Origin of the sequence: Curtobacterium phoenicis (genome assembly GCF_047238015.1) — a bacterium.
In the GTDB taxonomy this organism is placed as follows: Bacteria; Actinomycetota; Actinomycetes; order Actinomycetales; family Microbacteriaceae; genus Curtobacterium.
In genome coordinates this window covers 1,250,325-1,307,995 of the sequence record NZ_JBDFLZ010000002.1, presented here as the reverse complement: position 1 = coordinate 1,307,995, position 57,671 = coordinate 1,250,325, and the positions used below count along the sequence as shown (strand labels likewise).

Below are 57,671 nucleotides of genomic sequence, written 5' to 3'. Positions count from 1 at the left end.
TCGTCGCGCCGCTGGTGGTCTTCTTCCGCGACCTCGAACGCGCGGTCAAGCTGATCCTGCGCTTCCTGTTCTACGCGTCGCCGATCATCTACGGCACATCGGCGCTGCCCGAACGCTTCCGTGACCTGATGGCGCTGAACCCGCTCTCCGGGATCATCGGCATCTACCGCTCCGCGTTCTTCCCGAGCCAGCTGCACTGGCTCGAGGTGGCCACCTCGGCCGTCGTGACCGTCGTCGTGCTCGTCATCGGCACCGTCGTCTTCAAGCGGAGCGAGCACCGCGTCCTCAAGGAGCTGTGATGACCGCCACCGACCAGCCGCGTCGCAGCACCACCACGGCGCCCGTGATCTCCGTCCGTGGCGCCGGGATCCGGTTCAAGCGCAACCGGCGGGCGAGCCGCAGCTTCAAGGACCTGTTCGCCGGCCGCAGCCGTCGCAAGCGCGGCGACGAGTTCTGGGCGCTCCGCGATGTCTCGTTCGACGTCCGGCCCGGCGAGGCGATCGGCGTCGTGGGTCGGAACGGCCAGGGCAAGTCGACCCTCCTCAAGCTCGTTGCGCAGGTCATGCTCCCCGACGAGGGCCGCGTGCACGTCGGAGCCGGCGTCGCGCCGCTCATCGAGATCACCGGCGGCTTCGTCGGTGACCTCACCGTGCGGGACAACGTGTACCTCACGGCCGGTCTGCACGGCATGTCGCGGGCGGAGATCCGCGACGCCTTCGACGAGATCATCGAGTTCGCGGAGATCGGCGACTTCGTCGACACCCCGTACAAGCACCTGTCGAGCGGCATGAAGGTGCGGATCGCCTTCTCGGTCATCTCCCGTCTGGACGAGCCGGTGCTGCTCGTGGACGAGGTCCTGGCCGTCGGCGACAAGGGGTTCCGCGAGAAGTGCTACAAGCGGATCGACGAGCTCCTGGCAGGCGGACGGACCCTGTTCTTCGTCTCCCACAGCGACAAGGACCTGCGCCGGTTCTGCGACCGCGGACTCTACCTCGACAAGGGACGGCTGCAGTTCGACGGCCCGATCGACGAGGCTCTTGCGCGGTACAGCGCCGACTACTCGGCCTGAGCGGGACGGATCACCCCTCCACAACGGCACGTGCCCGGGCATCCTCCACAGCGATGGTGGGCCACCGTCGTCCCGACCGCGCCGACGTCGGCACCCCCACCTATCGTTCATCGCATGCACCCCACCGCCACCGCGTACCGTGTCCCGTTCCACCTCGACCGCACCGACGCTCCGCGCCGCTACACCCTCGTGAACACCGGGTCGGAGCCCGTCGACGGGTTGACGCTCACCCACCTGGGAACGGGCTACGCACCCCCGATGGCCGTCCGTCGGCTCGAACCGGGGCGGGCGCTGTCCATCGCGGTGTTCGGCGCTGCCCCGGACGACACCGGCGCGGTGGTGCTCCGGTGGCGACGCCCCGACCGCAGCGAGTACCTGTGGCAGGTCCCGCTCGTCGCCCACGCCGCAGGACGCTGACGCGCCGTGGGTGTGACCGACCTCGGCGGTCAGCCCTCGCCGTGCTCGGCCGCCACGACGCGCCACCGCTCGAGCAGCTGTTCCACGGCCGCGTGGAACCGCGCTGTGGCGGCTCCGGGCGTCGTGTCCCCGAAGTAGCGCTCGACCCAGTGTCGGAGCCGCGCCAGTTCCTCGGCGTCGTTCGCGGCGGCGTCGATCCGGGCGACCACGTCGACCGTCTCCGACGCCTGCAGCCAGTTCGCGTCTCCCAGGTACCCGCGTTCGTCGACGTCGGCGTCCGGCGACACCGGGCGCGTCACGATGAGCGGCTTGCCGACGGCGAGCCGGTCGTAGATCATCGCGGAGATGTCCGTGATGGCGACGTCGGCGCCCGCGAGCTGCCAGCCGAGCGTCGGCCCGTCGTCGTACACGTGGTGCGCCGACGGGTCGGCGGCGTTCGCCGACGAGATCGCTGCGATGATCCGCTCGTGCGCGGCCCGGTACTCGGCATCGAGCACGCCCGAGCGTGGGTGCGGCCGGTAGACGAGCCGGTGCGCCGGGGACGCGAGCACGCGCTCGGCGATCGTCGTGCCGTGGCTGGCGATCGACCCGTAGGCTGCGGCGGCACGGTCCCCTTCCCAGGTCGGGGCGTACAGCACGACGGTGCGGTCGTCCGCGGGCCAGGGCACCTCGCCTGCGAAGTGGTCCGCCTGGGGGCGGCCGATCGCGGTCGTCCGTGCGTCGAGGTCGTAGTCCCACAGCGCAGCGGCCAGGCGGTCACGAGCGGCGTCGCCGGCGATCAGGGCGTGGTCGTACGCCTTGAACTGGTTCGTCGTCATGTACATCTTGTCGCTCTCGCCGTGGTTGACGAAGACGTGCCACATGCGCCCGTACCGCATCATCTGGAAGTTGCGGGCGTTCTGGTTGACGTAGAGGACGATCTTCGGGGCCTGCTCGTCCACGAACCGTTCGAGGTCCACGACCTGCCGCGCGTACACGACCGGCACCGGCGACTCCTCGAGCAGGGCGAGCATGGCCCCGGGGCTCCGCGAGATGATCGCCACCGGGTGCTGCGCGTGCAGCTCGGCGAGCGGCGCGTACCACTGACGGACCTGGTAGAGGTTGACCGGGCCGTCGGCGAAGTACACCGCGATCTCGACGGAGCTCGGTGCGAGCGGCGACTCCGCCCGCAGTCGTCGGGCCAGGGCGTTCCGGTTCTGCCGCGACTTCAGGAGTCGCTGCACGAGCCGGACGGCCGTGCGTGCGTCGCTCAGGATCGACATGGGTCTCCTCAGATGATCGGGGGACGGCCGGCGAGCGTCATGCGTCCGATGGTCAACCACCCCATGGTCGCGGCTGGTCCGCAGTCGGTGGTCCACCCCTCACGGATGCCACCGAACCACGTCGCGAGACGTCGCGGGTGCCGCCACCAGCGCGCCACCTGGATCGCCGCCCACGAGCCGACGTACAGCGGTCGCAGCACCGGCGGCAGGTTCCGCCGCGCGAGCCACACCCGGTTCCGGGCGTTGAGCCGGTAGTACTCGCGGTGACGCGCAGGATCGATCGCCGGGTGGTGGGCGACGAGGTCCCCCGCGTACCATGTCCGTCTGCCCGCGTCCCACACCCGCCAGGCGAGCTCGATGCCCTCGTGCGCGTAGAAGTACGGCGCTCCCCAGCCGCCGACCGCGCGGTAGACGTCCGTGGGCAGCACGACGGCACCCTCCCACACGGAGAACACCGGCGACGACTCCGACGGCGATCCCTTGCGGATGCGCGGGATCCACCTCGTGGGGTTCGCGGCTCCGGTGGGGTCGACGACGCGGGGCTGGACGAGCCCGAGCGAGGGATCGTGCTCGAACAGCGCGATCGCGTCCCGCAGGAACGTCGGTGACGGCACCGAGGCGTCGTCGTCGAGGAAGAACACGTAGTCGCCGTGGACGACGTCGGCGCCCGCGTTCCGTCCGGCCGGGATGCCGACGTTCTCGGGCAGTGCGAGCGCACGGACTCCCTCGGGCAGTCCGGTCGGCTCCCACCCGTTGCCGACGCAGACGACGTCGAGCTCGACGTCCTGCTGCGCGAGCACGCTCTCGAGTCCGCGTCGGAGGTCGTCAGGGCGGGTGCCCTGCGAGAGGCTCACCACGGCCACACGAGGTCGTTCCCGGTGCGGGACCGCGTGGCGTCGCACGGTCCCCGGCGTCACGCCCGGACCCGCTTCGAGGCGATGATCGCGAGGAAGTGCCCGGCGGTCGCGAGGACCGCGAGCGGCAGGAGCGCCCCGACCAGGATGCGCGACGCGAGGGTGTCCCCGATGACGAGTCCGAGCAGCGCGAAGGCGAAGGCGAGGATCGAGAGCTCGACCGAGTGGTACAGGCGGTGGAACGGCAGGAACCGGGCGGCCTTGCGGAGTGTGGCGAGCCGACGGCCGGACGGGGCGGTCGAGGCGTCACGGCGGTCGACGAGCTTCTCGAGCCCGGCGTTGGCGCGCGCCACGTGCACCATGTCGTTGAGGGCCTTGTTCAGGACGATCACCAGCCCGAGCGCGCAGCCGATCGTCGTCCACATCCAGTCGGCGTCATGGATCGGCCACGTGGCCGCGCGGATGCCGAGTGCGATCGGGATGAGCCCCTCGGTCGTGTAGTGCCCGACCTTGTCGAGGAACACTCCGGCGGGCGAGTGGGTGCCGCGCCACCGGGCGACCTCGCCGTCGCTGCAGTCCACGAGCATCTGCAGCTGACCGAGCACGAGTGCCAGCGCTGCACCCCAGATGCCCGGGATCAGCAGGGCAGCTGCGACACTCCACCCGACCAGGATCATCAGCCCCGTGACCTGGTTGGCGCTGACCCGGGTCTTCAGCAGCACCCAGGTCAGGTACGGCGAGACGTCCCGGAGGTACAGGGAGGCGGTCCAGTGCTCGGCGTTCGCCCGCATCCGGACCGCGTCCGGCTGCGCGACCGCGCGGAGCTCGGCGATCGAGGTCGGCCGCGCGGCGCGTCCCGTGGTGGCGTCGTCGGTCATGTCGGTCACCGTCCCGTGTGCGTCGTGAGCTCGGACGTCCTGGTCAGGAAGCCGATGATGAACCCGATCCCCCAGCCGACGTGGATGCACGGTAGGACGACGAGGAGCCAGAGGAGCGTCGCCGCTCCGGAACGCCGTGCGACGGCGACGGCGCCCACGACGACGAAGAGCAGGTAGACGGCGGGCACCACGAAACCGAGCAGCGCCCAGGCTGCACCGGTACCGGTGACCGCGCCGACGATCCCGGCGATGCCGGCGACGATGCCGACCGCCATCGCCGCGACCATCGCCGGCGGCACGAAGTAGCGCAGACCGTTGTTGGCCGGGAACCGCCGGGCGAGTTCCCCCCGCCACAGGCCCGTCGCGACGAACTGCCGCACGAGCCGCTTCAGGCTCGGCCGCGGTCGGTACGTGACGACGAGCTCGGGCGTGAACCAGACGGTGCCGCCGGTCTGCCGCAGCCGCCGGTTCAGCTCCCAGTCCTGGCCCCGCTTGATGCCCTCGTCGAACAGTCCGACCTCGAACAGGCGGTCGCGCCGGAACACGCCGAGGTAGGCGGTCTCGGCTGGTCCGGCCTGCCCGCCGACGTGGTGCGGCGTGCCGCCGAGCCCGACCCGGCTGCCGTACGCGAGTGCCACGGCCCGCTCGAAGGGGGTGCGACCCTCGGCGTGCATGATGCCGCCGACGTTGTCCGCACCGGACTCCTGCAGCACGCGGACCGCGACGCGCGTGTAGTCCCGCGGCAGCACCGAGTGCGCGTCGACACGGACCACGACGGGGTGCTCGGACGCGCGGATCGCCACGTTCAGCCCGGCGGGGGTCGACCCGACGGGGTTCTCGATCGCTCGGATCCGCGGATCGGCCGCGCTCATCTCCGCGACGAGCTCGTTCGTCCCGTCGATCGAGGGTCCGAGCGCGAGGATGACCTCGAACGGACCGGTGTAGTCCTGGTCGAGCAGGCTCTGCACGGCAGCTCGGACCTCGGTGACCTCGTTGAGCACGGGCATCACGTACGAGACGCCCGGCAGGGGCTGTCCGTCTGGCTGCATGCGTCCCTCGGGGTGGTGGCTTGGTTCGCGGGGCGCACCGCGAGCGGTGCCGCCCCGCAGAGCGACCATGAGCCTATCAAGCCGGCCCCGCCGGGACGGACTGGAGGCCCGGTACCAGCTGGCACCGGGCCTCCAGTCCGACGGACGGTCGCGTCAGCTCTTGCTGTCGTACGTCCCGAGGGTCACGTCGGTCGTGTAGGACTTCCCGCCACGGAGGTAGGTGATCTCGGTCTTCGTGCCGCCGGCGAAGAAGCGCACCTGCGCGGTGAGGTCGGTCGCGTCGGACACCGTGGCCGAGCCGATCTTCGTGACGACGTCGCCTGCCTTCAGGCCCGCCTTCGCCGCCGCCCCACCGGACGTCACCGACTTGATGAGCGCGCCCATCTGCGTCGCGTTCGAGGCATCGGTCGAGTCGGCGACACCGGCGCCGAGCAGACCGTGCGTCGCGGAGCCGTTGTCCTTGATCTCGTTCGCCACGCGCTTGACGAGGTTGGACGGGATCGAGAAGCCGACGCCGATGCTGCCCGACTGCGAGTCGGACGACGAGCTGCCGGCGGACGCGATCGCGACGTTGATGCCGATCAGCTTGCCCTTCGAGTCGAGCAGCGCACCACCCGAGTTGCCGGGGTTGATCGACGCGTCGGTCTGGATGACCGGCAGCGACACCGTCGAGTTCGCCGAGGAGCTCGACCCGTTGTCGCCGTTGCCCCAGAAGTCGAACGGCCCGTTCTGGCTGCCGTTCCCGCCCTCGTTCGAGTCGCCGCCGGTGTTCGGGGCGCTCGACGTGACCTGGATGCTCCGGTTCAGCGTGGACACGATGCCGTCCGTGACGGTGTTCGACAGACCGAGCGGCGCACCGATCGCGACGGCGGTGTCGCCGACGTTGAGGTCGGAGGAGTCGGCGAACGAGATCGGCTTGAGGTCGGTGGCGTCGATCTTGATCACCGCGAGGTCGACCGTGGGGTCCGTACCGATGAGCTTCGCGTCGTAGATCTTGCCGTCCGAGGTCGTGACGGTGATCTTGCCGTTGCCGCTGTCGCCGTCGAGCGTCACCACGTGGGTGTTCGTGACGATGTAGCCGTCCTTGCTGAACACGACGCCCGAGCCGGTGCCGGCCTCGCTGCTCGCCGAGACGTTGATCGTCACCACGGATGGGGTGGCCTGCGCGGCGACGGCGGTGACGACGGTCGCGTTGTTGTAGTCGTTCACCGTCAGGTTGCCACCGCCCTGCGCGGAGCTGCTCGTGGGGGTGCCGGTGCCGCTCGTCGCCGAGCCCGCGAGCCAGCCCGCACCACCGCCGACGAGGCCGGCGATGACGGCGGCGGCGACGAGCGGCACGACGAGGCGGTTGCGCCCCTCGGTCTTCGTTCCCTCCGGTGCCGCGGTGGCCGAGTCGGAGAAGTAGTGGCCGTTGCGCTGGTTCGAGCCGTCGACGTCCCCGAAGGACGAGGCGGACGCCGGAGCGCCGGTCGCGGAGCCGGGGGCCTGGGCCGACGCGTACGCGCCGACGGAGGCGGGAGGCGCAGCGGAACCGGTCTGCTGGGCGTACTCGCCGTAGCGGGGGCGGTCCTGTCCGGCGGACGGCGTCTGGCCGGTCTGCTGCGACGGGTCGGCCTGCTGACCGTACGCCGAGCCGTGGGCGCCGTAGGGGTTCTGCTGGCCGTACTGGCCCTGTCCGGAACCGTACTGGCTCTGGCTCTGGCTCTGGCTCTGGCTCTGGCTCTGGCTCTGGCCGGAACCGTACTGGCTGCTCTGGCCGTACTGACCCGACTGGCCGTACTGACCCGACTGGCCGTACTGGCTGCTCTGGCCGTACTGACCTGACTGGCCGTACTGACCCGACTGGCCGTACTGGCTGCCCTGGCCGGAGTGGCCGTACTGGCCGTACTGGCTGCCCTGGCCGTACTGGCTCGACTGCCCGTACTGGCTGCCCTGCCCGTACCGACCCGCGTCCTGCCCGTAGCCGCCCTGCTGACCCGAACCGGACCCGCTGCCCGTCCGGTCGTCGCCCACGGTCGGGTACGGCGCCGTGTACTGCGACGTCTGCTGGTCGTCCGCACGCGGGAACACGTCGGTCTCGTTCGCGGCCGCCGGCTCGATCACGTCGGTGTGGTCCGCCTGGTCGCGCTCGGCACCGGTCGTCTCGGCAGAGGTGGTCTCCTCAGCGCGGCGGTCGTCGTCGGCCTGCCCGTGGGGCGTGTTGTCGCTCATGCTGGACGTGCTCCTTTCAAGCTCGTGCAGTCTGTCGCACCCACCTGAGCGCCGGTCCTGGCCGGGCTGCACGCGACCCATGACGATCTTATGCGTGCGCTGAGGATGCCCCCGCGGGTGTCGGCGGCCCCGCCGGTAGGTTGGGGACGACCGGCACGACGACCCACGGCGGAGGACCACCATGCGACTCGACGGCCCCTGGCTGCGTGCGGCGGAGGGAGCGATGCTCCTCGGCCCCGAGGGTGTGCCCGCACCGACCGTGTTCGCCGAGATGAGCGCCCTCGCCGCGGCGACCGGCGCGATCAACCTCGGGCAGGGGTTCCCGGACGAGGACGGCCCGCAGGAGGTCCTCGACGCCGCCGTGCAGGCGATCCGCGACGGCGCGAACCAGTACCCGCCGGGCCGGGGCACCCCGGACCTGCGCGCGGCGATCGCCGAGCACCAGGCACGCTGGTACGGGCTCGAGGTCGACCCCGACCGTGAGGTCCTCGTCACCGCCGGCGCCACCGAGGCCCTCGCGGCGACGCTCCTCGCCCTGGTCGAGCCCGGCGACGAGGTGATCACCTTCGAGCCGTTCTACGACGCGTACGGTGCCCTGGTCCGGCTCGCCGGTGGCACGCACGTCACCGTCCCGTTGAGCGCTCCGGACTTCCTGCCCGACGAGACCACGCTCCGCGCGGCGTTCTCGGACCGCACCCGGGTCGTCCTCGTGAACACCCCGCACAACCCGACCGGGCGGGTCCTCCCCGCCGAGGTCCTGCGCACGGTCGTCGAACTCGCCGAGCGGCACGACGCCCTGATCGTCACCGATGAGGTCTACGAGCACCTCACGTTCACGACCCCGCACGTCCCGATCGCGACGCTCCCCGGCGCCCGCGACCGCACGGTGACCGTCTCGAGCGCTGGGAAGACCTTCAGCACGACCGGCTGGAAGATCGGCTGGCTGACCGCTCCCCCAGCGCTCGTCGACGCGATCACCTCGGTGAAGCAGTTCCTCACCTTCGTGAACGGGTCACCGTTCCAGCCGGCGGTCGCCGCCGGGCTCCGGCTGCCGACCGAGGTCTTCACGGGCATCGCCTCCACGCTGGCGGCGAAGCACGAGCTCCTCGCCGACGGGCTCCGGAGCGCGGGCTTCGACGTCATGGGCCCCGACGGCGGGTACTTCGTCATCGCCGACGCCGCGCCGCTGGGCTTCGACGATGCCCGCGCGTTCTGTCTCGCCCTGCCCGAGCGGGCGGGGGTGGTCGGGGTCCCGGTGTCGGCGTTCGTCCGGCCGGAACACGCCTCGGGCTACCGCTCCCTCGTCCGGTTCGCGTTCTGCAAACGGCGCTCCGTGCTCGAGGACGCGGCATCCCGCCTCGCGGCGCTCACACCGACGGTCTGAGCAACGGCGCGGCGGTCGCCGGCGTCGGCGGGATGCGGTCTGGTCCCCCTGGAGGACGGCCTGGAGGCACGGCTCACCACCGACGGGCCGCTCACGTCGACGGGCCCGCTCACGTCGACAAGGCGCCCACGTCGACGGGCCCGCTCACGTCGACGAGTTCCGCGGCACGACCTCGTAGCGCCGGAGGGACAGGGACGGGTTCACCGACCGCACCGCGGCCGTCGTGTCGGTGTCGATCGTCGCGACGAGGAGCCCCGGCGTCGCACCGGCCGCCGCCACCACGACCCCGGAGGGGTCGAGCACGACCGACCCGCCGACGCCGATCGGCGGCGTCTGCCCGACCCCGACGACCCAGACGGTGTTCTCGATCGCACGCGCCGTGAGCAACGTCCGCCAGTGGTGTTCCTTGCCCGGTCCACGAACCCACTCGGCCGGCAGGACCACCACGTCCGCGGCGCCGAGCTCCGGGGCGGCGAGGCGTCGGGTGACCTCCGGGAATCGCAGGTCGTAGCAGGTCTCGAGTCCCACCCGGACGCCGGCGAGCTCGACGACGGCCAGCTGCTCGGGGTCACCGGCGTCGATCCGGTCCGACTCCCGCGACCCGAACGCGTCGTACAGGTGCACCTTCCGGTAGACCACGTCGAGCGTTCCGTCGGGTCGGACGGCCACGAGGGTGTTCCGGAACCGCCCCGACGCGTCGGAGGTCTCGGCGATGCCGACGACGAGCGCCAGACCGGTGTCCTGCGCGATCTGCTGCAGTCCCGTCACGAACGGCCCGTCGAGCGGCTGCGCGGCAGCGACGAACCGATCGTCGATGTCGGCCGTGAAGTACGAGCTGTACTCCGGTGTCACGAGGAGCTGTGCACCCCGCTCGGCCGCCTGTTCCGCGAACGTCCGGATCGACTCGAGGTTGGCGGCCGGGTCGTCCACGGGCGCGAACTGCGCAGCGGCGATCGTGAGGGAGCCCATGCCGGGAGCGTACTGCGCCGGACGTCGACCACGACGAGCGATTCCCCGACGTACCGCGCGCGGCAACGACGAAGGCCCCGGTCCATCGGACCGGGGCCTTCGTGTGACGCTTGGTTGCGGGGGCAGGATTTGAACCTACGACCTCTGGGTTATGAGCCCAGCGAGCTACCGAACTGCTCCACCCCGCGGCACATCGAACAGCCTAGCGGGGCCCGTGGCGGGGTGCAAATCGAGCACCCCGCCACGGCGTGTCAGTTGCCACTCTCGGCCCTCGTGGCGGCCTCGATCGCGTCCTGCAGTCGCTGGTCCGCCTCGGCCGCGGCCACGAGGTCGTTCTTCGCGTACGCGGCCTGCCGCTCGGACAGCGCCTGCTTCGCCTCGTCGAGCGCCTTCTGCAGCGCGGCGTTGTCCGTGCTGCCCGAGCTCGAACCCGACCCGGAGGACCCGGAGTCGGACGAACCCGAACCCGAGTCCGACGAGCCGGAGTCGGACGAGCCACCGGACGAACCCGAACCCGAGTCCGACGAGCCGTCCGAGACGCCCTGGTCACCCGCGTTCGCTCCGGAGTTGCCGCCGAAGAGCGTGTCGAGAGCCTGGTCGAGGGTGTCCTCGAACGCGATCTTGTCGCCGAACGCCACGAGGACCTTCTGCAGCAGCGGGTACGAACCGCTCGACGTCGACTGGACGTACACGGGCTGGACGTAGAGGAAGCCGCCGCCGACCGGGAGCGTGAGGAGGTTGCCCTGCTTCACGGTCGAGTTGCCCCGCTTCAGGATGTTCAGCTCCTGCGACACGTTCGTGTCCGAGTTGAACAGGTTCTGGACCTGCAGCGGACCGGGGATGTTGTCGGTCTTCGGCATCGTCAGCAGTGTGAGCTTGCCGTAGCCGGACGCCTTCTTGCCCTTGCCCGCTCCGCCGGCGTCCGAGTCGACCGCGAGGTACCCGGTGAGGACGTTCCGGCTGTCCGCACCACGACCCGACTGCTGCGGGATGTAGGTCGTGTACAGCGAGTACTTCGTCTCGGACCCCGGCACCTTCATCGTCAGGTAGTACGGGTCCTGCAGGTCGTCGGCGTTGGTCGTCGTCGTGGTCTGCACGCCGAGACCGTTCGTCGTGTTCGTGATCGCCGACGAGTCCGAGGACGACGAGTCGCTGTTCGCCTCCTTCGTGGGCTCCTGCGGCGTCTGCCAGGCGTCGTCACCCGAGTAGAACGAGTTCGCGTCGGTGACGTGGTAGGTCGCGAGGATCGACCGCTGCACCTTGAAGAGGTCGGTCGGGTACCGCACGTGGTCGAGGAGCTCGGCGCTCATGTCGGACACCGGCTTCAGCGACGTCGGGAAGATCTTCTGCCACGTCTTGAGCAGCGGGTCCGACGTGTCCCACGCGTAGAGCGTCACCTTGCCCGTGTACGCGTCGACCGTCGCCTTCACCGAGTTCCGGATGTAGTTCACCTGGTCGGTGCTGTAGGCCGACGACTCGGCGCCGCTGATGCTCGCCTGCAGGCTCGCGCTCTGCGAGTACGGGTACGCGTTCGTGGTGGTGTAGCCGTCGACGATCCACACGATGCGGTGGTCGACGATCGCCGGGTAGGCGTCCTGGTCGGTCTGCAGGTACGGCGCGACCTTCTGGACACGCTGCACCGGGTTGCGGTCGTAGAGGATCTGCGAGTCGGCGTTCACCCGCTGGGAGAGCAGGATCTGCTCGGACTGGAACTTGGCCGCGTAGACGAGGCGGTTGAAGAAGTTGCCGATGCTCGGTCCGCCGTTCGCGGCGTACGTCGTCGTGGCGTTGCCGCCGCTGTTCGCGTCGTCGCTCTCCTCGGAGCCGGACGGGTAGTCGAGCTCGATGTTCTTCGAGCCCTTCGGCGCACCGACGATCGAGTACTGCGGGGAGTTCTCACCGAAGTAGACACGCTGCTGGAAGTCGCCGAGCGCGCCGCTCGAGGGGATCCCCGACTCGAGGAACACGGGCTTGCCGTCGCTCGCGCGCTGGTTGCCGTACGCCGCGGCGACGCCGTAGCCGTGCGTGTACACGAACGTGCGGTTGTACTGCGTGTTCGTCTTGGAGCTGAGCCCGTCGAGGTTGATGTCGCGGACGGCGATCACGGTGTCCTCGGTCTGGCCGTCGATGTCGTAGCGGTCGACGTCGAGCGTGTCGGGGAACTTGTAGTACTGCCGGTACTGCTGGAGCTGGCTGAACGTGTCGGACACGATCTTCGGGTCGATCAGACGGATGTTCGCCGTCGTCTGGGCGTCCGAGGCCAGGGCGCCGGAGGACGCGCTCGTCTTCGCGTCGTAGTTCCGCTCCTGCGTGGTGGCGACCCCGTAGGCGTCACGCGTCGCGTCGATGTTGCGTTGGATGTAGGCCGACTCGTACGAGCCCTCCGACGGCTTGACCTGGAGGCGCTGCACGATCCACGGGTAGATGCCGCCGACCACGATCGCGGCGACGAGGAGCAGCCCGGTGCCGACGATCGAGATGCGCCAGCGGCCGATGACCGCGGTCACGATGAAGAGGATGGCGACGATCGCCGCGATGCCGGCCATGATCTCGCGACCGGGGATGACCGCGTTGACGTCGGTGTACTGCGCACCGGTGATGAGCGAGTTGTTCTTCGCGAGGGTCGCGTACTGGTCGAGCCAGAGGCTGACCGCCTGGAGCGCGATGTACACGGCTGCCGTGACCGCGAGCTGCACGCGGGCCGCGCGCGAGATCCGGACCTCACGCCCGCCGAAGCGCATGGCGCCGTAGAGGTACAGGGCTGCGAGCGCCGCGAGCCCTGCGATGAGCACGACCGCCGAGGAGTACGCCACGACCGAGCGCCAGAACGGCAGCTCGAACACGTAGAAGCCGATGTCGAGTCCGAACTGCGGGTCCTTCTTGCCGAAGGGCGTCCGGTTGAAGTACTCGAGAACCATGCTCCAGCGGCCCGACGTGGAGAGCCCGGCGAAGACGCCGAGCACGACCGGGATGCCGATCATGACCGCGCGTCGGAGCGGCTCGATGACCTGCTGGTAGCGGTCGAGCTGCGAGTTGAGCTTCGCGTAGACCGGTCGGAACCGGAACGCGAGCGCGATGCTGACGTACACCGGGACGGCCATGCCGAGGAACCCGGCGACGAACATCAGGGTGCCGGCGATCCACCGCGTGGTGAGGACCTGCTGGAACCCGAGCTGCGCGAACCACGCGTAGTCGGTGTAGAGGCTGGCGAAGATGAAGAAGCCGATCACCAGTGCGGCCAGCACGATGATCGTGACCACGATCGGGACCCGCGGCGAGCGCCGCCCAGAGGAGGATGGACCCGAGGTGGACGAGGTGGTCGTCACTTGATGTGCTCCAGACGTGTCGGACCGGCGGGCCCGGCGCGGCGGGCCGTCAGTGCATCGATCCTACGGGTCGCGACCGACAGCGAAACTGTACGGGGACTCAGGAAGGTGATCCGGGCCTCCCGGCAGGCCGCCTGGAGGCGCGGATCGCGACGTGCGTGCGCGTCGCGTCGACCGTGTGGCCGGCTCAGGACGTGCAGCGCGCGAGCCGCGCGGTGCTCTTCCCGGCGGCGATGGTCTGCAGGTCGGTGACCGCCTGGTCGAGCGTGCTGACCTTGTAGACGTCGAGGCCGTCCGGGACGTGGCCGACGACCTCGTCGCAGTTGTCCGCGGGAGCGAGGAAGATCGTCGCCCCCGCGTCCTTCGCACCGTACATCTTCTGGCGGATGCCGCCGATCGGCCCGACCTGCCCCTGCGCCGTGATCGTCCCGGTACCCGCGACGTGCTCGCCGCCGTTGAGCGTGCCGGGGGTGATCTCGTCGATGATCCCGAGCGCGAACATCATGCCCGCGGAGGGGCCGCCGACGTCCTGCAGGGTGATCTTCACGTCGAACGGGAAGTCGTAGTGCTCGACCACGCCGACGCCGAGGAGCGCGGTGCCGTCCTCCTCGCGCGGGGTGACCCGGACCTGTCGTTCCTCCCCGTCGCGCTCGATCGTGATCGTCGCCGGGCTGCTCGTGCCGTGCTTCGCGACCGCTGCCCGGAGCGTCGACGCGTCCACGCTCTCGGTGAGCTGGGTGCCGTCGAAGGCGCGGATGACGTCGCCCTTCTCGATCGTGCCGTCCGCCGCGGACCCCTTCTGGACCGTGCCGACCTCGAGCTCGGTCGGCACGGGGATGTGCTGCTGCACGAGCGCCGCGGCGACCGCGGACTGCTGCGACTGCTGCATGTCGGCGGTGTCCTGCTGACTGACCTGCTCGTTCGTGGTGCCGGGCGGGTAGATCGCCGAGGCGGGGACCACGGCCTGCGACTTCGTGAACAGCGCGCGGATCACGCTCGTCCAGCTCGGCCGGTGGGTGGCGTCGCCCTGGACGCCGACGGTCAGCATGTCGAGGGCGCCGGACGTCGGGTAGGTCTTCCGGCCCGAGATCTGGATGAGCTCGACCTGCTTCGCGTCCTTGCCCTGCCCCTGCTCCTGGGTGCCGATGGTGTTGTACACCGGACCGGGGACCTCGATGAGGTACGGACTCGGCAGGAAGCTCGCGAGGAGACCGAGCACGACGGCCCCGATCACGAAGGCCCAGCCGAGTGTCCGGGCACGCGATCGACGACGGGGCTCGGGGGCGAAGAGCGTCACGCAGGGTCCTTCCACGGGGGTGTTCGCCCTCGGCGCAGCGGTTCGGGCGTTCCCACGGGAGCGTCCCAGGTCGGTGCCCGTGAGCAGCGGTTAGCGTAGTCGGCATGCCTGATGAACCGCAGCCGGGGCCGGACGACGACTTCCAGGAGATGCTGCGCAAGCTGCTGTCCGGGGAGGGCCAGATCGACCCGTCGCAGCTCGCGGGTGCGGCCGGGCTCCCGAACGACCCGGCGTTCGTCGCGAACCTCATGAGCCAGCTCCAGCGGGCCGCGCAGTCGGGCGGGGACGGCATCGACTTCTCCGTCACGGCGGAGCGCGCGACGGCGATCGCGCGGGACGGCGGCCACGCGGTCGACCCGGTGACCTCGCAGGCGTCGGACCAGGCGTTCCAGGTCGCCGCACTGTGGCTCGACGAGGTCACGACCGTCGCCGAGCTCACCGCCACCCCGAGCCTCTACACCCGCGAGCAGTGGGCGAAGGCGACGGCTCCGGTGTGGACGCAGATCGCCGAACCGGTCGCGTCGAGCATCGCGAACGCCCTCACCGAGGCGATCGACCAGCGTGCGCCCGAGGAGCTCAAGGCCATGCTCGGCGACGTCTCGAAGGCGATGCGCGGCGTCGGCGGCGCCCTCTTCGCGATCCAGCTCGGGCAGGTCGTCGGACAGCTCTCGAAGGAGGTCGTGTCCGGTGGCGACGTCGGCGTGCCGCTGCTCGACGAGCAGGTCGCTGCGCTCCTCCCCCAGAACGTCGCGGAGTTCGCCGAGGGGCTCGACGTGCCCGAGGACGAGGTCCGCATCTGGCTGGCCGTCCGCGAGCTCGCGCACGCGCGCCTCTTCCGCTCCGCGCGGTGGCTCCGGTTGCACATCATCTCCTCGATCACCGACTACGCCAAGGGCATCCACATCCCGTTCGACCGCGTCGAGGAGCTCGCGGCCGACATCGACCCGACCGACCAGGAGCAGCTCCGCGACGCCCTCGCCTCCGGTGCGCTCATCCCCCCGCGGACGCCCGAGCAGGACGCCGCGCTCGCGCGCCTCGAGACGATGCTCGCGCTCGTCGAGGGCTGGGTCGACACCGTCACCGCCGCCGCCACCGCCCGGCTCCCCCGCGCGGACGCGATCGCCGAGATGGTCCGGCGGCGTCGGGCGGCCGGCGGTCCGGCGGAGTCGGCGTTCGCCACGCTCGTGGGGCTCGAGCTCCGTCCACGCCGACTGCGCGAGGCCGCTGCGATGTGGCAACGGGTCACCGACGAGCTCGGCGCCGAGGGCCGCGACGCCCTGTGGTCGCACTTCGACGCGGTGCCGACGTCCGAGGACATCGACGCCCCGGACGCGCTCGTGCTCCGGCTGAAGAACCCGGGCTTCTCCGCGGAGGACGACGAGTTCGACAAGGCGCTGCAGGACCTCCTCGACGACAGCACCGGGACCCGTCCGCACGAGGACGAGCAGGGCCGGGTCGCGGACACCGACGGGGACGACGACGCGGACGACCCGAAGGCCTGAGCCGCCCCGGTTCTCCACAGATCGCCGCCGCCCGCCCCGGAAACGGCCCGCGTACGCGACGGTGGGTGCATGGGCATCCGCATCGACCCGACGCTCGAGTTCGTCTGGCGCGACCCGGCGACGGTCCAGCTCGGGACCGACCCACCGCGCGCGGTCGTCCCCGTGCCCACGACCGCCGAGGAGCGCTTCCTCTGCGCGCTGCGCCGTGAGACGGGCCGCGATGCCCTGACCGCGCTCGCCGACACCGTCGGCTGCCGGCCGGAGGTCGCGGCGTCCGTCCTCGCCGCCGCGTCCCCCGCCGTCATCGAGGTCCTGCCGCCGCCATCACCCCGCGTGCAGGTGCACGGCACGGGGCCGCTCGCCGACGCGATCGCCGGACAGTTGTCCGGCGAGGGCGCGGCGGTCGTCCGGACCGGACCACCGACGACCGGTGCGGACGACCGGTCGGCCGCCCGCGCGGAGCCCGGCGACGTCTCGCTCGCGTTCGCCGTCGTCGTCGCCGAACACGTCGTCGACCCTGCGCTCCGAGCGTCGTGGACGCGCCGTGACGTCCCGCACCTGGCGGTCGTGGTCGGCGACGGCACCGTCCGGATCGGGCCGGTGGTGTCGGGCGACGACGGCCCGTGTCTGCAGTGCCTCGAGTACGCCCGGGCCGACGAGGACCCGGCCTGGCCCGCTATCGCCGCGCAGGTGTGGGGCCGTCCCGCTGCTCCGCTCGGCCCCTGGCGCACCGCGGCGGTCGCGGTCGCCGCCGTGGGGGTGGCGCTCGGACGGCTGCCCGGCGCGGCCGTCGCCCGGGGCCGACCGGACGACAGCGACCGACCCGATCGCGACCAACTCGTCCTCGACCGGTCCGACGCGGCGGTCACACGTCGCCGGGTGCTGCCCCATCCGCGCTGTGCGTGTCGAGGGCTGCCAGGAACCGGCTCGGTGCCCGCGTCCCCCCGCGCACCGACCCCTGCCGCGACCACGTCACCGTCACCGAACGACGCGCTCGGGTGAGCCCCACGTAGAACAGGCGTCGTTCCTCGTCGACCTCGGCGTCGGTGGTCGCGTGTGAGATCGGCAAGAGCCCCTTCTGCGGCCCCGACGATGACGACGTGCGGCCACTCCAGACCCTTCGAGGAGTGCAGGGTCGCGAGGGTCACGGCGTCGAGGTCCGGTTCGTGGTGCGTGGCAGCGCGGTCGACGAGGTCCTGGGTGAACTGCTGCATCGTCGTGCCGGCGGGGGCGTCCTCGGCGAGGCCCATGATCGCCTGCAGCGCCTCCCACTGCTCGCGCACCGCTCCCGTGCCCTCCGGCGGGGTGGGGGTCCACCCGCTGACCTGCAGCACGAGGCCCACCCGACGCGTCAGCTCGTCGTCCGTCTGCCGGACGGCCTCGCCCCGCATGTGGTGCACGGCGAGCTTCACCTCGGGACGGTCGAAGAAGCGGGTGCCGCCCTGCACGCGGTACGGGATGCCCGCGCGGCCGAGTGCGGACTCGAGCGCGGCCGACTGCGCGCCGACTCGGAAGAGCACCGCGACGTCACCGAAGGACGCGCCACCGGCGACGACGTCACCGATCGTGCGTGCGACGGTCTGCGCCTCGTCGCCGTCGTGGACGCACGCCACGACCGACGGCTCGGGCCCTGGTGCCGTGCTCTGGGCGACGAGGTCGAGCGCGCCCGGCTGCCCGCGCATGAGCGTGTTCGCGGCGTGCACCACCTCACGCGTCGACCGGTAGTTCCGCTCGAGCCGCAGGACGGAGCCCCGCGGGAACTCCGACCCGAACCCGAGCAGGAACCCACTCGACGCCCCGGCGAACGAGTAGATCGTCTGGCTGGCGTCACCGACGACGCACACGTCGTCCCGCCCGCCGAGCCAGGCGCGGAGCAGCGCGTGCTGCACCGGTGAGACGTCCTGGTACTCGTCGACGACGAAGAACCGGTACTGCTGCCGCACGTAGGAGGCGACCCGTGGCTCCGACTCGACCATGCCGAGCGTCGCCAGCAGCACGTCCTCGAAGTCGAGCTGCCGGCGGTCGTCCTTGAGCTGCTCGTACGCGCGCATGAGGTCCACCACTCGTCGTGGCGTGGTGTCCCGCGGCATGGTCCGCTCGGCGGCGGCCGCCTCGTACTCCTCGAGCGAGAGCATCTGGACCTTGCGCCACTCGACCTCGGCCGCGAGGTCCCGCAGGACCGGGGTGTCGACGTGCAGTCCGACCGTGTCCGCGGCGTGCGCGATCGCCCGCCCCTTCTTGTCCACGAGTCGCGGCGCGTGCCCGCCCACGGTGTCCGGCCAGAAGTAGCTGAGCTGGGCCATCGCCGCCGAGTGGAACGTCCTCGCCTGCACCGTCCCGGCGCCGAGCGCGCGGAGCCGCGACCGGAGCTCGCCGGCGGCCCGGGTGGTGAACGTCAGGGCGAGGACGTGGTTCGGCGAGTAGGTACCGGTCGCCACGCCGTACGCGATCCGGTGCGTGATCGCCCGGGTCTTGCCGGTCCCGGCGCCGGCGAGCACCGCGACGGGTCCGAGCAGCGTCCGGGCGACCGTGCGCTGCTCGGGGTCGAGTGCGGCGAGGAGCTCGTCAGCCGACGGGGCCGCAGCACCGCCGACCAGGGCGCTCGGCACCCGTCCGGCACCGACGCCCGGGGCGCTCGGCGCCCGTCCGGCACCGACCTCGCTCACGGCAGGTCCAGCGGGCCGCCGTACCACTCCTCGATGATGGCGCGGGCGATGGAGGTCCGGCCGGGCAGCAGGAGGGTGTCGCCCGCACGCTCGCGGATCTCGTCCCGCGAGAACCAGCGGACGTCGAGGATCTCCACGCCGTCCGGCCGCGCGGTCGTCGGGTCGCCGTCCACCGCGCGGGCGCGGAACCCGAGCATGAGCGACGCGGGGAACGGCCACGGCTGCGACCCGAGGTACTCGGGCTCCTCGACGCGGACGCCGGACTCCTCCCAGACCTCGCGCCGCACGGCGTCCTCGAGCGACTCCCCCGGCTCGACGAAGCCCGCGAGGAGCGAGTAGCGGTTCGCGTCCCACGCCGCGTTCGAGCCGAGCAGGATGCGGTCGTCGGCGTCGGTCACACCGACGATGATCGCGGCGTCGGTGCGCGGGAAGAGTTCGTGTCCCTCCGGGTCGCGCCGGACCCAGCCGCCCGCGGTGACCTCGGACGGCGACCCGGTCCGGGGCGAGAAGCCGTGCACGGCGTGCCAGTTCGCCATCGCGACCGCTTCGACCGCGAGGCCCTGGTCCCGCGCGGACAGCTCCGTGCCGAACATGCGGAGGCTCTCCCAGGCGTCCTCGTCCGGCTCGATCGTCGTGGCGGTGTCCGGGTCGACGAAGGCCGCGACGAACCGGGTTCCGGCGGGCGCATCGGCCGCGTCGGCGATCGCGCGTCCGAGGTACAGCGTCACGGTGCCCTCGGGGACGTCCGCCGCGGACACGAAGCGGAGCGTGCCGTCGGCGTTCCGGAGCATCTCGGCACCGCGCAGCGGCAGGTACCGGGTGGACGCGTCCTCGCGCAGGACGCGGTCGAGGTCGGGCGTGGTGCGGAACTCGGCATCGCGGTCGAGTTCGTTCCGGGACAGCGGCAGTCTGGCGGCGAACTCGACGGTCACGGCGGAGGGCTCCTCAGATCAGCGGCTTCGGCCGGGAGCGCCCGGGTCAGCGTGGCGCGCCCGGATGGCGACGACACGGACCTACCCTGATGGGCATGGCGGGATCCCAGTTCACTCTAGCCGCGTTGGCGACGACGGCCGTGCCCGGGCTCGTCGTCACGGGGACGCGCATGCTCGGCTCGGCCGCGTCCGGGGACTACGAGTCCGCCGTCCTCCGCGACGCGGACGGCGGCACGCTCGCGATCCGCCGACCGCGCAACCAGCGCGCCGAGGCGCGGCAGTCGGCCGACCTCGTCGCGATCCGTGCGCTGAGCGCCGGCATCCGCACGCGCCTCCCGTTCGCGGTGGCCGAGTACCGCGGCCAGGCGCCGATCGGTTCGACCCGCGCCATCGTGACCACGTACGTCCCGGGGGCCCACCCGACGCTGCGGTCGCTCGCGGAGCAGCCGGGGCTCGCCATCTCCGTCGGCCGTGCCGTCGCTGCGGTGCACCAGCTCCCCACGAGCTTCGTCACCGACGCCGGTCTGCCGTCGCTCACCCCCTTCGAGGTGCTGCGCTCGGCGGTCTCGGTGATGGACCGCGCGGTCGCCACGAAGCTCGTGCCCGCCGCGCTCAAGGAGCGCTGGGAGGGCGCTGCCCGCGACCAGCAGCTCTGGCAGTTCACGCCGACCGTCGTGCACGGCTCCCTCGGCACCGAGTCGGTGCTCGTCGAGGGCGACGCCGTGACCGGTGTCCTCGGCTGGGGCGAGCTCCGCCTCGGCGACCCGGCGAAAGACCTCGCGTGGGTGCTGGCCGGGCGGTCGGACGCGTTCGACACCGTCCTCGGTGCGTACGAGGCGAACGGCGGCGGCCGGGACCGGCAGCTCGCGCAGCGCGCTCGGGTGCACCACGAGCTCGAGACCGCGCAGTGGCTGCTGCACGGCGTCCAGGTGAAGAGCACCGAGGTCGTCGACGACGCGGTCGCGATGATGCACCGGCTGGTCGAGGCCGTGCACGCGCCGAGCGCGGCGCCGCTGCAGTCGGTCTCGCCGGAGACGATGGAGATCGGCGAGGTCGAGCAGCTGCTGTCGTCGACCGAGCGTCGACACGGCTGACTCCACCACCTGACGGTCTGGAGGCCCGTGGCGGGCCGGAACCGTGCCTCCCGTCCGGTGGTCCGCACCCTGTGCGCGGAACGCATTGCGGGTGCGCGGACACGGCGGTGCACGGTGCGCTGGCCTCGTCGTGAACGTCAGCCGATCGCGTCGCGCCAGGCCCGCTCGAGACCGGCCCGGTCGAGCAGCCCGGTCGGCCGCACCTCGAGGTCGTCGGCCACGAAGTAGAACACCGCGTCGACCTCCGCGAGCGGCCGACCCGTGAACTCCGCGTAGGCGACGCGGTACAGCGCGAGCTGCAGCTGCCGCTTCGCCAGGTCGTCGCGCCCGCTCGGTGCCTTGCCCGTCTTCCAGTCGACGACCTCGGCACGCCCGTCGATTTCGTACACCGCGTCGAGCTTGCAGACCACGCTGTGCCCGAGGAACGGGATGTGGATCTCACGCTCGACCTCGATCGGCGTCAGCGCGGCCCACCGCGATCGTGCGAAGGTCTCCTGGAACGCCGCGAGCCGTCGGGCGTCGTCGTCCGTGACGGCGGCCGTCGCCGAGGCGTCGGGCAGGTCGTCCGTGTCGAGGTCCGCCTCGCCGATCCACAGGTCGAGCGTCTCCAGCGAGCCGCCCGACCGCGCGCGCTGCTCGACCCACTGGTGGAAGAGCGTCCCGAGGCGGGTCGCCCGGTACGGTCGCTCGGGCATCGGGCGCCGGAGCCGCTCGGCGACCCGGTCCGGCTCGGACAGGTAGTCCTTGAACCCGGAGGCGGGCACGCGGTGCGGCACCACCACGGCGTGCCGGGCGCTGCGGACGGCCGCCCGTTCGGCGAGCAGCAGGTCGATGTCGGCGGCGAAGCGCCCGGCGGCACCGGGGTTCGCGTTCCGGACACGGTCGGCAGCCGCGTGCACGCGCGCCGCCCGCTGACCGAACGGCACGTGCGGCCAGGACTGCGTCGCACCCGACTCGCCCAGAGGGTCGCGTTCGTGGTGCGACCGCTCGGGCACGGCGTCGGCTGCGATGACCCCGGCGTCGCGGAGGTCCGCGAGGTACCGGCTCGGCGCGGTCGGCTGCACACCGCCCGACCAGAACGAGCCGGACACGAGGAGGTCGTGCTTCGCCCGGGTGAGCGCCACGTAGGTGAGGCGCCGCTCCTCGTCCTCGTTGCGGACCTGCATCTCGGCCTTGAACGCCTCGATCGCGTCGCGGACGTCCTTCTGGGTCTCCTGCCCCCGCCAGGCCAGCCGCGGGAGCTCGTCGGCGTCGCCGCGGAACTCGTACGGCAGCCGACCGAAACCGATCCAGCCGGAGGAGCCTTCCTGTGGCCGCGCGGGCAGGCCGCCCTCGACCATCCGCGGCACGGCGACGGCGTCCCACTCCAGTCCCTTCGACCCGTGGATCGTGAGGATCTGGACCGTCCCCGCCTCGGGTTCCTCGGACCGCGGCCCCATGTCGTCCCGTCGGGCGGCCGCGTCGATCCATCCGAGGAACGCCCCGAGGTCGGCACGGTCGTCGGTCGCGACGAACCCGGCGAGCTCGTCGAGGAAGGCGTCGAGGAACGCCTGGCTGCCCTGCTCGTGCGCGGCGACCTCGATGTCGAGCCGCATCTCCTGCACGACGAGCGTCACGAAGTCGACGAGGTCGCCGCGGGCGCGCTGCCTGAGGGCCTGCAGCTGCTGGCCGAGCGCGCGCATCCGAGCGCGTCCGGCCGGCGAAATCCGTCCCAGCGCACCGTGCTCGTCGGGCGCGGTCGCCACGAAGTCGAGCGCGTCGACGACCGACCCGTGCTCCCCCGCTGCGACCGAGGCGCGGAACGCAACGGTCAGGTCGTCGTCGAGCCGCTGCTGGGTGTGGTCGCGGCCGAACAGCCACGTCGCGAGGTCGTGCAGCGCCGCGATGTCCGCGGCGCCGACACGCCACCGGGCGCCGGCGAGCAGTCGGATGAGGTCGTTGCCGGCCGCGGGGTCGTGGAGCACCCGGAGGCACGCGACGAGGTCCACGATCTCCGGGCGCTGCAGGAGCCCACCGGTGCCGAGCACGTGGAACGGCACCCCGAGCTCCCCGAGCGCCCCGGTGAACGCCGCCAGGTCCTTCCGCGCCCGGAGCAGCAGCGCCATCGACGCGCGTGGGTCGCGCTGACGGTGGGCACGGAACCACTGTGCGACGGCCGCGGCTTCCTCCGGCAGCGTCTCGGTGAACACGGCCTCGACCGAGCCGTCGTCGGCACCGGGGCGCGGGGAGAGCCGCTCGACCGCGACGTCGGAGGCCTCGGACAGCGGCGACACGACGGCGTTCGCGGCGGCGAGCACCTCCACCGGGTTGCGCCAGCTCGTCGACAGCGGGAACGTCATCGGCGTCGGTTGGTCGTCGCCCCCGAAGTCGCGCGGGAACCGCCCCAGGTTCGCCGCGCTCGCACCCCGGAAGCCGTAGATCGACTGGTGCGGGTCGCCGACCGCCATCACCGGGTGGCCCCGGAACAGCCGCGCGAGGAACCGGGTCTGCACGACCGACGTGTCCTGGTACTCGTCGAGGAGCACCACGCCGAACCGACTCCGGAGGTCGTCCACGACGCGGGGCGACGACTCGGCCGCGGCGAGCGCCAGGGCGATCTGGTCGGAGAACTCGACGAACCCACGGTCGACCTTCTGCCGTCGGAACCGGTCGACGAGGTCGGCGAGGGGCTCGAGTCCGCCCACCGCGGCCACGGCCTTCGCGACGTCCGCGTAGGGCTTCCCGCGGTTGCCGGGGAGCTCCAGGACCCCGGCGAACTCGATCGCGAACCGCCGCAGCTGCTCGGGTTCGACCAGGTGCTCCGACGAGGCCCCGGCGAGGGCGACGACGGCGGCGGTGACGGTGTCGACGTCACGGTCGAGGCCGGCGAGCCGGTCGTCGCGGGCGTCGACCACGACCCGGCGGGCGAGCTGCCAGGCGGAGGGCTCGGTGAGGACCTGCGACTCGCCGTCACGGCCGACCAGGAGCGCGTTCTCACGGAACACGGAGTTCGCGAACGCGTTGTACGTCGACACGGTCGGCGCCTCGAACGCGTCGCCGGGGGTGATGAGCCCGACGTCCTCGAGGGCCCGGATGCGGTCGTTGATGCGGACCGAGAGCTCGCCGGCGGCCTTGCGGGTGAAGGTCAGGCCGAGGACCTCGTCGGGACGGACGAGACCGTTGGCGAGGAGCCAGACCACGCGGGACGCCATGGTCTCGGTCTTGCCGCTGCCGGCGCCCGCGACGACGAGTGCCGGAGCGAGCGGCGACTCGATCACGGCGCGCTGCTGCGCCGTGGGACGGGGACGGCCGAGCGCGTCGGCGATCTCGTCCGCGCTGCGGACCGCATGACCGGACGCGTCCCGTGCGGCCTCGACCTGCTCGGGCAGGGTCTGGCCGGCGTCGACCTGCTCGGGGAGGGTCTGTTCGGCGTCGACCCGTTCGGCGTCGACCTGTTCCGTGCTCACCAGGTGACCTCCCCCACCACGTGGATCCGGCATTCGGCGCCGGTCCGGGACTGCTCGCAGTGGTCGTCGACGTTCGCGAGGAACGTCCGCCCGGCCATCCCCCGCGCGACGCCGTGCAGGCGTTCCCGGTAGGCCTCTCGTGCCTCGGGGTCGAAGGCGTGCTGCGTCCGCTCCGAGTACGCGTGGGTGCTCCGGGCGTTCTGCACGAAGACCAGACGGGCGTCCGCCATCGGAGCCCCGGCCGGGACGCCCTCGACAGCGCCGTCCTCGACCGCGAGTTGGTACGCGCCGAGCTGCGGGTGGGCCGGCATGTCGTTCTTCTCGCTCGGCATCGACCGACCGGTCTTGAGGTCCACCACGCTGATGCGTCCGTCGGGATCGACCTCGATGCGGTCGATGCTGCCCCGCATCCGAGCCGGGCCGGTCACGAGCGAGAACGCGGTCTCGGCGCCGAGGAGCCGCCGCCCGGCCGCGGCGAAGGTCCGGAGGTAGTCGCTCAGCCCCTCGATCATCCGGCGGGTGCGGGCGCGCTCGCGGTCGGCGATCCACGGCGACTCGAAGGTGAGTTCGCCCCAGCGGGACTCGACGTGGGCCCAGAGGGACTTGACGTCGACGCTCGTGGCGTGCTCCATGGCGTCGTGGACGATCGTGCCGATGCCCATCGCCGGGCTCGGCGCGCCACCCCCGAAGGTCTGCACGAACCAGTGCACCGGGCACTCCTCGAACGTGCCGATGCGTGACGGCGAGACGCTCACGGTCGGTGCGACCACCGGTCCGCCCTCGTACTCCGGCGCCGGCTCCGCGTCGAGGTCGACCAGCGGGGCGTCCGTCGTCGGCTCGGCCGTGCCGTACCAGTCGTCCGGGTCGGCACCGGGGACCCCGGCCTCGGCGAGGCGGGCGAGGGCGGACGCGGCCTCCGGGTCGCCCGAGGACACGACGCGTCGTCGGAGCGCCCCGGCGAGACCGCGGAGGGACAGCGGGTGCACGGTCGCGGCGCGGTCGGGCGGCTGCGGCACGAGGTGGACGAAGGGCGATGGCGACTCGTCGTCGTTCGCGACCGTGCCGATCACGACCTGGGTCGTCGCACGGGACACCGCGCGGGCGAAGAGGCGGAGCTCGTCGGCGATCACGGCGGCACGGTCGTCCACGGCCGAGCGCTCCGTGCCCTCCGCCGCGCGGACCAGGCCGTCCGGGTCGAGCAGGCTCCCCCGCACCCGGGTGTTCGGCCACACGCCGTCCTGCAGCCCGAGGACCACGACGACGTCGCACTCGAGGCCGACGGTCGCCGACGGGGTGAGCACGCGCACGCGTCCGGCGGTCCGGTCGGGTCCGATGGAGTCCTCCGGCAGGTCCGCGTCGAGCAGGTCGTCGACGAACACGCGCGCGGGGGCGTCCGGCGTGCGCTCGACGAACCGCTTCGCCGCGGTGAAGAGACCGACCACGGCGTCGAGGTGCCGGTCGGCCTCCCCCGCGCCGACACCGCCCGCCTCGGACTGCGACCGCCAGACCTCCGCGAGCCCGCTGCGCTCCCAGAGTCCCCAGAGGATCTCCTCGATGCTGGCGTCCGCCTCGGCGTCGGCGCGTGCCTGCACGAGGCTCTTCGCCAGTCGGGTGGCCCGCCGCGCGAACCCGGCGTCGATCGTGGCGAGGCGTTCCGGAGCTCCGAGCGCCTCGACGAGGAGTTCGTCGGCGGTGCGCGTGCCGTCGCCGGCGAGTTCCTCACGGCGGAGGGCGAGGCGGAGCCGCCGCATCGCGAGGGTGTCGAGTCCGCCGAGCGGCCCGGTCGCGAACGCGGTGGCGAGCTCGGCGTCGAGCGGGAGCACCCCGAGGGCCACAGCCGCCGCGTCGAGCAGCGACCGTGCTGCCGAGTCGTCCCGGACCCGGACGGGTGCGGCCCCCGCGGTGGCCGGCACCTCGGCCACCGAGAGCGCCCGGACGAGCTCGGGGATCGCCGCCCCGCTACGGGTCACGACCACCATCCGGTGCCAGGGCACGCCGTCGAGGAGCCGGTGCTCGCGGAGCCGCCGGGCGATCGCGACGACGAGGGCCGCACGGCTCGCGCCCTGCAGGTGCACGACCGCGTCGGACCGGGCGTCGGTGACCGGCGCGACCGCGGAGCGCTGCCGACCGGCCGCCGCCGTGCCGATCCGCGCGGTGATCCCGGTGACGAGCGCCCGGATCGGTGCCGCGTGACGGTGCACCGTCCCGAGGACGACCTGCTCGACGTCGGGGACACCGAGCCGGGCCCCGAGCCGACCGAGCACGTCCGGCACGGCCCCCCGGAACGCCGACGCGGCGATGTCCGGGTCACCGAACGCCACGATCTGCACACCCGAGCGCGCCAACGCTCCGAGCAGGGCGATCTCGCCCTCGACGAGCTCCTGCGTGTCGTCGACCACGACGGTCCGCAGCGCGGCGACCGCCGGCGGGACCTGACCGCGCAGCACGGCGGCGGTCGCGTACGCGACGAGCTCGGCGGCGTCGAGGCTCGTCGCGCGGAACGCCGAGAGCGCCGCGCGGTAGCCGTCGACGAAGTCCCCGATCGCACGCCACTCCGGGTGGCCGGTGTCGTCGCCGAGTTCGCGCATCTCGTCGGGCTCGATCCCCGCGGCGACCGCCCGCATCATCACGTCGCGCAGCGCCGTGCGGAACCCGGCACGCTCGCGGACCACGGCGGTGATCGGCTCCGGCCAGTCCGGCCCGGTGCCGTCCGCCTCGTGCCCGGCGAGGAGGTCGGCGATGATGCGGTCCTGCTCGCCACCGGTGAGGAGCGTCGGCACCTCCTGCCCCGCTGCGACGGCGGCGTGCGTCACGATCTGGAACGCGAGGGAGTTGACCGTCCGGGCGAGTGCCCCCGGCACCACACGGTCCACCGCGGCGGCCAGCCGGTCACGCAGGGCCGTCGCGGCGGTGCGGGCCGAGGTCAGTGCGAGGACCGTGATGTACCCGTCGGCCGAGATCGCGTCGTCCGCGCCGAGCCGCCGGGCGACGAACCGCGCGAGGGTCGTGGTCTTGCCCGTGCCCGGGGCGCCGATGACGGCGGCGTGCCGACCCGGGGGCAGCGCGAGCACGGCCTCCTGTGCCGTGTCCGGAGCCAGCGCACGCGCGACACCCGTGTCGTCGGGGGTGGGCGTGAGGGTCGTCCGGGGCACGCTCGTACGGTACCCAGGACGGCCGACACCGCCAGCACCCGACACGGGCGTGGAGACCGTTCCGCACGGGCGGTGTGCGCCCGCGGCGAACGGCCGGAGCAGCCGGGGGCCGCCCCGCTACGCTGTGCTCGTGGACATCAAGATCGGCATCATGAACAGCCCGCGCGAGATCGCGTTCGAGAGCGCGCAGACCGCTGACCAGATCGAGCAGGCGGTGTCGGAGGCCCTCACGGCGAAGGCGACGCACCTGTCCCTGCAGGACGAGAAGGGCCGTCGCTTCATCGTGCCGGTCGCGTCGCTCGCCTACGTCGAGGTCGGCGCGGAGGAGTCTCGCCGCATCGGCTTCGTCGCCTGACGTGGAGCTGCTCTTCGCCGTGCTCGGCGGCCTGCTCGTCGGGGCCGTGGCGCACGTCGTGCTGCCGTGGCGCGCGAGCCGGGGCGTCCTCGTGGGGCCGGTCGTCGGCGGCGTCGCCGCGGCCGTCCTCTGGGAAGCCCTGACCTGGGCCGGCTGGCCGTACGACGGCGGGTGGATCTGGGTCGCCGCCCTCGTCGGCGCGGCCGTCGCGGCGGTCGTCGTCGGGTGGGTGCTCGGCAGCCGTCGCCGGTCGGCGGACGACGCGTACTACGAGCGGGTCCGGGCGAACGGCGCCTGACCCGCCGCGGACCGACGCGCGCCGCGACGTCCGGGCGTCATCGCGACCGCGCGCCGCACACCCGCCGCGACGGCCGGGCGCCGCGACGTCCGTGTGCCCGCGTCCGCGCGTCAGGCGGTCAGTCCGAGTGCGTCCATCCGACGGCTGTGCGCCGCGATGAGCTCCGTCCAGACCGGCTCGAGGCGGGACTGGTCCTCGCGGGCGTGCGACGCGAGCGCCGACCGGGCCACGAGCAGGGTGTCCCCGACGAGTCGCCGGCCCCACATCGCCAGCCGGGACCCGACCCGGGGGTCGGCCTCGATGTGCGCGGTCAGCTCCTCGACGACCGCCGCCTCCTCACGCGCGTCGAACACCGTGCGGAGGCGCTGCCGGACGTCGATCGGGAGCGAGCGCAGCAGGTCGTCGAACAGGTCGTTGAGGATCCCCGCGGTGACGTAGCCCGTGAGCATCGACTCGTACCAGTCGGCACCGCTCGTCCGCTCGAGGAACCGGTCGATCGCCTCACGGTGGGGTGCCATGAGCACGGCCGGGTCCTGCCCGTTGCGCTCGATCTCGGCGACGATGGACCGGTGTCGCTCGAGCGCCGTCGTGGCGAGCACCCCGGTGACCAGTCGTCCGGAGAGCGTCGGCGCGGCCGCACCGGCCCGGCCCATCGTCTCGTACATCGACAGCTGCAGGTACGCGGCCTGCCCGAGGTAGACGTCGAGCTCGGGGCTGACGTCGTCCAGCCGGAGCCGCTCCCCGGACGCCTTCTTCGGGTTGCGCGAGGCGAGCCAGGCGGCGGCCAGCCGCGCGGCACGTTTCCGGTTCCACCAAGACACCACGCCAGCAGCATAGGGGTCCGGACCCGGGACCCCGGTCCGCGTCGGTAGACTGGTCGGGACTTCCACCAGGACTAGGGTGATTCTTTGACTTTCGCAGACCTCAACATCGAGCAGGACATCGTCGACGCGCTCGCGACGAAGGGCATCATCGAGCCCTTCCCGATCCAGCAGCAGACGATCCCGCTCGCCCTGACCGGCCAGGACATCATCGGTCAGGCCAAGACGGGCACCGGCAAGACCTTCGGCTTCGGCCTCCCGCTCGTCCAGCGACTCGGTGCCGCTCCGGAGCCGGGCGTGAAGGCCCTCGTCGTCGTCCCCACCCGCGAGCTCGCGGTGCAGGTGACCGAGGACCTCGAACTGGCGACCTCGAACCGCCCGACGACCATCGTGTCGATCTACGGCGGCAAGGCGTACGAGGGCCAGATCGAGCAGCTCAAGGCCGGCGCGCAGATCGTCGTCGGGACGCCGGGTCGCCTCATCGACCTGCAGCGCCAGCGGCTGCTCGACCTCTCCCACGTGCAGGAGGTCGTGCTCGACGAGGCCGACCGCATGCTCGACCTCGGGTTCCTCTCGGACATCGAGCGCATCTTCCAGGCAGTCCCCGCCGTGCGGCACACCATGCTGTTCTCGGCGACGATGCCCGCCCCGATCGTCGCACTGGCCCGTCGCTTCATGTCGCGCCCGGTGCACATCCGCGCGACCGACCCGGACGAGGGCCTGACGCAGGCGAACATCAAGCACGTCATCTACCGCGCGCACTCGCTCGACAAGGACGAGGTCATCGCCCGCATCCTGCAGGCCGAGGGTCGCGGCAAGACCGTGATCTTCACCCGCACGAAGCGTGCCGCCGCGAAGCTCGTCGAGGAACTGAAGGACCGCGGCTTCAACGCCGCCGCCGTCCACGGCGACCTCAACCAGGAGCAGCGCGAGCGCGCGATGGCCGCGTTCAAGGCCGGCAAGCGCGACGTCCTCATCGCGACCGACGTCGCGGCCCGTGGCATCGACGTCGACGACGTGACGCACGTCATCAACCACACGATCCCGGACGACCCCGACACCTACCTGCACCGTGCCGGACGCACGGGCCGCGCCGGCAAGACCGGCATCGCGGTCACGTTCGTCGACTGGGACGACCTGCACAAGTGGACGCTGATCGACAAGGCGCTCCAGTTCGGCATCCCGGAGCCCGTCGAGACGTACTCGTCGTCCCCGCACCTCTTCACCGACCTCGACATCCCCGCGGGCACCAAGGGCCGTCTGCCGGGGGCCTCGGCGCACGCCGCGTCGGCCGGCGAGGCCCGGGGCGGCGACCGCCCGCGCGGCGGTCAGCAGGGCGAGGGTCGCGCGAGCGCCTCGCGGTCGCGGTCCCGCAGTCGCACCCGCTCGGGAGGCTCGGCACCGGCCACGACCGAGCAGTCCGACACGCAGGCGCCCACCACGCCCCCCGCGGACGGCGCGACCGCCGAGGCCGGTTCCGGCGACGGTGCGGCGAAGCGCCGCCGCCGGCGTCGCCGCCGCAGCGGTGGTGGCGCGTCCGAGGCGACCGCCTCGGCACCGCAGGCCGCCGGAGAGGGCGAGTAGCGCCTCCAGGACGAAGGGCCCGTCGCTGACGCGACGGGCCCTTCGTCGTGTGCACGGGACGGAGCCGCGCGGACCGAAGTCGGCCAGACGGACGGACCAGACGGACCTGACGGACGGAGCGGGGTCAGGCGAGACGGGACCCGGTGCCGACGACCGGCTCGGTGCCCGTGGCCTCGGCGACGATCGCGTCGAAGGCGGCACGCGACGTGCGGTGTTCGCCGAGCCGGTTCGGCTTGCCCGTGCCGTGGTAGTCACTCGAGCCGGTCACGAAGAGGTCGAAGCGCACCGCCCAGTCGAGCAGGGTGCGCTTGCCGTGGGAGACGTTCTCGCGGTGATCGACCTCGAGCCCGCCGAGACCGGCGTCGACGAGCGCGCGCAGCATCTCCTCGTCGATGACGATGCCACGCGAGGACGCTGCCGGGTGCGCGATGACCGGCACGCCACCGGCGCCGCGGATGAGCTCGACGCCGCGCAGGGGCGACGGCGCCTCGTGCGGTTCGTAGTACCCGGAGGCGGGGTGGAGGATGCCGCGGAACGCCGCACTCCGGTCCGGTTCGAGGCCGCGGGCGACCAGGGCGTCCGCGATGTGCGGGCGGCCGATGGTCGCGCCCTCGCTGGCCTGCGCGAGCACGTCCTCCCAGGTGAGCGGGTGGTCGGCGCCGATGCGCTCGACCATGCGACGCGCGCGGGCCAGACGACCGTCGCGGATGCGCGTGGTCTCCGCGACGAGGTCGGGGTCGGTCGGGTCGACGAGGTACCCGAGCACGTGCACGCTGCGGTACCCGATGCGGGTGCTCAGCTCGAGTCCGGGGAGGAGCGTGACCGGGAGTCCCCTGGCGGTCGCGATCGCCTCGTCCCAACCCGCGGTGGTGTCGTGGTCCGTCAGTGCGACGCCGTCCAGGCCCGCGGCCGCCGCGGCCCGGACGAGCTCGGCGGGGCGCTCGGTGCCGTCGGACACGCTCGAGTGCGTGTGCAGGTCGATGAACGGATCGGGCACGTCGCCAATGGTATCCACAGGTGAGCACGGGCAGCGGCCGTGGTGCTCCGGACGGTGCGAGGATGGGGGCATGGCCGACACCACTCCCCGCGCGACGAGCAACCGTTCCACGACCCCCGGCTCCTCGACCTTCAAGGACTACATCGGGTCGCAGTGGGCCGAGCGCGAGCGCCCGCTCCCCGAGCCCCGCGAGCAGGCACCGTACGCCGCCGCGCGTCGGGCACGGATCTCCGAGCTGCACCCCGGCCGGACGATCGTCGTGCCGGCCGGTCAGGCGAAGGTCCGCTCGAACGACTGCGACTACCCGTTCCGACCGCACTCCGCGTTCGCGCACCTCACCGGCTGGGGTTCCGACACGGTCGTCGGTTCCGTGCTCGTGATGACGCCGAACGGCTCCGGCCACGACGCCACCCTGTACTTCCGGGCCACGGCGGGCCGTGACTCCGAGGAGTTCTACGCCAACCCGGAGATCGGCGAGTTCTGGGTCGGCCCGCGTCCGTCACTCGCCGAGGTCGCCGCCGACCTCGGGCTCGCCACCGCCGACCTCGGCGACCTCGACGCGGTCGTCGACGGCCTCGACCAGACCGTGCTCGTGGTGCGTGACGCCGACACAGAGCTGACCCGCTCGTTCGACGAGCGCTTCGGCAGCGCGGTCGGCGGCGCCCCCGAACAGGACGGTGCCCCGGCGACGGACGACGTCCTCGCCCGCGACCTCTCGGAACTCCGCCTGGTCAAGGACGCGTACGAGGTGCACGAGCTGCGCCAGGCCGTCGCGGCGACGAAGGCCGGGTTCGACGACGTCATCGCCGACTTCGACGCCGTCCTCGCGCACCCCCGCGGCGAGCGCATCGTCGAGGGCACCTTCAATCGCCGCGCCCGTGCCGACGGCAACACCGTCGGCTACGACACCATCGCGGCGTCCGGACACCACGCGTGCATCCTGCACTGGACCCGCAACGACGGGGCCGTGCAGCCGGGCGACCTCATCCTCATCGACGCCGGGGTCGAGGTCGACTCGTTCTACACCGCCGACATCACGCGGACCCTGCCGGTGAGCGGCACCTTCACCGACGTGCAGCGCATGGTCTACGAAGCCGTGCTCGAGGCGGCGGACGCGGCGTTCGCGATCGTCGAGCCGGGCATCACCTTCCGCCAGGTGCACGCGACCGCGATGGAGGTCATCGCGCGCAAGACCGCCGAGTGGGGCTTCCTGCCCGGCACGGCTGAGGAATCGCTGCAGTCCGAGAACCAGTTCCACCGCCGGTACATGGTGCACGGGACGAGCCACCACCTCGGCCTCGACGTGCACGACTGCGCGAAGGCCCGCCGCGAGATGTACATCGACGGGATCGTGCAGCCCGGCATGGTGTTCACGATCGAGCCCGGGCTGTACTTCCAGCAGGACGACCTGACCGTCCCGGAGGAGTTCCGCGGCATCGGCGTCCGCATCGAGGACGACATCCTCGTGACCGAGGACGGCGCCGAGAACCTGTCGGTCGGGATCCCCCGGACCCCCTCGGAAGTGGAGGGGTGGATCGCCCGCTCCGGCCGCTAGCCTGAGCGGGTGACCACGCCCGAGCACACGCCGACGACGGACGACCTCGACATCGAGGTCGAGCACTTCGACTCCCCGGACGCCCAGCGGCTCCGTGCCGCGCAGCGTCTGGAGATCGACCGTGCCTACGGCCAGGACACCGAACCGGGCGAGAAGCCCACGGCCGAGTCCATCGCGGTGTTCTTCGTCGCACGGGATGGCTCGGGCACGCCGCTCGGCTGCGGTGGACTGCGGATCGTGCAGGACGGCATCACCGAGATCAAGCGGATGTACGTGCGGCCGGAGTCGCGCGGTGCCGGGGTGTCGACCGCGCTGCTGCGTCGGCTGGAGGAGGCCGCGCTCGACCTCGGCTCACCGGCGCTGGTGCTCGAGACGGGCACGGAGCAGAAGCGGTCGATCGGCTTCTACGAGCGCGAGGGCTTCACGCGCATCGCCAACTTCGGTCCGTACGCGGGCGTGCCGACCTCGGTCTGCTACTCCAAGGTCCTGTAGCGCCGGTCCGGCCGGCCCGGGTTGGCGGCGCCCGAGGTTCCACGATTTCGGCATCTCGAGAAGCGTCGCCGTGGGTTCGTGGAACCTCGGCGGACTGACGACGGCAAGTCGTGGAACCTCGGCGGACCGACGACGGCAAGTCGTGGAACCTCGGCGGCTCTGCTCACACCGGCGGGAGGCCACGGAGGCCGCGAACGGTCGGACACGCCCATGGACGGTCGGGAGGGCCGACCACTAGGGTGTCCGGCTGCCGAGCGCCGTCAGGACCGGCTGTCGTCGGTGCCCTTGCCCTGCTCCGGCGCGGACGACGGCGCGGAGGTCGGCGTGACGCGTTCGCCGAACTGGGGCTGCGCGTCGGGGCGAGCTGCTTCGGCGGGGCGGTCGGTGCCGGCTGCCGGCGGCTGGTACCGGGGCCCGTCGTTCGTCCCGTAGCGCGGCGGACCGGCCGGAGCGCCCGAGGGAGCGGCGGGCGCTCCTGCGGCGGGCCCCGCCGGAGCGCCGGAGGGCGTCTCGCCGTACCGCGGCCCGTCGTTCGTGCCGTACCGCGGCCCGTCGTTCGTGCCGAACCGCGGCGCTCCCGTCTGCGCGCCGTGGGCGGACGCGCCGGGCTGCTGCGTGCCTCCAGGCTGCTGGTGGGGTGTCGCGTGCCCGCCGTACGGGGCCTGCTGCTGGCGCGGCTCGGGCCGCCACGGCTCCTGCTGGCGCGGCTCGGGCCGCCACGGCTCCTGCCGGTTCGTCGGCGCTCCCGGCGACGGCGAGTTCCAGTGGGTGGACTGCGTCGCCCCGAACTGCCCGAGGATCTTCTGCGCCTGTCCGGTGAGCTGCGGGTCCACCACGATCTGGTAGTTCGTCGCGAGCACCTGGTGGACGCTCGTGAAGTCGCGCTGCCGCTTCGTGATCGCGAACGAGACGATGCCGTAGAGCATGCCGAACGCAGCACCGATGATCGCCGCGGCGATGATGAGGCCGCCGGCGGTCGGCGAGAACAGGGTGAGGACGATGCCGAAGAAGATGCCGAGCCAGAGCCCGGACAGGGCTCCCGCGATGGCGGCGCGGCCGTAGGTCATCTTGCCGGTGACCCGCTCGACGGTCTTGAGGTCGTTCCCGACGATCGAGATCTTGGCGACCGGGAAGTCCGACTCGGCGAGCTTCGCGACGACACGCTGCGCCTCCGGGTAGCTGTCGTAGGTGCCGAGGACGTCGCCGCGCGGCAGCGTCGGGAATGCCTGGGCCGTCCGGCCGCCGAAGGGGCTCTGATTGCTCACTCAGCCATCATCCACCGGACACCTTGCAATCGCACGTGCACTCCCAGGGAAGCCGCCGACCGGGACCGGCCCGGCTCGGGACCGGGAACGGCCCGTCAGTCGATGAGCGGAACCGTACGGGTCCACAGGCGACGCGGACTCCGCCCGGGAGCGAGCGACTACGCTGGACGGGTGAGCGCCACGAAGGTCTTCGTCGCCCGCCTCGCCGGGTGCTCCGTCTTCGACCCCGCGGGCGACCGCGTGGGCCGGGTCCGAGACGTGCTCGTGGTCTACAGACGGGTGGACGCGCCGCGTGTGGTGGGTCTGATCGTCGAGGTGCCCGGCAAGCGTCGCATCTTCGTCTCGGTCGGCCGGATCACGTCGATCGGCGCCGGGCAGGTCATCACCACCGGCCTCGTCAACATGCGCCGCTTCGAGCAGCGCGGCGGCGAGGTCCGGGTGATCGCGGAGATGCTCGGCCGCAAGGTGCTCATCAAGAACCAGCGCATCCGGGCGACGATCGAGGACGTCGCGATCGAGGACCGCGGGCAGGGCGACTGGGAGGTGTCGCAGCTCTTCCTCCGCAAGCCGAAGACGACGCCGTCCCCGTTCGGCAAGGGTCCGACCACCTTCGCGACCTGGAACGAGGTCACCGAGGACGAGCTCCCCGGCGAAGCACAGTCCGCCGAGCACGTCATCGCCGCGTACTCCGACCTGCTGCCGGCCGACCTCGCGTCGACGCTGCTCGACCTGCCCGAGGAACGCCGGTTCGAGGTCGCGGAGGAGCTCCCGGACGACCGCCTCGCCGACGTCCTCGAGGAGATGCCCGACCAGGAGCGCATCGAGATCCTCAGCCGACTCGAGGACGCCCGCGCCGCCGACGTCCTCGACCAGATGCAGCCCGACGACGCGGCCGACGTCCTCGCGCAGTTCCCGGACGACCGGTCCGAGGCCCTCCTCCAGCTCATGGAGCCGGAGGAGGCGCAGGACGTCCGCATGCTCCTGGAGTACGAGCCCGACACCGCCGGTGGTCTCATGACGACCGAGCCCGTGATCGTCTCGGCCGACGCCACCGTGGCCGAGGGGCTCGCCCTCGTCCGCCGCCACGAGCTCGCCCCGGCCCTCGGCGCGAGCGTGTGCGTCGTGCTCCCGCCGTACGAGCCGCCGACCGGGCGCTTCCTCGGCCTGGTGCACTTCCAGCGCATGCTCCGCTACCCGCCGAACGAGCGGCTCGGCACGCTCATCGACCAGCAGACCGAGCCGGTCCGGGTCGACGCGAGCGCCGCCGAGGTCACGCGGATCATGGCGACCTACAACCTGCTGTCCGTCCCCGTGGTCGACGACGCCCACCGTCTCGTCGGGGTGGTGACGATCGACGACGTCCTCGACCACGTCCTGCCCGACGACTGGCGAAGTCAGGGTGAGGGAGAACCCTCACCCCTGCCTCGCCAACGCTCGCGCAAGACGCCCGTGACCACGGGAAGGAGGACCACCAGTGGCCCGAACGGATGACACCCGCCAGGAGCGCCTGGACTCCCCGAAGGGCATGCGCACCCGCGTGCTCCCGACCCGCCGCCGCGGTCGGGGCGACACCTTCGGTCGCGCCACCGAGGGCATCGCGCGGGCGATGGGGACGCCCTGGTTCCTCGTCGGCCTGACGCTCTTCTGTGCGGTCTGGATGATCTACAACACCGTCGCGCCGAAACCGTGGCAGTTCGACTCAGCGGCCATCGGCTTCACCGCGCTCACCCTCGTGCTGTCGCTCCAGGCGTCGTACGCGGCACCGCTCATCCTCCTCGCGCAGAACCGGCAGGACGACCGCGACCGCGTGCAGTTCGAGCAGGACCGGCAGCGTGCGGAGCGCAACCTCGCGGACACCGAGTACCTCGCCCGCGAGGTCGTGGCACTGCGCCTCGCGATGCGCGACATGGCGTCGAAGGACTTCATCCGCGCCGAGATCCGGTCGCTCCTCGAGGAGCTCGACCGCCGCGACGCGGACGACGCCGGCTTCGCCGACGAGCCCGGTACGGCAGCGCGTGGCTGAGGACGCCGACCAGGCCCTCGGCACCGCCGTCCTCGCTGCGCTCGGCCGGGTGATCGACCCGGAGATCCGTCGGCCCGTCACGGAGCTCGACATGATCCGCGGGGTCGACGTGCAGCCGGGAGGCTCGGTGCGCGTCGACCTGCAGCTCACCATCACCGGGTGCCCGGCCGCCGACACGATCGAGCGCGACGTCCGTGCAGCCGCCGGTTCCGTGGACGGCGTCACCGCGGTCGACGTGGACGTCTCCGTCATGTCGCCGGCTACCCGGGCCGCGCTGACCGAACGGCTCCGCGCGGGTCGTCCCCGCGGAGTGCAGTTCACCCCGGACTCGTTGACGCGCGTGATCGCGGTGACGAGCGGGAAGGGTGGTGTCGGCAAGTCCACCGTCACGGCGAACCTCGCCGTCGCGCTCGCTGCTCGGGGACAACGCGTGGGCATCGTCGACGTCGACGTGCACGGCTTCAGCATCCCCGGGCTCATGGGCCTCACGGACTCCGCGGGGGTGGCGCCGCGACCGACCCGCGTCGACAGCATGATCCTGCCGCCGGTGGCGCACGAGGTGAAGGTCGTCTCGATCGGCATGTTCGTCGACGACGTCTCGACCGCGGTGTCCTGGCGCGGGCCGATGCTGCACCGGACGGTGTCGCAGTTCCTCACCGACGTGTTCTTCGGCGACCTCGACGTACTGCTCCTCGACCTCCCGCCCGGCACCGGCGACGTGGCGATCTCGGTCGGTCAGCTGCTCCCCCACGCCGAGGTCCTCGTGGTCACGACACCCCAGACTGCGGCTGCGGACGTGGCCGAGCGCAGCGGCATCGTGGCACGGCAGACCGGGCAGCGGGTCATCGGCGTCGTGGAGAACATGGCCGGGTTCGTCCAGCCCGACGGGTCCGTCCTGCACCTCTTCGGCGAGGGCGGGGGCGCCGAGACGGCCGCTCGGCTCTCGCGCGGGCAGGACGTCCCGGTTCCGGTCCTCGGCAGTGTGCCGCTGTCGGTACCGCTCCGGGAGGGCGGGGACGCCGGGTTGCCGGTGGTGCTCGGCGCGCCGGACGACCCCGCGTCCCTCGCCCTCGCGGCGATCGCGGACCGGGTGACGACGATGGGCCGTGGCCTCTCGGGGCGGAAGCTCGGGCTGTCGGTCGGCTGATCGCCACCGAGCGACGGGCAGCGCCGTCACCAGGGGCGGACCACTCGCTCGGTAGGGTCGGGTGCATGAGCACTGATCACGTCAGCGTCGACTGGGACCAGGCCCGCGACACGAACCGCGCCAACTGGGACGACCGCGTCCCCATCCACGAGGGCGCCTACGACATCGACGCGCTGATCGACCCCGCGCACCGCTCCGGGGTCGTCCGCGAGGACCTGCCCGTCCTCGCCCGGTGGCTTCCGGGCGGCTCCCTCGACGGACTCGACGTCTGTCACCTGCAGTGCCACATCGGCACCGACACCGTGTCGCTCGCCCGCGAGGGCGCTCGGCTCACCGGTGTCGACTTCTCGCCCGCGGCACTCGACTCCGCCCGAGCCCTGGCGGACCGACTCGGACTCGACGTCACCTGGGTGGAGACCGACGTCCTGGACGCCCGGGCCGCCGTGACCGGGGACTTCGACGTCGTGTACACGAGCATCGGGACGATCTGCTGGCTCGACGACCTCGGTCGCTGGGCCACGCAGGTCTCCGCGCTCCTCCGTCCCGGTGGGGTGTTCTTCATCCGCGACGGTCACCCGGCGCTGTACGCCCTCGACGAGGACGCCGACGAGCTCGTCGCACGGCACCGGTACTTCGCGGACGGGACCGCGCAGCAGTGGGACGACGCCGGCACGTACGTCGGCGACGGGACGGTCGCGAACACCAGGACCTACGAGTGGCCGCACCCGCTGTCCGAGATCGTGAACGCACTGCTCGGCGCCGGGCTCCGACTGCGGTTCCTGGACGAGGGCCGGACGCTGCCGTGGCGTTTCAGCGCCCGGATGGAGGAGACCGAGGACGGCGACTTCGCCTGGCCTGGCGCGGATCGGGACCGCGTCCCCACCACCTTCACGATCGTCGCGACGAAGGACTGAACCGCTCGGCTGTACGTCCTTTCATGGACAGGTCGTTCCACGTGGGTGCATTGTGCAGGGGTATTCCACAATGCTCCTGCGGAATCGGGTCCGCAGGAGTTCCAGCCCGTCCGGCAACGTCGCCGGACCGAGGACAGGAGGACCGTGTGATCAGCAGGACCAGGACCAGGACCAGGATCGGGATCGTCGCGGTGGTGGCGGCCGCGTTGGCGGGGGGCGCCGTCGCAGCGGCTCCGGCCACGGCGGCCACCCCGGCGTGCGCCGGTGCATGGAGCGCCGGCACCGCGTACACCGGCGGCGCCACCGTCAGTGAGAACGGCACGAACTACACCGCGAACTGGTGGACGCAGGGCGACGAGCCCGCGACGCACTCGGGCGCGACGGGGAGCGGGCAGCCGTGGTCGTCGACGGGCGCGTGCAGCGGCACGAGCACGGGCGGTGGCACCGGGGGCGGAACGGGTACCGGGGGCGGCACGGGAACGGGCGGAGGGACCGGCAGCGGCACCGGGACCGGCGGCAGCGGCGGGACCGCGAGCGGCCTCGTGTTCAGCCCGTACAAGGACGTCACGGTCAACCTGGACTGGAACACGAACCTCATGAACACGGCGGTCACCGGGACGCGCATCCCCGTCGTCGGGTTGTCGAACAGTCTCGTGTCCACGCGTGAGCCGGGCCTGAAGGCGATCACCCTCGCGTTCGCCACCGGGACCTGCGGCAGCGAGAACTGGGGCGGTGTCGCCGCGGACGCCTTCGCGAACGCCAACATCCCGAAGCTCGATGCGGCGGGCGTCGACTACATCGTGAGCACCGGCGGCGCGGCAGGCTCCTTCACGTGCTCCGGCACGGCGCTGCAGTCCTTCATCGCGCGGTACGCGACCCCGCACATGATCGGCGTCGACTTCGACATCGAGAGCGGGCAGTCCGCCGCCGACGTGCAGAACCTCGTGAACGCAGCGGCGCTCGCGCAGTCGAAGTACCCGGGCATGCGGTTCTCGTTCACCCTCGCGACCCTCGCCGCGTCCGACGGGTCGTACGGCGGCCTGAACAGCACCGGCGACGCCGTGGTCAAGGCGATCAAGGCGTCGAGCCTGACGCACTACACGGTCAACCTCATGACGATGGACTTCGGCCGGGCGACCGCCGCGAACTGCGTGCTCTCCGGGGCGACCTGCGAGATGGGGCGTTCGGCGATCCAGGCCGTCACCAACCTCGAGCACACCTACGGCATCGCCCCGTCGAAGATCGAGGTCACCCCGATGCTCGGCGTGAACGACGCCTCCGACGAGGTCTTCACCCTCGCCGACGTCGACACGCTGACGTCCTACGCGAAGGCGAACGGCCTCGCCGGCCTCCACGTGTGGTCGCTCGACCGGGACACCCCGTGTTCCTCGACGACGGCGATGGCCACGTGCAGCTCCGTGCCGAGCGCGCCGGCGCTCGCGTGGACCGACCGGTTCCTCGCCGACCTGAAGTAGACGCCAGCCGACGACGGACGGGAGGCTCGGTGCCAGCTGGCACCGAGCCTCCAGTCCGTCTCGTGGAGCGTGACGGACGCTAGGTCGCCTCGTTGTCGAACGGCGCGGCCTCGCCGGCGGCGAGCGGCACGACGGGAGCCGTCGCGCGCACCTTCGACGCCGTGACCTGCGCCGTCTCGACGGCCGCGACGCTGCCGCCGCTGTCGAGGAGCGCGTCACGGATGATCCGGCGGGGGTCGTACTGTCGTGGATCGAGCTTCTGCCACTCGATGTCATCGAACTCCGGGCCCATCTCGTCGCGCATCCGCTCCTTCGCGGTGTCGGCGAACCGGCGGACGGCCTTCACGAACTCGGCGAGCTTCGCGGCGTACGTGGGCAAGCGTTGCGGCCCGACGATCAGGACACCGATGATCCCGATGACCAGGAACTTCTCGAAGCCGTCGAACACGGTACGAGCGTAACCCGTCCTCCCCGCGCATCACCCGTAGAGTTGTCAACCGAACGGAGTGTGCGTGTCAGAGAAAGAGTCGAACTGGAAGTTCGCCGAGGACATCGTCGCCGAACCCGAGACGATCGCCCGCGCGCGTGAGCACTCGTTGGAACTCGGGGTCGAGGCGATCTCCCCTGCCATCGGCGCACAGATCAGCGTGATCGCCGCGGCCTCACGGGCGACGAGCATGATCGAGATCGGCACCGGACTCGGGGTCTCCGGGCTGTACCTGCTCGCCGGCGCTCCCGAGGCCACACTCACCACGATCGACGTCGAGGTGGACCACCAGCAGGCCGCCCGTGACGCGTTCATCGCTGCCGGTACCGCACCCGCACGCGTTCGGCTCATCCCCGGCCGCGCGAACCAGGTGCTCCCACGGATGAACGAGGCCTCGTACGACGTCGTGCTCGTCGACGCCGACCCGGAGCACGTGATCGAGTACGTCGAGCACGGGCTGCGGCTCGCACGACTCGGTGGGACGGTGCTCGTGCCGCACGCGCTGTGGCGTGGACGCGTGGCGGACCCCGTGAAGCGGGACCGTGCGACGACCGACTTCCGGCTGCTGCTGACGGAGGTGTCGACGTCGGGTGCGGTGCGGAGCGCACTCTCGCCCGCGGGCGACGGGCTGCTGCAACTGACGAAGCTCACGGCGTAGCGGCGTAGCGGCGTAGCGGCGTCCAGCGGCGTCCAGCGGCGTAGCGGCGTCCAGCGGAGCCGCTTGCCGCGTTCGGGGCCGGATGCCGCGCTCGGGGCCGGATGCCGCGCTCGGGGCCGGGTGCCGCGTTCGAGGCCGATCGCCGGGGTGCTCGGGGTCAGTCCTCGTCGCCGAGGTGGCGCAGGTAGCGTTCCGGCGATTCGAGGAACGACCGTTGGTGCCGCACCAGGTCGAGGTCCTCCCACGCCGTCCGGCGGAGACCCCACTCCCCCACCTCGTGGATGGTCGCACCAGGGAACGCCGCGAGCACCGGCGAGTGCGTCGACAGGATCACCTGGCCGACCCCGCTGTCGACGATCGTCTGCAGCAGCCCGATGAGTGCGAGGCAGCCGGAGAAGGACAGCGCCGACTCGGGCTCGTCGAGGATCCAGAGACCCGGCCACCGCGCACGGTCGATCACGAAGTCGAGGAACGACTCGCCGTGGCTGCGCTCGTGGAACACCGGCTCCGGGCGGCTCAGGTTCGGGTGCTCCTCGAGGTAGGTGAAGAAGCCGTGCATGGTCTCGGCGCGCAGGAAGAAGCCGCCCCGCGGCGCCCCGAAGTCGCGACGGAGGCGGATGTGTTCGCACAGCGTCGATTCCGACGGGCGGGTCGAGTGCTGCGACCCGGTGCCCCCGCCCTCCGGCCCCATGCCGAACTGCAGCGCGATCGCCTCGACGATCGTGGACTTGCCGACGCCGTTGTCGCCGACGAACACGGTCACGGGGTCGAGGTCGAGCCCTTCGTCGAGCAGCTGCCGGACCGGGGGCAGCGTCGCCGGCCAGACGTCACGGGGCATCGGACCCGGGTCGTTGAACTCCTCGACCCGGGTGATCGGCATGTGGGACCTGCGCACGGGTTCATCCTGCCCGGTGCCACCGACGACGTCGTCGCAGAATCGTCCGTCGCGCCGTCGCCGTCGCCGGGACGCGACGAAGCCCGGAGCGTACGCGCTCCGGGCTTCGTCGTTCAGTGCTTCGACGGACTAGGCCGAGACGACCTCGGCGAGTGCGTCGTGGAGTTCCTTGGCCTCGGCATCGTTGACCGAGACGACCAGGCGGCCTCCACCCTCGAGCGGAACCCGCACGATGATGAGTCGACCCTCCTTAACAGCCTCCATCGGCCCGTCACCGGTCCTCGGCTTCATGGCTGCCATCAGATGTCCCCTTTCGTGCAGTACATGCCTGCCCATTATCCCGTATCGGAGGGGCAACTGCGAAACCGCCCAGGTTGGGGGTCGCGAAACGCGACGTTCTCGCGGTTCTGCTCCCTAACCTATGCGGATGCCGAACATCCGCTCCATGCTCCGCGGCAGCGACCCCGCGCCCTCCGACGACGCAGTGCCCGCGGGCATGCGCATCGCGGCGGCGTTCTCGTGGCGGCTGCTCGTCGTCGGCGCGGCCCTCGCCGTGCTGATCCTGCTGGTCGTCCTGCTGCAGGACATCATCGTGCCGTTCCTCATCGCGCTGCTGCTCTGCGCGCTGCTCGTGCCGATGTCGTCGTTCCTCCGCCGGCACCGCTGGCCGAAGTGGCTCGCGATCCTCACGAGCCTGGTGTCCGTCCTCGTGGCGATCGGCGGACTCGGCCTCATCGTGACCGCGCAGATCCGCTACGACCTGCCCTCGCTCGAGAAGCGCCTGCACGCGAGCATCTCCTCTCTGCAGTCGCTGCTCGCCTCGGAACCGTTCGGCATCACCGCGTCGCAGGTCAACAAGTGGATCTCGGACGGCTCGGACTACCTGCAGTCCCACGCGTCGTCGATCTTCTCCGGGTTCCTCGCTGCGGGCTCCGGTGCGATCCACGTGTTCGAGGGTCTGTTCATCATCATCTTCACGACCCTGTTCGTGCTCATCGACGGTCCTCGCATCTGGCAGTGGGTCGTGCGGATCTTCCCGCGCCGCGCGCGGGCCCGGCTCGACGTCGCGGGGCACGCCGGTTGGAAGACCCTGACGAGCTTCATCCGCGTGCAGCTCGTCGTGGCGATCACGGACGCGCTCGGCGTCGTCATCGGCGCGCTCATCCTGCAGATCCCGCTGGCGATCCCGATCGGCGTGATCGTCTTCTTCGGCGCGTTCGTCCCCGTGGTCGGAGCGATCGTCGCGGGCATCGTCGCGGTCGTCATCGCCCTGGTGTTCAACGGGTGGGTGCCGGCGCTCATCATGCTCGGCATCATCGTCCTCGTGCAGCAGCTCGAGAGCCACGTCCTGCACCCGTTCCTCACCGGCAGCGCCGTCAAGGTGCACCCGCTCGGCGTGGTCCTCGGGGTCACGGCCGGTACGACGATCGCCGGCGTCGTCGGCGCGTTCTTCGCGGTGCCGTTCATCGCCACGGTCAACGCAATGGTGAACGCCGCCGCGGCGTGGCGCCCCGAGGACGGTGTGCCGCTCTCCGACATCGAGCGCATCGAGCGCCACGAGCCGGCGCCGGAGACCGACTAGCGGGGGTCGTCGATCACGGTGGGGTCCAGTCGTAGCCGTCCACCCACCAGTTCGCGTACAGCCACACCCACTGCAGCAGGACCGCGAAGACGACCAGCACGACCCGGTAGACCCGCGACCGCGGCAGTGCCACGACCGCGAGCAGGGGCGCGATCGGCATGAGGATGCGCCAGGTGCTCGACTGCGGGAAGAACACCGCGAGGAGGTACACGACGTACGCCACGGCCCAGAGACGCAGTTCGAGCCCGACCCGTCGTGCCGCGGGGGCCCACACGAGGAAGGCGATCGCGGCGAGGCCGAGCGGGATCGCGAGCGCCGCCGGCCAGCCACCGGGGTAGCGCAGCCACCAGGAGAACCCCTCGACCCACGGCGAGAACGGCAGGAGCTCTCCCCAGCCGACGTAGGACGAACGCCAGGCGAGCTCGGTGTCGGTGTACGCCTTCGGCACCCCGGTTACGGCCCACGCGATCGCCGGCCACGCCAGCCCGACGAGTCCGGAGACGACCGCCACGACGAGCGGGGGCAGGCCGGTGCGGAGCGTGGGACGCTCGGTCTCGCGGACCCAGGCGGGTCGGAACCACCACACGGCCAGGAACAGGGCGAGGAAGAACGCGAACGCCAGCCCGGTCGGCCGGGTCATGCCGAGCAGGAGCACCACCGGCAGCATCGTCCACCAGTGACGGTCCACCGCGAGCAGCAGCGCCACGAAGAGCAGGAAGAGCCCGAGCGACTCGGCGTACGCGACCTGGAACATCACCGAGGTCGGCGCGACGCACAGCAGCACGGTGGCGAACGTCGCCTGCGGCGCGTCGAGGAACCGACCGACGAGCCGCCGGAACACGAGCGCCGCCCCCAGGCCTGCCAGGAGGGACACGGTGACCGCCACGGCTTCGAACGACGCACCGGTGAGCAGCATGAGACCCCGCACGAGGAACGGGTAGGCGGGCATGAACGCCCACGCGTTCTCGGTGACGTGCCCCGCGGCGTCCACCGGGAGCGCCGACGGGTAGCCACCGGTCGCGATCACCCGGTACCAGGCACCGTCCCAGATCGCGGCGAACGACAGGTACGACGGGTGGTCCGACGTGAAGGAGTTCGCCGACTGCACGGCAGCGAACCCCTGCATCATCACCGTCGTGACGATGCGCGCGAGCACGTAGACGACCGTGATCCGGGCCCACCACGGCACCGCTCGGTATCGAGCGCGCCACCGGACGGCCGGACTCGACCGTGCGCGGAGGCTCCCGCCGGTCGTCAGGCGGTCAGCCACCGACGGAGGCCGTCCTCGACCGAGGTGATCTGCGCGAGCGGCACCTGCTCGTCGTCGTGGTGGGCGAAGACCGGCTCGCCCGGGCCGTAGTTGACCGCGGGGACACCGAGGGCCGAGAACCGCGCGACGTCGGTCCAGCCGTACTTCGGTCGGGGCGCCGGACCGCCGACCGCGGCGACGAACTCCTGCGCGAGCGGCGCGTCGAGCCCCGGCCGGGCGCCGGCGGCGAGGTCGACGATCTGCACGTCGTAGCCGTCGAAGAGCTCCCGGATGTGGGCGACCGCCTCGTCTGCGCTGCGGGAGGGCGCGAACCGGTAGTTGACGTGGACCATGGCCTCGTCCGGGATGACGTTCCCCGCGATGCCGCCGGAGATGCCGACCGCGTTCAGCCCCTCGCGGTACTCGAGTCCGTCGACCGTCACCGTGCGCGGCTCGTACGCCGCGAGCGTCGCGAGGATCGGCGCCGTCTTGTGGATCGCGTTGTCGCCGATCCAGCTCCGGGCGCTGTGCGACCGCTTGCCGAACGTGCGGATCTCGGCCCGGAGGTTGCCGTTGCACCCGCCCTCGATCTGCGCGCCGGACGGTTCACCCAGGATCGCGAAGTCGCCGGCCAGGAGCTCCGGTCGGGTGCGCGCCAGTCGGCCGAGACCGTTCAGCGAGTCACTGACCTCTTCGTGGTCGTAGAACACCCACGTCACGTCGTTGGTCGGCTCGGCGAGGTCGTACGCGAGCTTGAGCTGCACCGCCACGCCGGCCTTCATGTCCACCGTGCCGCGGCCCCAGAGGATCTCGGTGCCGTCCTCCGTCGTGCGGAACTCAGTCGGCAGGTTGTCGTTCAGCGGGACGGTGTCGATGTGCCCGGCGATGACGACCCGGCGGTCACGCCCGAGGTCCGTCCGCGCCACGATCGCGTCACCGTCACGGACGACGTCGAGGTGGGGCAGCGGCGCGAGCGCCGCCTCGATCGCGTCGGCGAGCGCGCCCTCGTTGCCGGACACGGACTCGATGTCGCAGATGGCGCGCGTGATGTCGATGGACGAGGCGGTGAGGTCGAGCTGCTCCGGCATGCGGGCAGCCTACCGGCCGACCCTTGCCGCTCGCCGCCGGAGCCTGCCGCCTGTGGAAGGTGGGCAGCTCGTCCACAGGGGCGTGCCTCCAGGCCGCTGCGGAGGCGCGGATCGCGTCCCGCGCGAAGCCGGTCGGGAGGCTCGTGGCGCGTTCTCCACAGCCCGTCCGGCCGGACGGTGGTCACCGCGCGTACCTCGCTACCCTTGTCCACGTGACCGACACGACCGCCTCCGACTGCCCGACCACCGCCTGGGGCCACGGCCTCGCGACGATCGCCGCCGACGGCACGACGCTCGACACCTGGTACCCGGAGACGCACCTCGGCGCACGACCGTCGGACGCGGCCTTCCCCGAGGAGCTGCGTGCGCACGTCGGTGACGACCCGCGCCGAGACGTCCGGATCGAGGCCGTCACGACCGAGGTCACGATCGACGCCGCTCCAGCGAGCACGCCGGACGCTTACCTGCGCCTGCACCTCCTCAGCCACCTGCACGTCCGCCCGAACGAGGTCAACCTCGACGGCGTCTTCGCGCACCTGCCGATCGTCGCCTGGACGAACGCCGGCCCCGTCTCCCCCGCGGACCTCACCCGCCTGCGCCCGTCCCTCCAGCGCGCGGGCATCGCTGTGCACGCGATCGACAAGTTCCCGCGGCTGGTCGACTACGTCGTGCCGGACCGTGTGCGCATCGGTGACGCCAACCGGGTCCGTCTCGGCGCACACCTCGCGCCCGGCACCACGGTCATGCACGAGGGGTTCGTGAACTTCAACGCCGGCACCCTCGGCGACGCGATGATCGAGGGGCGGGTGTCCCAGGGCGTCGTCGTCGGCGACGGCACGGACATCGGTGGCGGTGCCTCCATCATGGGCACGCTCTCGGGCGGGGGCACGCACCGGGTGTCGCTCGGTGCGCGAGCCCTCCTCGGCGCCAACGCGGGGCTCGGGATCTCCCTCGGCGACGACTCCGTGGTCGAGGCAGGGCTCTACGTGACCGCCGGCACCAAGGTCGTGCTCGTCGGTGCGGCGCCGAACCCGGACGGCACCCCGAAGACCGTCAAGGCCGCGGAGCTCTCGGGCACGCCGAACATCCTCTTCCGGCGCAACTCCGTCACCGGCGCGGTCGAGGCCCTGCAGCGCCAGGGCCAGGGCATCCAGCTCAACACCGCGCTGCACAAGTAGCCGACGCCCGTGGGGGCGACACCTGCGGGTCGGACGATCGCGGGTCCGCACGGTCCCGTCCCGATCCGCCGCTACGGGTCAGCGGCGGCCGTCACCCTCGTGTGGCTGCACGGCGGCGGGTTCTTCCGCGGCGACCTCGACCTCCCGGAGTCGCACGCGGTGGCGACGGCCCTTGCGGACCGCGGGATCGACGTCGTCGCGGTCGACTACCGGCTCGCACCCGTGCCCGGCCTGCCGTTCGTCGGGCGCCACGGGCCACGCGGCCGACGACGCCACCCGGTCGCTGCTGACGATGTCCGGGCCGTGCTCGACGCCGTCCGCCACGAGGTGCCAGGACAGCTGCTCCTCGGTGGAGCGAGCGCCGGCGCGTGCCTCGCTGCTGCCGTCACCCGGTCCCTACCGACCGGGGACCGGCCCGACGGCGTGTTCCTCGCGTACGGCTTCTTCCACGCACGCACCCCGCGCGACGCTGCCGTCACCCGGACCGTCCGGGGTCACCGTCGGGTGACCCACCACCCCGCCCTGCTCGACCGGGCGAACCGGAACCTCGTCGGGCGCGAGGCGTCGACGGACGCCGCGTTCCCGGGCGGGCAGGACCTGTCGGGGTTCCCGCCCGTCCTGATGGTGGACGCCGAACACGACACGATGCGGTCGTCGGGCGACCGGTTCGTGGCGGAACTGCGCAGTGCCGGCGCGGACGTCGAGCGCCACGTGCTGCCGGGTGCGCGGCACGCGTTCCTCAACCGACCGGGCACGCCGGACTCCGACGCCGCGCTCGATCTCGTGACCGTCTGGGCGCTGGCGCGAGCAGCCCGCTAGCGGGCCCGCGTCGCCGAAGCAGCGCGTCCCCGACAGGGCGCACGCCCGAGTCGTCCGACGCGCCGGAGCCGCTGGTCGCGTCGCAGGGGCGAACCGCGGAAGCGACATCGAACCAGCGCGCGTGGCTGGTTCGACGTCGCTTTCATGGTGCGGAGCCGAGGACCCGCGGGCCTCCGCGCGCGGCGCGGCTCAGCGCGCCGGGAGGTCCCGCTCGGGGTACCCCACGTAGAGCTGCTGCGGCCGCCCGATCTTGTTCAGCGGGTCGTTGTTGAGCTCGCGCCACTGGGCGATCCACCCCGGCAGCCGCCCGATCGCGAACAGCACGGTGAACATCCGCGGCGGGAAGCCCATCGCCTTGTAGATGATGCCCGTGTAGAAGTCGACGTTCGGGTAGAGCTTGCGGCTGACGAAGTACTCGTCCTCGAGCGCGATCCCCTCGAGCTCCATCGCGATGTCGAGCAGGTCGTCCTGCACGCCGAGTGCCTCGAGCACCTCGTGCGCGGACTCCTTCACGAGCTTCGCCCGCGGGTCGTAGTTCTTGTAGACGCGGTGCCCGAAGCCCATGAGCTTCACCCCGCGCTCCTTGTTCTTCACCCGCTCGACGAAGCGCGACACCGGCTCGCCGGAGTCCTTGATCTGCTGGAGCATCTCGAGCACGGCCTCGTTCGCGCCCCCGTGCAGCGGGCCGTAGAGGGCGTTGATGCCGGCCGAGATCGACGCGAACATGTTCGCCTTCGTGGAGCCGACGAGCCGGACGGTCGCGGTGGAGGCGTTCTGCTCGTGGTCCTCGTGCAGGATGAGCAGCCGCTCGAGCGCCTTGGAGAGCACCGGGTTCGGCTCGTACGTCTCGGCCATGGTGCCGAAGTTCAGCCGGAGGAAGTTGTCGACGAACGACAGCGAGTTGTCCGGGTAGAGGAACGCCTGCCCGATCGACTTCTTGTGCGCGTACGCGGCGATGACCGGGAGCTTCGCGAGCAGCCGCACGGTCTGCAGCTCGACCTTCTCCGGGTCGTCGACGCTCATGTCGTCCTCGTAGTAGGTCGACAGGGCGCTGACGGCGCTCGACAGGACAGACATCGGGTGCGCCGAGTGCGGGAGGGCGTCGAACAGACGACGGAGGTCCTCGTGCAGCAGCGTGTGACGACGGATGCGGGCGTCGAACGACTCGAGCTCGGCGGCCGTCGGCAGTTCGCCGTAGATGAGCAGCCACGCGACCTCGAGGAAGGTGCAGTTCGACGCGACCTGGTCGATCGGGTAGCCGCGGTACCGCAGGATGCCCTGGTCGCCGTCGATGTACGTGATCGCGCTCTTCGTCGAGCCGGTGTTCACGAAGCCGTAGTCGAGGGTGTTCATCCCCGTCTGCTTCTTGAAGGTCGAGATGTCCACCGTGGACGCGCCGTCGACGCTCGGCAGGATCGGGAACTCCGCGGAGCCACCCGGGTACGTCAGCGTCGCGGTCTCGGTCTGCTGCTCCGCAGCCGGGCTCACGGGGACGGGCGTGGTGGGCGGTGTGGCCGTCTTCTGAGCATCGTTGGCAGTGTCAGTCACGGTGACAGCCTAATCGCGCCCACTGTCGGTCGTGCACACTCCCGCGCTCCGGGATTGGTGGGAACTACGGATTGCGCTGACAGCGCACCACGTGGTGCCGGCCGGACGGGAGGCACGACACCCGCCCGTCGGACCGGGTTCAGTCCGCGGACGCCCGGCTGGTGCGGCGTGCACTCGCCAGCCGCTGCGCGGCCGCCGCGATGCGCTCGTCGGTGGCGGTGAGGGCCACCCGGACGTGCTCCGCCCCGGCGGGACCGTAGAACGTCCCGGGGGCGACGAGGATCCCGCGGTCGGCGAGCCACGCGACGGTCTCGAGCGCCGGCTCACCGCGGGTGGCCCAGAGGTACAGGCCGGCCTCGCTGTGGTCGATCCGGAACCCGGCTCCGTCGAGTGCCCGGCGGAGCATGTTCCGCCGCGCCTTGTACCGCGCCTTCTGCTGCTGCACGTGGGTCTCGTCCTCGAGCGCGACGATCATGGCCTGCTGCACGGGCAGCGGCGGCATCATGCCGGTGTGCTTGCGGACCGCGAGGACCTCGGCGAGCAGCGCGGCGTCGCCGGCCACGAACGCCGCGCGGTACCCGGCGAGGTTCGACTGCTTGGAGAGCGAGTACACGCTGAGCACGCCGTCGACCGAGTCGCCCACGACCCGCGGGTCGAGGATGGTCGGGGTCGGGGCAGTGTCGTACGGCGGCTCCCAGCCGAGCTCGGCGTAGCACTCGTCGCCCACGATCACGGCGCCGAGCTCGCGGGCGCGCTCGACCGCGGCACGCAGCTGCTCGATCGACAGCACGCGGCCGTCGGGGTTCCCCGGGGAGTTCAGCCACACGAGCTTCGTCGTCTCCGGCCACGCAGCGGGGTCGTCCGAGGCGAGTGCTGCGGCGCCGACGAGGGCGGCGCCGAGCTCGTACGTGGGGTAGGCGGCCTCCGGGAACACGACGGTGTCGCCACGGCCGATGCCGAGCCAGAGCGCGAGTCCGGCGATGAACTCCTTCGAGCCGATCGTCGGCAGGACCTGCTCGGCCGTGAGGGTCACGCCCTGCCGGCGGCCGTACCACGCGGCGATCGCCTCGCGCAGGGCCGGGGTGCCGGCGACCTGCGGGTAGGCGTGCGCGTCGGTGGCCTCGGCGAGGGCCCGGCGGACGAGCTCGGGCGTCGGGTCGACGGGCGAGCCGACACTGAGGTCGACGATGCCGCCCTCGACGGTCGCTGCGCGCTGCTTGAACGGGACGAGCTGGTCCCAGGGGAAGTCGGGGAGGTCGAGCGCCACGGGCGGGTCCGGGTCAGCCGCGCGGGGGCTCGGCGAGGACGACGGGGTGGTCCTTGTGGATCACACCGACCTTCGCGGCACCGCCGGGCGAACCGACCTCTTCGAAGAACTCGACGTTGGCCTTGTAGTAGTCGGCCCACTCCTCGGGGAGGTCGTCCTCGTAGTAGATCGCCTCCACCGGGCAGACCGGCTCGCAGGCACCGCAGTCGACGCACTCGTCGGGGTGGATGTACAGCGAGCGGTCGCCCTCGTAGATGCAGTCGACCGGGCACTCGTCGATGCAGGCGCGGTCCTTGACGTCCACACAGGGCTGAGCGATCACGTACGTCACGGTTCGATCCTACTCGCGGCCCTGGGCGGATCCGGACAGGCCGGCGTCCGACGGTGCCGCCTGGGGGACCTCGGTCGTCGCCGGTCCCCCGCCGGGTCCGACCGCGCGACGGGTGTCGCCGAAGTCCGGCCAGACGAGCACGACGAACGCGACGGCCGTCGGCGCGATCATCCACGTGTAGCCCGCGGCGTTCGCGAGCACGAGCTGGAGCAGGAACGTGGTCGCGAGTGCGATGCCGAGCCACACCGCGACGACGAGCACCCGCGAGCGGTAGAGCAGCCGGATGCCCGCGAGCAGCCCGATCACGATGAGGGTCGGCAGGAAGATACCGACGGGGAACGCGCCGATCGTCTGCTGGTGCGTCACGGAGCCGAGGCCGCCCGCGACGAGTCCGAGGACGAACGACACGACGACCGCGGTCGCCTTGCCCTGCGGGGAGAACTCGGCGAAGGTCTGCGGCGCCGGCGCGGCCGGGTCGGTGTCGTGGCGGAAGGCCTCGACGGCGGGGGCGTGCTGGCGTTCGCCGTGGGGCATCACCCAGGAGAGCGCCATCGGGTCGGACGGGTCGACCGGGTCGACCGTCAGCTGTGAGCGGTACTGCTCGAGCGCCGCACGGACCTTCGCCCGCACGGGGACGACGTCGACGGTGAGGTCGGCCTGTCCGGAGTCGGGTCCGACGATCATCGAGAAGGGGACCTCCTCGGCGCGCGCGGCGTACCGGGCCGCGTGGTGCACCCGGACGTGGTCGGGGTGCCCGTACCCGCCGTCGTCCGCGTAGCTCACGACCGCGTCCGCCATCGTCGACCGGATCGCGGCACGGACGTCGTCCACGACCTCGCCGAGGTCCGCCGCGGTGAGCGAGTCCGCCGGGGCGTCGTCGGCAGCCGTCGCGCGGCCGTCCGGCCCCCACTGCATCCCGGAGTCGGCGTAGCGACGCTCGGGCAGGTCGGTCGGGCGCGCTCCGGCTCCCCCGAGCCAGAGGTGCGCCGGGCCACCGAGCGCGGCCAGCGCGGCGGCGATCTCCCCCTCGCGGTGGGCGGCGACGCGCGGGCCGTCGCCCTCGAGCGGTGCGAGCTCGGCGGTGAGCATCTCGCCCCGCTCGCCGCGTGTCGCGGTGAGGACGGTGACCTCGGCCCCGAGCTCGAGCAGGGTGGCGATCGTCCCGCCCGACACGAGGGTCTCGTCGTCGGGGTGGGCGTGCACGAACAGGACGCGCTCTGGGCGGGTGACGGGGGCCTCGGACATCGGTGCCCAGCGTACGGGACGGGTCTACCGCGAGGTCACGATGTACGTCGCGGTGACCCCGGCGTCGGTCTTCGCGAACGTCAGGACGACGCGGTACCCGTCGCTCCGGAACAGCCCGAAGGCGCTCGAGGAGTCCGCCCGCCTCACCGACTCGGTGTACCCGGCACCGGTCAGGGCGTCGGCCGCGGCCGGGAACTCGTCGACCGACCCGACCCGGACCTGGACGACCCAACCGGAGCCGTCCGGGCCCGATCCCCCGCCGAGGACCGTACCGTCGACGAGCGGCACGTCCTTCGTCGGGAACCCGTCGGGCAGCTGCCCGTCCGAGGTCACCTTCGCGCCCTTGAGCGCCGTGTCGAGCGCGCCGTCGATGCCCCCGGCGACCGAGGCCATGCCGTCCTGGATCGCCGTGCCGTCGATGCCCTGCACCGCGCTCGACACGTCCGATGCCACCGACGAGCCGAGGTCGGTCGCCTGGCGGACGGTGTCGGAGGAGCAGCCGCTCAGCCCGGCGAGGGCGATGCCGGCGGCGACGGCGGCGATCAGGGTGCGGGTCGGGGTGCGCATGCGCAGCACCCTAGATGGTCTGACGGGAGGCCCGGCGCGCGTTCGCTGTGAACCTCCCGTCCGACGACGGTCAGGCCAGGTAGGCGCGCGCCGCGGCCACGGCCGCGTCCACGCCGACCGGGATCGACGTCTCGGCCTGCGGTGCGTAGAAGGGCGAGTGGTTGCTCGGGATCTCCTGCCCGGTGCGGAAGAGCTCCGGGTCGGTGATGCCGGTGAACCAGTAGACGATCGGCACGCCCGCGGCGGTCGCGAGCTGGCCGACGTCCTCCGACGCCATCGCCAGGCCGGACTCGAGGTCGATGGCGTTCGGCACGGCCTCGCGGACGGCGGCGAGGACCTTCGCCGCCTGCTCCGGGTCGTTCACGAGCACGTCCGCACCCGGCGCCCGCTCGATCGTCGGCGCGGGGAGGCCGCCCGCCTCGCTCTCGGCACGGACGATGCGCTCGATCGAGCTGATGATCCGGCCGCGGGTCTCCTCGTTGCGGGCGCGGGTGGAGATCTCGATGACCGCTTGGTCCGGGATGATGTTCGCGCGCGTCCCCGCGTGGAACGAGCCGACCGTGACGACCCCGGCGTCGCTCGGGGCGACCTCGCGCGAGACGACGGTCTGCAGCCGCACCACGGCGGACGCGGCGGTGACGATCGGGTCGAGGGACGCCTGCGGTGCCGAACCGTGCGCACCGCGACCGTTGAACGTGACGGTCAGCCGGTCGCTCGACGCCATCACCGGGCCGGAGCCGACCGCGACGGTGCCGACCGGGGCGGGAGCGGAGTGCTGCCCGAGGACGACGTCGGGTTCCGGGAAGCGCTCGACGAGCCCGTCGTCGATCATCGCCCGGGCGCCCGAGATCACTTCTTCCGCCGGTTGGAACACGCCGACCACGGTGCCGTGCCACTCGTCGGTGGTCGCCACGAGCCGCTCGAGCGCGCCGAGGAGCCAGGTCACGTGGATGTCGTGCCCGCAGGCGTGCATGGTCGCGACGGTGGCGCCGGACTCGTCCTGGCCGGTGTGTTCGCTCGCGTAGGACAGACCGGTGCGCTCCTGCACGGGCAGCCCGTCCATGTCGGCACGCAGCCAGATCGTCGGCCCCTCGCCGTTCCGCAGGACCGCGACGACGCCCGTGCCGCCGACGCCCGTGGTGACCTCGACACCGGGCAGCTCCGCGAGCCGCTCGGCGATCACCCCCGCCGTCCGGTGCTCCTGGAAGCCGAGCTCCGGGTGTGCGTGGAGGTCTTGGTAGATGGCAAGCAGATCGAACGTCACGCAGACCACCGTACAACCGGGCCGTGACACGCCGACGGCCCGGCCACCTCGACGAGGTGACCGGGCCGTCGGACGGATGACGGGCCTCCAGGCTGGAGCGCCTGCCGCCTAGGCGACGTGCCTACGCGACGTGCCTACGCATCCTGGCGCTTGAGGCGGGCGTAGGCGCGCTGGCGGGCCTGCGCGTCCAGCTCCACCTTGCGGATGCGGACGGCGTCCGGGGTGACCTCGACGCACTCGTCCTCGCGCGCGAACTCGAGGCATTCCTCGAGCGACAGCTGCCGCGACGGGGTCATCGACTCGAAGGTGTCGGCGGTCGACGAACGCATGTTCGTCAGCTTCTTCTCCTTCGTGATGTTCACGTCCATGTCGTCGGCGCGCGAGTTCTCGCCGATGACCATGCCCTCGTAGACCTCCTCGGTCGGGTTGACGAAGAACGTCATCCGCTCCTGGAGGTTCGTGATGGCGAACGGCGTGACGACGCCGGCGCGGTCGGAGACGATCGAGCCGTTGATGCGGGTCTGGATCGGGCCGGCCCACTCGCCGTAGCCGTGCGAGATCGCGTTGGCGATGCCCGTGCCGCGGGTCTCGGTGAGGAACGACGTGCGGAAGCCGATCAGGCCACGCGACGGCACGATGAACTCCATGCGGATCCACCCGGTGCCGTGGTTCACCATGTTCTCCATGCGGCCCTTGCGGGCGGCCATGAGCTGGGTGATGGCGCCGAGGTACTCCTCCGGCGTGTCGATCGTCATGTGCTCGTAGGGCTCGAGCGTCTTGCCGTTCTCGTCCTTCTTCGTGACGACCTGCGGCTTGCCGACGGTGAGCTCGTAGCCCTCGCGGCGCATCTGCTCGACGAGGATCGCCAGTGCGAGCTCGCCGCGGCCCTGGACCTCCCACGCGTCGGGGCGGCCGATGTCCTGCACCTTGAGCGAGACGTTGCCGACGAGCTCGCGGTCGAGGCGGTCCTTGACCATGCGGGCGGTGAGCTTGTGGCCCTTGACCTTGCCGACGAGCGGGCTGGTGTTGGTGCCGATCGTCATCGAGATCGCCGGGTCGTCGACCGTGATGGTCGGCAGCGGACGGACGTCCTCGGGGTCGGTCAGGGTCTCACCGATGGTGATGTCCTCGAAGCCGGCGACGGCGACGATGTCACCGGGGCCCGCGGACTCGGCCGGGTAGCGGTCGAGCGCCTTCGTGATGAGGAGCTCGGTGATGCGGGCGTTCTGCACGGAACCGTCGTGCTTCACCCAGGCCACGGTCTGGCCCTTCTTCATCGTGCCGTGGAAGATGCGCAGCAGCGCGAGACGACCGAGGAACGGCGAGGCGTCGAGGTTCGTGACGTGCGCCTGCAGCGGGTGCTCGTCGTCGTGGGTCGGAGCCGGCACGTGCTGCAGGATCGCCTCGAACAGCGGCTCGAGGTCGTCGTTGTCCGGCAGCTCGCCGTCGTTCGGCTTGTTGCGGCTCGCGGCGCCGTTGCGTCCCGAGGCGTACACCACGGGGACGTCGAGGATGGCGTCGAGGTCGAGGTCGTCGACCTCGTCCGACAGGTCGGAGGCCAGGCCGAGCAGCAGGTCCTGCGACTCGGAGACGACCTCGTCGATGCGGGAGTCCGGGCGGTCCGTCTTGTTGACGAGCAGGATCACCGGGAGCTTCGCGGCGAGCGCCTTGCGGAGCACGAAGCGGGTCTGGGGCAGCGGGCCCTCGGACGCGTCGACGAGCAGGACGACGCCGTCGACCATGGAGAGGCCGCGCTCGACCTCACCGCCGAAGTCGGCGTGGCCGGGGGTGTCGATCACGTTGATCGTGATGCGACCGCCCGGGTTGAACTCCTCGGCGTGCTTCCCGTTGTAGAGCACCGAGGTGTTCTTCGCGAGGATGGTGATGCCCTTCTCGCGCTCGAGGTCGTTCGAGTCCATCATCCGGTCCTCGCCCTCGAAGTGGGCGTCGAACGAGTTGGTCTGCGTGAGCATCGCGTCGACGAGGGTGGTCTTGCCGTGGTCGACGTGTGCCACGATGGCGACGTTGCGCAGGTCGGACCGGGTGGCGAGCGCCATACAGGACATCCTTCAAGTGTTCGGAGAAGATCGGGCGGCCGGTCGTCGTGGACACACGGCACCCGCGGGCAGAACGCCCGACACGCCAGTCTACCGGTAGTTCGCAAGCGACAGGAGTACAGGACATGAGCCGACGGCGAACGTGGACCGAGATCACGATCGTCCTGATGCTCTCCCTCGGCGGCAGCGCGCTCTACTCGATCCTGCAGATCATCGACGACCTCTCGCAGACCACCCCGCTCGGGCAGCAGTCCACCGCGCTCAACCAGTCGACGACGACCGTGCAGTACGTCGACCTCGCGCGGCAGCTCGTCGGCATCGCCGTGGACCTCGCCCCGGTCGCGCTCGTCTGCTACCTCCTGTGGAGCACCACGCGCCCGCACCTGTCCCGTCTCGGCATCGACCGCTTCCGGGCGCGTCCGGACCTCGGCGGCGCGGCGCTCATCGCACTGTGCATCGGCATCCCGGGGCTCGCGCTGTACTTCACGGGCAGGGCCCTCGGCTTCACCGTGAACGTCGACCCCGCGGCGCTCGACTCGTACTGGTGGACGATCCCCGTCCTGCTGCTCTCGGCGGTCCGGTCAGGGCTGCAGGAGGAGGTGATCGTCATCGGCTACCTCTACGAGCGACTCGGCGGGCTCGGGTGGGGCCGGTGGCAGGTCATCCTCAGCACGGCCGTGCTGCGCGGCAGCTACCACCTCTACCAGGGGTTCGGCGCGTTCGTCGGCAACGCGGTGATGGGCGTCGTGTTCGGGTGGATCTACACGAAGTGGGGCAGGCTCCTCCCGCTCGTCATCACACATTGCCTGCTCGACGCCGTCGTGTTCGTCGGGTACCCCTGGGTGGCCGCCGCGTTCCCGCAGCTCTTCCGGTGACGGCGCCGGGCGACCGTCCGCGCACTGCGTGCCGCGTGCTGCCACCCCCGTCTGGGCGTCAGCGACCTCACGGACACCGTGCACCCCACTCCTGGGGACGCACAGCAGATCCACAGCGCTCCGCGGA

Annotated in this window: 47 protein-coding genes, 1 tRNA gene and 2 pseudogenes (1 of these 50 only partly in view); 22 read left to right on the top strand and 28 right to left on the bottom strand. The window is 71.8% G+C overall.

Annotated features, from left to right (window positions below; translation table 11 throughout):
• From ABC270_RS06485 to ABC270_RS06475, 3 genes are all read left to right on the top strand, one after another.
• Window positions 1-299 carry the 3' portion of an ABC transporter permease gene (locus ABC270_RS06485; protein WP_412882051.1) on the top strand. 481 nt of this gene lie to the left of the window's left edge, so only the last 299 of its 780 coding nucleotides appear in the window; its start codon lies beyond the left edge, outside the window; the stop codon is at window positions 297-299.
• Window positions 299-1,069, top strand: a complete 771-nt coding sequence (locus ABC270_RS06480) for an ABC transporter ATP-binding protein (RefSeq protein WP_412880029.1) — start codon at window positions 299-301, stop codon at window positions 1,067-1,069. Before ABC270_RS06485 ends, ABC270_RS06480 begins: the two co-directional genes overlap by 1 nt.
• Before the next feature lie 114 nt (window positions 1,070-1,183).
• The gene (locus tag ABC270_RS06475) at window positions 1,184-1,486 is read left to right on the top strand and encodes a hypothetical protein (RefSeq protein WP_412880028.1); all 303 of its coding nucleotides are present in this window, start codon (window positions 1,184-1,186) and stop codon (window positions 1,484-1,486) included.
• A gap of 29 nt (window positions 1,487-1,515) precedes the next feature.
• Here the strand turns inward: ABC270_RS06475 and ABC270_RS06470 are convergent, their stop codons facing one another.
• The 5 genes from ABC270_RS06470 to ABC270_RS06450 form a co-directional block, all read right to left on the bottom strand.
• A complete protein-coding gene (locus ABC270_RS06470; RefSeq protein WP_412880027.1) occupies window positions 1,516-2,748 on the bottom strand; it encodes a CDP-glycerol glycerophosphotransferase family protein in 1,233 nt (410 codons plus the stop codon).
• A gap of 8 nt (window positions 2,749-2,756) precedes the next feature.
• A complete protein-coding gene (locus ABC270_RS06465) occupies window positions 2,757-3,605 on the bottom strand; it encodes a glycosyltransferase family 2 protein (RefSeq protein ID WP_412882050.1) in 849 nt (282 codons plus the stop codon).
• A gap of 56 nt (window positions 3,606-3,661) precedes the next feature.
• Window positions 3,662-4,480, bottom strand: coding sequence for a CDP-alcohol phosphatidyltransferase family protein (locus ABC270_RS06460; RefSeq protein ID WP_412880026.1), 819 nt, complete (start codon window positions 4,478-4,480; stop codon window positions 3,662-3,664).
• A 5-nt stretch (window positions 4,481-4,485) separates the two neighbouring features.
• The gene (locus tag ABC270_RS06455; RefSeq protein WP_412880025.1) at window positions 4,486-5,529 is read right to left on the bottom strand and encodes a glycosyltransferase family 2 protein; all 1,044 of its coding nucleotides are present in this window, start codon (window positions 5,527-5,529) and stop codon (window positions 4,486-4,488) included.
• A 153-nt stretch (window positions 5,530-5,682) separates the two neighbouring features.
• Window positions 5,683-7,740 carry a S1C family serine protease gene (locus tag ABC270_RS06450; RefSeq protein WP_412880024.1) on the bottom strand — a complete coding sequence of 686 codons (2,058 nt, stop codon included), beginning with the start codon at window positions 7,738-7,740 and terminating at the stop codon, window positions 5,683-5,685.
• Between the two features lie 181 nt (window positions 7,741-7,921).
• Here ABC270_RS06450 and ABC270_RS06445 point away from each other — a divergent pair, with 181 nt between their 5' ends.
• Complete coding sequence (locus ABC270_RS06445; protein WP_412880023.1) at window positions 7,922-9,124, top strand: aminotransferase class I/II-fold pyridoxal phosphate-dependent enzyme; 1,203 nt, start codon at window positions 7,922-7,924, stop codon at window positions 9,122-9,124.
• A 144-nt stretch (window positions 9,125-9,268) separates the two neighbouring features.
• Here ABC270_RS06445 and ABC270_RS06440 read toward each other — a convergent pair whose 3' ends face one another.
• From ABC270_RS06440 to ABC270_RS06425, 4 genes are all read right to left on the bottom strand, one after another.
• On the bottom strand, window positions 9,269-10,093 hold the full coding sequence (locus ABC270_RS06440; RefSeq protein ID WP_412880022.1) for a carbon-nitrogen hydrolase family protein: 825 nt from the start codon (window positions 10,091-10,093) through the stop codon (window positions 9,269-9,271).
• Window positions 10,094-10,204: 111 nt separating this feature from the next.
• Window positions 10,205-10,281, bottom strand: a tRNA-Met gene (locus tag ABC270_RS06435).
• 63 nt (window positions 10,282-10,344) lie between these two features.
• Window positions 10,345-13,353, bottom strand: a complete 3,009-nt coding sequence (locus ABC270_RS06430) for a UPF0182 family membrane protein (RefSeq protein WP_412880021.1) — start codon at window positions 13,351-13,353, stop codon at window positions 10,345-10,347.
• A gap of 253 nt (window positions 13,354-13,606) precedes the next feature.
• Window positions 13,607-14,716, bottom strand: a complete 1,110-nt coding sequence (locus ABC270_RS06425; protein WP_412880020.1) for a YlbL family protein — start codon at window positions 14,714-14,716, stop codon at window positions 13,607-13,609.
• Between the two features lie 104 nt (window positions 14,717-14,820).
• Between ABC270_RS06425 and ABC270_RS06420 the strand changes: the two genes are divergently transcribed.
• Window positions 14,821-16,218 (top strand): zinc-dependent metalloprotease, encoded by a 1,398-nt coding sequence (locus tag ABC270_RS06420; RefSeq protein ID WP_412880019.1) that lies wholly within the window; start codon window positions 14,821-14,823, stop codon window positions 16,216-16,218.
• 69 nt (window positions 16,219-16,287) lie between these two features.
• A pseudogene (locus tag ABC270_RS06415) lies at window positions 16,288-17,121 on the top strand (TOMM precursor leader peptide-binding protein); the annotation flags it as partial.
• Here ABC270_RS06415 and ABC270_RS06410 read toward each other — a convergent pair.
• Window positions 17,084-18,827, bottom strand: a pseudogene (locus ABC270_RS06410) (ATP-dependent helicase). The pseudogenes ABC270_RS06415 and ABC270_RS06410 sit on opposite strands and share 38 nt — an antisense overlap.
• A gap of 53 nt (window positions 18,828-18,880) precedes the next feature.
• Window positions 18,881-19,816, bottom strand: coding sequence for an NAD(+) diphosphatase (gene nudC, locus ABC270_RS06405; RefSeq protein ID WP_412880018.1), 936 nt, complete (start codon window positions 19,814-19,816; stop codon window positions 18,881-18,883).
• A gap of 95 nt (window positions 19,817-19,911) precedes the next feature.
• Between nudC and ABC270_RS06400 the strand changes: the two genes are divergently transcribed.
• Window positions 19,912-20,910, top strand: coding sequence for a phosphotransferase (locus ABC270_RS06400; RefSeq protein WP_412880017.1), 999 nt, complete (start codon window positions 19,912-19,914; stop codon window positions 20,908-20,910).
• Between the two features lie 137 nt (window positions 20,911-21,047).
• On the opposite strand, the gene ABC270_RS06395 is transcribed toward ABC270_RS06400, so the two are convergent.
• On the bottom strand, window positions 21,048-24,356 hold the full coding sequence (locus ABC270_RS06395; RefSeq protein WP_412880016.1) for an ATP-dependent DNA helicase: 3,309 nt from the start codon (window positions 24,354-24,356) through the stop codon (window positions 21,048-21,050).
• Window positions 24,353-27,508 (bottom strand): ATP-dependent helicase, encoded by a 3,156-nt coding sequence (locus ABC270_RS06390; protein WP_412880015.1) that lies wholly within the window; start codon window positions 27,506-27,508, stop codon window positions 24,353-24,355. The genes ABC270_RS06395 and ABC270_RS06390 overlap by 4 nt, the downstream gene beginning before the upstream one ends.
• 130 nt (window positions 27,509-27,638) lie before the next feature.
• Here ABC270_RS06390 and ABC270_RS06385 point away from each other — a divergent pair, with 130 nt between their 5' ends.
• Window positions 27,639-27,863: a DUF3107 domain-containing protein gene (locus tag ABC270_RS06385; RefSeq protein WP_058726247.1), complete on the top strand. Its 225-nt coding sequence runs from the start codon at window positions 27,639-27,641 to the stop codon at window positions 27,861-27,863.
• A 1-nt stretch (window position 27,864) separates the two neighbouring features.
• The gene (locus tag ABC270_RS06380) at window positions 27,865-28,161 is read left to right on the top strand and encodes a hypothetical protein (protein WP_412880014.1); all 297 of its coding nucleotides are present in this window, start codon (window positions 27,865-27,867) and stop codon (window positions 28,159-28,161) included.
• A gap of 110 nt (window positions 28,162-28,271) precedes the next feature.
• On the opposite strand, the gene ABC270_RS06375 is transcribed toward ABC270_RS06380, so the two are convergent.
• Entirely contained in the window at window positions 28,272-28,985 is a 714-nt protein-coding gene (locus ABC270_RS06375; protein ID WP_412880013.1) for a ferritin-like fold-containing protein, read from the bottom strand.
• Window positions 28,986-29,069: 84 nt separating this feature from the next.
• Here ABC270_RS06375 and ABC270_RS06370 point away from each other — a divergent pair, with 84 nt between their 5' ends.
• A complete protein-coding gene (locus ABC270_RS06370; protein WP_412880012.1) occupies window positions 29,070-30,566 on the top strand; it encodes a DEAD/DEAH box helicase in 1,497 nt (498 codons plus the stop codon).
• Between the two features lie 124 nt (window positions 30,567-30,690).
• Here the strand turns inward: ABC270_RS06370 and ABC270_RS06365 are convergent, their stop codons facing one another.
• Complete coding sequence (locus ABC270_RS06365; protein ID WP_412880011.1) at window positions 30,691-31,563, bottom strand: PHP domain-containing protein; 873 nt, start codon at window positions 31,561-31,563, stop codon at window positions 30,691-30,693.
• Window positions 31,564-31,633: 70 nt separating this feature from the next.
• On the opposite strand from ABC270_RS06365, the gene ABC270_RS06360 reads away from it, so the two are divergent.
• Together ABC270_RS06360 and ABC270_RS06355 are read left to right on the top strand one after the other, a co-directional pair.
• Window positions 31,634-33,118, top strand: a complete 1,485-nt coding sequence (locus tag ABC270_RS06360; RefSeq protein ID WP_412880010.1) for an aminopeptidase P family protein — start codon at window positions 31,634-31,636, stop codon at window positions 33,116-33,118.
• A gap of 9 nt (window positions 33,119-33,127) precedes the next feature.
• Window positions 33,128-33,610, top strand: a complete 483-nt coding sequence (locus ABC270_RS06355; RefSeq protein WP_412880009.1) for a GNAT family N-acetyltransferase — start codon at window positions 33,128-33,130, stop codon at window positions 33,608-33,610.
• 260 nt (window positions 33,611-33,870) lie between these two features.
• Here the strand turns inward: ABC270_RS06355 and ABC270_RS06350 are convergent, their stop codons facing one another.
• A complete protein-coding gene (locus ABC270_RS06350) occupies window positions 33,871-34,875 on the bottom strand; it encodes a YflT domain-containing protein (RefSeq protein WP_412880008.1) in 1,005 nt (334 codons plus the stop codon).
• Between the two features lie 171 nt (window positions 34,876-35,046).
• On the opposite strand from ABC270_RS06350, the gene ABC270_RS06345 reads away from it, so the two are divergent.
• From ABC270_RS06345 to ABC270_RS06325, 5 genes are all read left to right on the top strand, one after another.
• Window positions 35,047-36,366, top strand: a complete 1,320-nt coding sequence (locus tag ABC270_RS06345; RefSeq protein WP_058726244.1) for a magnesium transporter MgtE N-terminal domain-containing protein — start codon at window positions 35,047-35,049, stop codon at window positions 36,364-36,366.
• Between the two features lie 34 nt (window positions 36,367-36,400).
• On the top strand, window positions 36,401-36,898 hold the full coding sequence (locus tag ABC270_RS06340) for a DUF1003 domain-containing protein (protein ID WP_412882049.1): 498 nt from the start codon (window positions 36,401-36,403) through the stop codon (window positions 36,896-36,898).
• Complete coding sequence (locus tag ABC270_RS06335; protein WP_412880007.1) at window positions 36,891-38,045, top strand: Mrp/NBP35 family ATP-binding protein; 1,155 nt, start codon at window positions 36,891-36,893, stop codon at window positions 38,043-38,045. Before ABC270_RS06340 ends, ABC270_RS06335 begins: the two co-directional genes overlap by 8 nt.
• A gap of 65 nt (window positions 38,046-38,110) precedes the next feature.
• Window positions 38,111-38,959 (top strand): class I SAM-dependent methyltransferase, encoded by an 849-nt coding sequence (locus tag ABC270_RS06330; protein ID WP_412880006.1) that lies wholly within the window; start codon window positions 38,111-38,113, stop codon window positions 38,957-38,959.
• Between the two features lie 146 nt (window positions 38,960-39,105).
• Entirely contained in the window at window positions 39,106-40,434 is a 1,329-nt protein-coding gene (locus tag ABC270_RS06325) for a carbohydrate-binding protein (protein WP_412880005.1), read from the top strand.
• Window positions 40,435-40,513: 79 nt separating this feature from the next.
• Here ABC270_RS06325 and ABC270_RS06320 read toward each other — a convergent pair whose 3' ends face one another.
• Window positions 40,514-40,882 carry a twin-arginine translocase TatA/TatE family subunit gene (locus ABC270_RS06320; RefSeq protein ID WP_058726223.1) on the bottom strand — a complete coding sequence of 123 codons (369 nt, stop codon included), beginning with the start codon at window positions 40,880-40,882 and terminating at the stop codon, window positions 40,514-40,516.
• 64 nt (window positions 40,883-40,946) lie between these two features.
• On the opposite strand from ABC270_RS06320, the gene ABC270_RS06315 reads away from it, so the two are divergent.
• Complete coding sequence (locus ABC270_RS06315) at window positions 40,947-41,579, top strand: O-methyltransferase (RefSeq protein WP_412880004.1); 633 nt, start codon at window positions 40,947-40,949, stop codon at window positions 41,577-41,579.
• 157 nt (window positions 41,580-41,736) lie between these two features.
• On the opposite strand, the gene ABC270_RS06310 is transcribed toward ABC270_RS06315, so the two are convergent.
• Both ABC270_RS06310 and ABC270_RS06305 read right to left on the bottom strand, forming a co-directional pair.
• A complete protein-coding gene (locus ABC270_RS06310) occupies window positions 41,737-42,474 on the bottom strand; it encodes an AAA family ATPase (protein WP_412880003.1) in 738 nt (245 codons plus the stop codon).
• A gap of 129 nt (window positions 42,475-42,603) precedes the next feature.
• On the bottom strand, window positions 42,604-42,774 hold the full coding sequence (locus ABC270_RS06305; protein WP_017887054.1) for a DUF3117 domain-containing protein: 171 nt from the start codon (window positions 42,772-42,774) through the stop codon (window positions 42,604-42,606).
• A gap of 127 nt (window positions 42,775-42,901) precedes the next feature.
• On the opposite strand from ABC270_RS06305, the gene ABC270_RS06300 reads away from it, so the two are divergent.
• Window positions 42,902-44,056, top strand: coding sequence for an AI-2E family transporter (locus ABC270_RS06300; protein WP_412880002.1), 1,155 nt, complete (start codon window positions 42,902-42,904; stop codon window positions 44,054-44,056).
• A 13-nt stretch (window positions 44,057-44,069) separates the two neighbouring features.
• Here ABC270_RS06300 and ABC270_RS06295 read toward each other — a convergent pair whose 3' ends face one another.
• Both ABC270_RS06295 and dapE read right to left on the bottom strand, forming a co-directional pair.
• Window positions 44,070-45,326 (bottom strand): hypothetical protein, encoded by a 1,257-nt coding sequence (locus ABC270_RS06295; protein ID WP_412880001.1) that lies wholly within the window; start codon window positions 45,324-45,326, stop codon window positions 44,070-44,072.
• Window positions 45,311-46,393 (bottom strand): succinyl-diaminopimelate desuccinylase, encoded by a 1,083-nt coding sequence (gene dapE, locus ABC270_RS06290; RefSeq protein ID WP_412880000.1) that lies wholly within the window; start codon window positions 46,391-46,393, stop codon window positions 45,311-45,313. Before dapE ends, ABC270_RS06295 begins: the two co-directional genes overlap by 16 nt.
• A gap of 212 nt (window positions 46,394-46,605) precedes the next feature.
• On the opposite strand from dapE, the gene dapD reads away from it, so the two are divergent.
• The gene (dapD, locus tag ABC270_RS06285) at window positions 46,606-47,571 is read left to right on the top strand and encodes a 2,3,4,5-tetrahydropyridine-2,6-dicarboxylate N-succinyltransferase (protein WP_412879999.1); all 966 of its coding nucleotides are present in this window, start codon (window positions 46,606-46,608) and stop codon (window positions 47,569-47,571) included.
• A 9-nt stretch (window positions 47,572-47,580) separates the two neighbouring features.
• Entirely contained in the window at window positions 47,581-48,390 is an 810-nt protein-coding gene (locus ABC270_RS06280) for an alpha/beta hydrolase (protein WP_412879998.1), read from the top strand.
• Window positions 48,391-48,579: 189 nt separating this feature from the next.
• Here ABC270_RS06280 and ABC270_RS06275 read toward each other — a convergent pair whose 3' ends face one another.
• From ABC270_RS06275 to typA, 7 genes are all read right to left on the bottom strand, one after another.
• Window positions 48,580-49,878: a citrate synthase gene (locus ABC270_RS06275; protein WP_412882048.1), complete on the bottom strand. Its 1,299-nt coding sequence runs from the start codon at window positions 49,876-49,878 to the stop codon at window positions 48,580-48,582.
• Window positions 49,879-50,077: 199 nt separating this feature from the next.
• Window positions 50,078-51,205: a succinyldiaminopimelate transaminase gene (dapC, locus tag ABC270_RS06270; protein ID WP_412879997.1), complete on the bottom strand. Its 1,128-nt coding sequence runs from the start codon at window positions 51,203-51,205 to the stop codon at window positions 50,078-50,080.
• Between the two features lie 13 nt (window positions 51,206-51,218).
• Window positions 51,219-51,536 (bottom strand): ferredoxin, encoded by a 318-nt coding sequence (gene fdxA / locus ABC270_RS06265; RefSeq protein ID WP_071292706.1) that lies wholly within the window; start codon window positions 51,534-51,536, stop codon window positions 51,219-51,221.
• Window positions 51,537-51,545: 9 nt separating this feature from the next.
• Window positions 51,546-52,781 carry a PIG-L family deacetylase gene (locus tag ABC270_RS06260; protein ID WP_412879996.1) on the bottom strand — a complete coding sequence of 412 codons (1,236 nt, stop codon included), beginning with the start codon at window positions 52,779-52,781 and terminating at the stop codon, window positions 51,546-51,548.
• Between the two features lie 24 nt (window positions 52,782-52,805).
• Window positions 52,806-53,348 carry a hypothetical protein gene (locus ABC270_RS06255; protein ID WP_412879995.1) on the bottom strand — a complete coding sequence of 181 codons (543 nt, stop codon included), beginning with the start codon at window positions 53,346-53,348 and terminating at the stop codon, window positions 52,806-52,808.
• 70 nt (window positions 53,349-53,418) lie between these two features.
• Window positions 53,419-54,612: an amidohydrolase gene (locus ABC270_RS06250; protein ID WP_412879994.1), complete on the bottom strand. Its 1,194-nt coding sequence runs from the start codon at window positions 54,610-54,612 to the stop codon at window positions 53,419-53,421.
• A gap of 134 nt (window positions 54,613-54,746) precedes the next feature.
• Window positions 54,747-56,669, bottom strand: coding sequence for a translational GTPase TypA (typA, locus tag ABC270_RS06245; RefSeq protein ID WP_412879993.1), 1,923 nt, complete (start codon window positions 56,667-56,669; stop codon window positions 54,747-54,749).
• A gap of 125 nt (window positions 56,670-56,794) precedes the next feature.
• On the opposite strand from typA, the gene ABC270_RS06240 reads away from it, so the two are divergent.
• Entirely contained in the window at window positions 56,795-57,544 is a 750-nt protein-coding gene (locus ABC270_RS06240; protein WP_412879992.1) for a CPBP family intramembrane glutamic endopeptidase, read from the top strand.
• The last annotated feature ends 127 nt before the right edge of the window (window positions 57,545-57,671 follow it).

Excerpts from the sequence above, each read along its gene's own strand:
- ABC270_RS06240 (WP_412879992.1), top strand. The coding sequence starts at position 56,795 with ATGAGCCGACGGCGAACGTGGACCGAGATCACGATCGTCCTGATGCTC.
- ABC270_RS06255 (WP_412879995.1), bottom strand. The coding sequence starts at position 53,348 with ATGCGCACCCCGACCCGCACCCTGATCGCCGCCGTCGCCGCCGGCATC.
- ABC270_RS06480 (WP_412880029.1), top strand. The coding sequence starts at position 299 with ATGACCGCCACCGACCAGCCGCGTCGCAGCACCACCACGGCGCCCGTG.
- ABC270_RS06300 (WP_412880002.1), top strand. The coding sequence starts at position 42,902 with ATGCCGAACATCCGCTCCATGCTCCGCGGCAGCGACCCCGCGCCCTCC.
- typA (WP_412879993.1), bottom strand. The coding sequence starts at position 56,669 with ATGGCGCTCGCCACCCGGTCCGACCTGCGCAACGTCGCCATCGTGGCA.
- ABC270_RS06445 (WP_412880023.1), top strand. The coding sequence starts at position 7,922 with ATGCGACTCGACGGCCCCTGGCTGCGTGCGGCGGAGGGAGCGATGCTC.
- ABC270_RS06360 (WP_412880010.1), top strand. The coding sequence starts at position 31,634 with ATGGCCGACACCACTCCCCGCGCGACGAGCAACCGTTCCACGACCCCC.
- ABC270_RS06260 (WP_412879996.1), bottom strand. The coding sequence starts at position 52,781 with ATGTCCGAGGCCCCCGTCACCCGCCCAGAGCGCGTCCTGTTCGTGCAC.
- ABC270_RS06340 (WP_412882049.1), top strand. The coding sequence starts at position 36,401 with ATGCGCACCCGCGTGCTCCCGACCCGCCGCCGCGGTCGGGGCGACACC.
- dapE (WP_412880000.1), bottom strand. The coding sequence starts at position 46,393 with ATGCCGGAGCAGCTCGACCTCACCGCCTCGTCCATCGACATCACGCGC.
- ABC270_RS06420 (WP_412880019.1), top strand. The coding sequence starts at position 14,821 with ATGCCTGATGAACCGCAGCCGGGGCCGGACGACGACTTCCAGGAGATG.
- ABC270_RS06440 (WP_412880022.1), bottom strand. The coding sequence starts at position 10,093 with ATGGGCTCCCTCACGATCGCCGCTGCGCAGTTCGCGCCCGTGGACGAC.
- ABC270_RS06455 (WP_412880025.1), bottom strand. The coding sequence starts at position 5,529 with ATGCAGCCAGACGGACAGCCCCTGCCGGGCGTCTCGTACGTGATGCCC.
- ABC270_RS06475 (WP_412880028.1), top strand. The coding sequence starts at position 1,184 with ATGCACCCCACCGCCACCGCGTACCGTGTCCCGTTCCACCTCGACCGC.
- ABC270_RS06305 (WP_017887054.1), bottom strand. The coding sequence starts at position 42,774 with ATGGCAGCCATGAAGCCGAGGACCGGTGACGGGCCGATGGAGGCTGTT.
- ABC270_RS06460 (WP_412880026.1), bottom strand. The coding sequence starts at position 4,480 with ATGACCGACGACGCCACCACGGGACGCGCCGCGCGGCCGACCTCGATC.
- ABC270_RS06470 (WP_412880027.1), bottom strand. The coding sequence starts at position 2,748 with ATGTCGATCCTGAGCGACGCACGCACGGCCGTCCGGCTCGTGCAGCGA.
- ABC270_RS06400 (WP_412880017.1), top strand. The coding sequence starts at position 19,912 with ATGGCGGGATCCCAGTTCACTCTAGCCGCGTTGGCGACGACGGCCGTG.
- ABC270_RS06450 (WP_412880024.1), bottom strand. The coding sequence starts at position 7,740 with ATGAGCGACAACACGCCCCACGGGCAGGCCGACGACGACCGCCGCGCT.
- ABC270_RS06330 (WP_412880006.1), top strand. The coding sequence starts at position 38,111 with ATGAGCACTGATCACGTCAGCGTCGACTGGGACCAGGCCCGCGACACG.